This window comes from Cellulomonas sp. plas2 (assembly GCF_057221735.1).
Window position 1 is genome coordinate 339,620 of sequence record NZ_CM170155.1, and the last position, 57,671, is coordinate 397,290.

Sequence of the window (57,671 nt, forward strand, 5' to 3'; positions counted from 1 at the left end):
TGCGCCCCGCGCGAGGCCCGGCCATCGGCCCACGGTAGCGGCGCGCCCTGCCGGCCCTCCTCCGCCGAAAGGACGAGACGTCTCCGCAGGACGGGGGCGGTGCCAGCGGCCGGCGCGCTCCTAGCGTCGCCGACGTCCGCTCCTCACCGGCGACGACCCGGAGGCACCCGCCATGACCGACACCCCGTTGACCAGCCGTCCCCTCGAGGCCGACGAGACACGTCACCTCGACCTCGGCCTCCGGGGGCCCACGCCCCGGCTCGCCGACGTCCGCGCACCACGGGCCGCCGCCCTGGCACTGCTCCTCGGGCCCGTGGTGCTCGCGGTGGCCGGCGCCGTCCACCCCGACGTCCCCGGCGACGACGCCGGGCAGATCGCCGCCGCCATCGGCGACGCTGCCGGCGCGTGGCAGGCGTGGGCGGCGCTGCTGCTCGTCGGGACGGTCGTCACCGTGCCCGGCGCGCTGCGGCTGCTGCGGGTCGTCGGGCGCGGCCGGGGGAGCGGGCTCACCTTGGCCGGGGCGGTGCTCCTCGTGCTCGGGGCGGTCGGCGCCGGCGGCTTCGCGGTCGTGAACTCGCTGATGGTGAGCATGCTGCCGCCCACGGGGACGCCGGCGCCGGAGCTGCTCGACGGGCTCGCCCGGTCCGAGACGGCCGACCCGCTCGCCGGTGCGACCGTGCTGCTGTTCTTCGTCGGGGTGCACGTCGGCTGGCCGCTGCTGCTGGCGGGTGCCACCCGCGCGCGCTGGGCGCGGCCGTGGCAGTGGGTCCTCGCGACGCTGGGCAGCGTCGCCGTCTTCGCGCTGTCGGGGCAGACGCTCCTCGTCGAGGCGCTCGGCCTGGGCGCCGTGGCCGTCGCCGCTGCGCCGACCGCCCTCGCACTGTGGCGAGCGGCTCCTTGAGTTCGGACCCGCGCCTGCGTGCGCCGGGTCCGCACCGGGCCGATCCCGGTCCCGGTCACCCCGATGGAGGAGAGTCATCATGAAGAACCGTCTGCGTGCCCTGGTGGTCCTGCTCGTCAGCACAGGCCTGGTCGCGACCGCGGCCACCGCGGCCGAGGCCGGCATCCGCTTCGCGCCGTGATGGTGCCGCGGGCAGCGATCGTCGGGGACGGTCGCGGCCCGCACCGGGCAGGGCCTGCCGCGATGCGCGGCGCTCTGCCACGATCAGCGCGTGACCGCTGCCGGCCCAGACCACGCGGGCGACGAGCGCCACACCGCCGTCGCGGGGCTGGCCTCGCGCCGCCGACGGCTGGCGGCCTGGGTGCTCGACGCCGTGCTCCTCGCCGGGGTGACGTGGTGGGTCGCCGGCGACGGTGTGCAGGCGCCCCTGCCGACGTCGGTGGTGCTGCCGCCGTTCGTGGTGCCGGCCGGGCGGACGGCGCTCGCGCCCTGGGTGGCGCTCGCGGTGCTGCTGGTGCTCCAGGGGCTCACCGGGCAGACGCCGGGGAAGCGGCTGCTCGACGTGGCCGTCGTCGACGACGCGACCCGGCGGCCCGTGGGCGTCGTACGGGTGCTGCTGCGGCAGCTGGCGCACCTGCTCGACGGGATCCTGCTGCTGGGGTACCTGCGCGCGGCGGTGCACCGCGAGCGGCGGACGTTCGCCGACAGCCTGGCGCGGACCCTTGTCGTCCGCGGCGGGTCGGTGGTGCGCGGTCGCGGGCCGGTTCCGCCGGTCGGCGCTCGCCGGGCCACCGTCGCGGCCCTCGTCGTCGTCGTGCTGGGCGCCGGCTTCGCGGTGCCGTGGTCGACGACGGTTCGGACCAGCGACTCGACGGCGCTCGCGTGCAGCTCCGCGGGTGGCGCCGTCGTCGAGGCGGCAGCGACCGCCGACGCCTCGACCTCGCTGACCCAGTGGCGGTGGTGGGTCCGCCGGACGTCCCCGCTCGCGCCGACGACCGTGCGGTGGTCCTGGCCCGACGACGCGTTCGACGGCCGGCTTGTCGGTGTCCACACCACGGTGCGCGACGCAGCCGGTGCGCTCGTCGGCGAGACGACGCTGGGCGGCGATCCGGCGGAGTTCACGTGGGAGGGGAGCCCGTTCGCTCCCGGCGGCGCCATCGTCTCCCTCGACCGAGCGGGTGCACCGCCGGGTGGTTGGCGGCTCGCCAGCACGCTGAAGGTCGACGACGAGGTCGTCGCGAACTGCCGCCTCGCCCTCCGCGCCACCGAGACCTGACCTGCGACGGCGCGCTCGCACTCAGTCCCGCGGGCCGTACAGCCGCGCGACGTCCCGCGAGCCCTGCCACCCCGCGCCTGCACCGCCGAGCCGCGGCCAGCCCTCCGGCGAGTCCTGCCAGTCCTCCTGCCGGCCCCAGGGCAGCAGGTCGACGAGCGGGAACGTGTGGCTGAGCTGCTCGGTGCCGCGGCCGTCGGTGTGCCAGGTGCGGTAGACGGTGTCGCCGTCGCGCAGGAAGACGTTGACGGCGTACCCCTCGTCGGGACCGGCGCCCATGTCGGCGCCAAAGGGGCTGTCCGCGGTCGAGTACCAGGTCATCCGGTTGCCGACCTTCTCGCGGTAGGCCAGCGCCTCGTCGAGCCGCCCCTGCGTCACGACGACGAAGCGCGCGTCCACCGGCTCGAGGAAGTCCAGTCGCGTGTACTGCGACGTGAATCCGGTGCAGCCGCTGCACTGCCACTCCGCGCCGGGCGACCACATGTGGTGGTAGGTGATGAGCTGGTGCCGGCCCTCGAAGACGTCGACCAGCCGGACCGGCCCGTCCTCGCCGGTGAGCGTGTACTCGGGCAGGCGGACCATGGGCAGCCGGCGGCGCTGCGCGGCGATGGCGTCGAGCTCGCGGGTGGCCGCCTTCTCGCGGCGGCGCAGGTCGGCGAGCGCGGCCGACCAGGTGTCCGCGTCGACGACGGGCGGCAGGGCGGTGTGGTGGGCAGCAGCGGTGGACTGGCGTCCTCCCTGGCGGCGGGCACACGATCGGTCAGGGCACCGGCCGCCGGGACTCATCGCGCCCGTGCCAGAAGGCTCAGGAAGGCTCCGCCGCGCGGTCGGCGTGACCCACCGCCATGTCCGGCGCGACGAGATCCCGCAGCCGGCGCTTGAGGTCCGTGATCTCGGGGAACCCGCCGTCGCGCTTGCGGTTCCACAGCGCCGTGCCGTCGACGTCGATGCGGAACACCCCGCCGTCGACCGTCGACGGCACGAGGGTCACACCGCCGAGCACCTGCTCGAACGTCGACAGCAGCTCGCCCTGGTACCACTGCGCCCGCAGCAGCCACCGGCAGCGCGTGCAGTAGGTGATGGTGACCACGGGTCCGCTCATGCGGCCATCCTCCAGCACGGCCGGCCGCTGCGTGCCCGCGCCTCCGTCCGGAGGGCTCACGACCGTGCGCGCTGGGCCGCATCCCGGCGGGGCGACCCGCCCAGCCCGGCGTCACGGGCCAGGGCGACGAGCGCGGGTCGACCGGGCGCACCCGTCTTGGCGAGCAGGGCCGTGACGTGGTTGCGCACGGTCTTCTCTGCCAGGAACAGCTTGCGGCCGATCTCGACGTTGCCGAGACCTTCCGCGACCAGCGCGAGCACCTCGAGCTCGCGAGGCGACATGTCCGCCAGCCCCTGCGGGGAGGACGCCGAGGCGCCGGCGGACGCGAGCAGCCCCGCGACACGACCGGCGAGGAGGGCGTCGAGGTGCAGCTCCCCGCGGGCGACGGCACCAACCGCTCGCGCGATGCCGTCCGCCGCGGACTCCTTCAGCAGGTACCCCCGCGCACCGGCGCGCAGGGCGGCGAGCGTGCTGGCGTCCGAGGCGTCCATGCTCAGGACGAGGACGCCGACGGTCGGGTGGGACGTGGCGAGCGTCCGCGCGACCTCGACGCCCGAGCGGTCCGGCAGGTGCAGGTCCAGCACCACGACATCGGGAGGTGCGGCGTCGACCGCCGCGAGGCACTCCGCCGCCGTGGCGGCCTGCGCCAGCACCTCGACACCCTCCTCGGCGAGCAGCATGGCCAGCCCGCGCCGGTACACGGGGTGGTCGTCGGCGAGGACGGCGGTCAGGCCCACGGCACCTCCCGGTCGTCGGGCGCCACCCGCACGAGGGTGTGCACGCGGCGAACCGGCAGCTCCGCCCGCAGCCGTGTCCCGCCGCCGGGCGCGGACGCGATGTCGACCGTTCCCCCGAGCTCCTCCGCCCGCGCCCGCATCGACGGGACGCCGGCGCCACCACGGCGCCGGGCGGCACCGGCCCCGATGCCGTCGTCACGGACCTCGACCACGAGGGACGGCGCACGCCGGGCACCGGGGGCGTCACCGCCCGGGGCCAGCCGGACGACGGCGCCGGTGGCCCTCGCGTGCCGGCGCACGTTCGTCAGCGCCTCGGCGACGATGCGGTGGGCGGCGTCCTCGACGGCGGCCGGCAGCGGCGCCGGCAGGTCGTCGGCGACCTCGACGGTCACCCGCAGGTCGTCGTCCGACAGCCGCCGCCCCAGCGCGCGCACGGCGTCGACGAGGCCGACCTGGTCGAGCGCGTCGGGCCCGAGGTGGTCGCTGACGCCCCGCACGTCGGCGGCGGCCCCGGCGGCGGTGCGTCGCAGCTCGTCGAGCACGGACCGGGCGCCATCGAGGTCGCCGCGGTCCAGCCGTCGTCGTGCCACCTCGGACTGCACGAGCAGCGCGGCCATCGCGGGACCGACGTCGTCGTGCAGCCGGGTCTGCACCGCGCGGCGCTCCTCCTCCCGCGCGCGGGCCAGGCGGTCGCGGGCCGCGGCCAGGTCCCCCGCGAGGGCGACGGCGGAGACCGCGGCGGCCAGCGGTGCCGCGAGGTCGAGGACGAGCCGCCGCTCGGTCCGGGAGTACCCCTCGCCGGTGGGCCGCGCGACCACCTCGAGCCGGCCGACGACGTCCTCGCCGCTGCGCAGGTCCGCGACCAGCCCGGCTGCGCCCTCGGCGCTCCCCACGAGCACCTCGTCGCCGCGCACCACGCGGACGCCGGGGCTGCGCAGGCCGCGTGCCAGGTCCTCGACGGCGACGGCGAGCGCGCCCCGCGGGTCGGCGCCGCCGGCCAGCAGCTGCGTCGTGCGGTGCAGTGCCGTGTAGGGGTCGCCCGCGGCACCGCCCAGCAGCCGGGACACGATGCGCTGCACGGCGACGCGGGCCGGTGCGAACCCGACGGCCACGAGCGCCGTGGCCGCCACCGACGCGACCCCGCCCCTGAGCCCGAGCAGCTCGGCCACGACCTGGACGACGACGACGTACGCCACCACCACCCCGCCGGACAGCACCAGCCCGACGACCGTCCGGTGCACGACGACCTCGACGTCGTACAGCCGGTACCGCAGCACGCTCACCGCCGCGGCGGCCGGCACGAGCAGCAGCGCCGCGTCCTGGGCGACCGTCCCCGCACGACCGAGCGACGGGGCCGCGAGGACGGTGCCGAGGGCGACCGCCCCGGCGACGAGGAGGGGTGCCACCTGTCGGCGCAGCGTCGGTCCCGCCCGGTGGAAGCGGCGCAGCAGCACGACGACCGCGAGCACCGCCGCCGCCGCCGTGAGGGCCTCGGCGACGAGCACGAGCACGTCCGCCCCGGGGACGGCCACGGGACTGGGCACCTGGGTGCCGGGGCCGAGGGCCACCGTGCCCGTCGTCGCCACGGCGAGCGTGAGCACCGCCCCGCAGGCGAGCGCGCCGACGAGCAGGGTGCGTCGGCACCGCGTCCCCGCGCCGTCGGGCACGACCAGGGGCAGCACGGCCGCCGCGAGGACGAGCCCGGGGACCCACGCCCAGCCGGCGACCCACGCGGCCGCCACCTGCAGCCCTCCGCCGGTGCCGGCCGTGACGGCGGACGCGACCACGGACAGCCCGTCGGACGCCGCGATGCCGGCGAAGACGAGCCCCACGGGGTGCCGAGGCATGCGGGTCAGCAGCAGCGCCGCGACGACCGTGCAGGCCACGGCCATGGTGGCGTCACCGAGGAGGTGCCCGTCGAGCAGGACCTCCGGGACGGGCCGGGGCTCGGGGGCGACGACGGTCGCCGTCACGACGGCCGCGCCGACGACGGCCGCCATGGCGACGGGCGCCGGCCACACCCGTGGCGGTCGGCCGGAGGGCCGTGCCGCCCGGTCGGCCGGCGTCTGCTGCGCCGGCCGTGCGGGGGCAGCCGGGACCGTCGCCGTGCCGTCGGCCGTGGCCCCCGCGGTCATCGACCCAGCGTGGTGCTCCTCGACGGCACGGGTCAACGGCGGGTCGACAGGACCAGGACGGCCCCCCCGGCCGCCCCGACGAGCCCGACGAGCGCCAGCGGCCCCGCGCCGACGGACGCGGACGCCAGCACCCCGACGACCCACAGGCCCACCGCCCAGTGCGGCACCACGCGCGAGCGGAGCAGCCCCGCAGCGAGGGCGAGCATGCCGAGCACGGCCAGCGGGACGGCGAGGAACGACACCGGCAGCGTGGCAGCCGAGCCGTCGAGGGCGGCCCCGAGCCGGACTTGCAGCTCGTCCGGCAGGCCGGCGCGCGCCGAGCCCCACAGCAGGTAGCCCCACAGGACCAGGGAGAGCGCGTTGAGCACCATCGCCAGCACGAGCACCGCACCCCCGCCGAACCTCAGCCACGCGCCGCGGCGGGTCCCGACCCGCCAGAGCGCGAGGACGAAGGGCACGTGCAGCAACGAGGCGAGCGCGTACATCAGGGCCGCCGCGAGGTAGCGGTCCGCCACCGCCGGCACAGCGGCGACCGCTTGCGCCGGGTCCCGCGGCAGCGCGGGCATGAGGGCGTTCCCCAGGACGAGCAGGGGCGGGGCGGCCAGGGCCAGCGCCGTGGTGAGGCGTCGGCGGAGGCCGACGACGGGGTCGGCGTCGTCCTGCGCCCTGTCGAGGTGCAGCACCTGCGGAGCCGCCGGAGCCGGCGCCTGCGTGGCGGACGAGGGCGGGGTGGTGGTCATGCGGCCTCCCGAGGTCGGGCCGGGGCGACGTCCCCGGCCCGCCCTACCGTCCGGGTCCCGACGTCCCGGTCACCAGGGACGCCGGTCCTCGCCGGGGACGGCCAGGGGTCCGGCCTGCCTCATGCGCCGAAATCGTGCGGTCAGGTCCGCAGCCGGGCCGCGGTGAGCGCGTGCCCCAGCCGGACGTGCAGGTCGTGCGGGACCGGCGTCGGCAGCGCGTCGACCGGCCACCACGCGACCTCGTGGCTCTCCGCGCTGGTCAGCGGCGGCACCTCGTCGGCGAACGCGACCCAGCCCGTGTCCCAGTGCGCGCGGCACCGGCCGAACGCGCCGCCGAGCGGGTGCCGGTGCAGGTCGACCGGCGCGTCCGCCCGCAGCTCCAGGTCCGCGATGCCGCCCTCCTCGCGGGCCTCGCGCAGCGCGGCCGCGGGCAGGTTCGCGTCGCCCGGCTCCACGTGGCCGCCGAGCTGCAGCCACAGCCCGGCCTTGCGGTGCAGGGCGAGCAGCACCCGTCGGTGGTCGCGGGTGAGGACGAAGGTGCTCGCCGTCAGGTGCTCCGGCCCGCCGTCGCGGTTCAGGGCCGCTGCCCCGCGCTCGCGGGTGAAGGCGACGAAGGCGTCGCGCTCGGCCCGCTGGTCCGGGTCCGTCGGCTCCCACGCGGCCAGCAGGTCCGCCGTGCGGGCGGCACGCTCGTCGGGCGACGAGACCCCGTCCGCCACCAGGCTCATCGGTCCCGCCGCCACGCCGGCGCTGCGGCGGCCACGGCGAGCGCACCGACCAGCGCCGACTGCAGCAGAACCCACCCCGCGCGTCCGCCGGGGCGCGACCGACCCATCACCGCGCCGACGCGCCGCGACGACATGACCGTCCCCGCCCCGAGCGCCGACATCACCGCGCCGACGCTCAGCGTCGATCCCAGTCCGAACAGCGACAGCGACGACCCCACGGACCCGACCGACGCGATCGACCCCACCGACCCGATCGACAGCACCGACCCGCGGGAGCCGATGCACAGGACGGAGTCCTCCGACGCGATGGACCACCTCGATGCCATGGGCGCCAGCATGCCGTGCGCGAGCCCCGTCGTCGCCGACCATCTCCGAATCGCCGGCGTCGCCGTCGTCCACAGGCCGTCCGGCGGCGTCGAGAGGCCACGGTCCACACTCCGGGCCATGTCGATCGACGTCGCACCTGCCCCGACCACCGCGCCCGTACCGCCTCGTGCTGACGAGGGGGTCGGGCGTCGGACCTTCCGCGTCATGCTGGCCGTCGCGGTCGTCATCGGTGTCGCGGGGGGCCTGCTGTGCGATGAGGAGATGGTCACCGACATGGCCGTCGTCGCCGAAGGGGAGGCGGTGCCGGCGACGGTCGTCGACGTGACGTACCGGGTGCGCGACGACGAGGTCCGCGTCGTCGCCGGCGACCGGCGCATGGCGCTACGAGCACCCGGTGCGCATCTCAGGATCGGTGACGAGCTGGACGTCGTCGTCGCCGAGGCAAGGAGGTCGCCGGTGGCACTCGGTGTGGAGGCGCACTCGTCGGGGTGGAGGACCCAAGCGGTCCTGCGGTGGCCCGCGGCCGTCGGAGCCGGAGCCGTGTTCGCCTTCGGCTCCTTGTGCGTCCTCGGGCCGCTCGTCCAGCTCGCGACGCTGCCCTTCCGGCGCCGGAGGGCTGCCGCTGCTCGTCGCTCGGCCGTCCCTGGTGCCTGACGACGACGGGCCAGGACCTCCGGCACGACTGGTGCCTCGAGGACCTGGCCCGTGGTGTCCCGCCCGACGCGGCGCGAAGCCGGCCGGACGGCTGTCAGAGCGAGACGCGACCGCCGTCGAGCAAGCCCGCGCCCTCGGCCGGCGGCGACTCGAACTGGTCGACGATCTGGTCGAGCTGCTCCTGGTCGAGGCTGCCGAACGCCGCGATGGTGGCCGCGAGCACGACCGCCGACACGACGATCGCCAGGGCGCCCAGGACGATGCCGGTGATCCCGAGCCCGCGGCCGCCGACGAGCTTGCTGCGGCGGACCGCGACGACGCCGAGGATGACGGCGACGATGCCCAGGACGATCGACAGGATGTTCACGAGCGGGATGAGGCAGCCGAGGATCGCCAGGATGCCGAGGACCAGGGCAGCGATGGCCATGCCGTTGCTGCGCGGGGGCTGCGGCTGGCCGTAGCCGCCGGCAGGCCCCATGGCGGGCGACGACCCCGCGGAGCTGCCGTAGCCGCCCGTGCTGTTGTAGCCGCCCGACGCCGGTGACTGGCCGTAGGGCGCCGCCGACGGCTGGCCGTACGTCTCGCCCGCGCCACGGCTCTCGGCGCCGGGCTGGACCTCCCACGGCTCCTGGCCGGAGCCGCGCGGCGGCGGCGGGGGCGTGGACCCGCTGTTGTCGTAGCTCACTGTCGTTCCTCCGGTCGGTCGGGACGGCTGCGGCCCGGGCGCTGCACCTGCGCACCTGCACCCGGGGGTCGGCTGAGCCTCCCACCAGCGCAGGGGCGGCGCTACCCGTCGCCGCAGCCGTCCCTCGTCGGGCGTCAGGGCACCGCCGGCGCGAGCGACGGGTCGTCCTTCGGCGGCAGGACCGGCAGCGGGGTGCACAGCTCCCCGACGACCTGGATGCCCTCGCCGACCAGCTGCACCGTCAGCGTCGTCGACCCGTCGGTGGTGACCGCCGCCGGCGGCTGGACGAGGAACGGACCGACGTACGCGGCCGCCCGGTCGAAGGCCGCCTGCGCCTCCGCCGTCCAGGTCCCGGTGATCTCGACGTCCTTGACGAGCACGAGCTGCCGCGGCAGGTACATGCCCTGCTCGTCGCCCGGCACGTCGGGGACCATCGAGCCGCGTCGCAGGCCCGGCACGTACCAGTCCTCGTCGGCCAGGAGCTCCTCGTTCCACCAGCGGGTCCCGGTGGGACCGATCCGCGTGACGACCACCGAGCAGAACGAGAACCGCACCCGCAGCTCGGTGCCCGTCGTGGTGGTCTGCGTGACCGTCGGCTGCTCGCGCACGTCGGCGAGCTCGACGTGCGCGAGCCGGTCCCGCAGGCGGATCCGGTCGAGGAGCACCCCCCGCACCGGCCGCTCGTCCGGCTCGGGGCCGGGCTCCGCGACGACGACCTCGTCGTGCAGCCGCAGCCGCCCCACGGCGGCCGCCGTCACGGCGGAGCGGGCCAGGGCCGGCCCGGCCAGCGCGTGCAGGCGCACCCCGGCCGGGACGGCGTCGGCCACGGCGACGCGCTTCGGGACGACGGACGCCACCTCCGGCGCGAGCGCCCGGAAACGCCCGAGCTGCTCCAGCCGCAGGCCCCCGGTCCGCTGCACCCGCTCGGCGACGGGCTGCACGAGCACGTCCGCGAGGTCGACGGTCCGCACCGCCTGCTCCGGCGGCGGCAGCTCGACGAGGACCCGCTCGTCCTCGCGCCGGGCCACCGCGACGGCCTCGGCCGCCGGCAGCCGCTCCAGCAGCGCCTCGTCCACCCGGCGCATCTTCCACAGCACCGGGTCGACGGGCCGGGGCGGGGCGGGGGTCGTCGTCGTGGTGCTCTCGGTGACGGTCAGCGCCGTCTCGAAGGTGCGCCACGGCGCCTCCGTCGCGACGGCGAAGTCCGTGGGCTCCACTCCGAAGGGCAGCGCCGCCGGGTTGCCGCCGAGCGCGATGCGCGCCGACCCGATGAGGTCCGCGATGCGGCTGTACGCCGGGCTGTTCGCGGGCACGGCCGGTGTGCCGTACCGCGCCGCGGTGACGTACATGCCCTTCGCCGCCCGTGACCCGATCGTCGTGCCCGGCACGCTCGTCGCGTCGTCCGTGCGCAGCAGGAGGGGGTAGTCGTACTGGTCGGCCACCCACTCCGACAGGCGCAGGGGGTTCACCTGCCCGCCCTGCACCAGGTCGTCGGCCACGGCCTGCCCGGGGTGCATCGCCAGGGCGACGCCCTCGTGCCCGTCCGGGTCGTACGCGGCCAGGATCGCGTCGGTGACCTGCTGCCCCAGGGCGACGAGCTCGTCGCTCACGGCACCGGGGCCGGCTCCGGCACGGGTGCCGGGACCGGGTCGGCCGGGACGTCCTCGTCGGACGCGAGGTTCGGGTCGTCCTTGCGCGGCGCCTCGGGCTGGATCTGGCCGATCCACCCCGCGATCTGCGAGCCCAGCAGCTCGAGCGTGCCGCCGGAGCCGCTGCGCGTGAACCGCCAGCCGCCGGAGCTGTCCGCGCCGGAGGAGAACGCCCCGTCGGACGCGGAGCTCTGGTGCTGGACGCTGCCGCCGAGCCCGAGCCAGCCCACCGACCCGCCGACGGACGTGCTCGACGAGCTCGTGGACCCGCTGCTCGACGACGACGCCTGCTCCCACGCGTCCGCCACGCTGCCGAAGTCGTCGCAGGTGATCTTCACGTTCCGCACGACGACGAACGCCTTGGGGATCATCGGCAGGAGCTTGGGCACGTCACCGATCTGGCCCGCGATGGTGCCGTCGGAGATCGCGCCCTTCTTCTGGCCGGTCAGGTACCAGCCGTCCATGTGGAAGAGGTCGCCGAGCAGCCACGGCCGCTCGATGCTGGCGACGAACCACTCGTACTCGAGCGTCGCGGTGGAGCTCTTGTCCTCGAAGTGGTTCCAGGAGCTCTCCTCGCCCGACGAGCCGTCCGTGTGCGAGTCGGACCGGTAGCCGGCGTTGGCGCTCGCGCCGAAGCCGAACATCGAGAACCCGGCGCTGCCCGACGTCGAGGACGACCGGTTGCGGTAGAAGCTCGACGAGAAGCGGTGCGAGCCGTGGCCGGACGACGCCTCGTAGTGCGAGGAGGACGTCACGACGCGCTGCACACCGAAGTCGCGGTTGGTGTGGTCCCACCAGGAGACCGGGTCGATGTACGACCACGGCACCTTGACCGCGACCGACCCGCCGAGCCCGACGCTGTAGGCGTCGTAGAGCTGGTTGGCCTTGGCGATGAGCGAGGCCGCCGCGTTGCCGCCGATGGACTGCAGCGTCGCCAGCGCGTCCTCGATCTTCTGGCCGCCCATCGCCTTGAGGTCGTTGTAGGCCTGGTCGACGGCGTCCTGCAGCGAGGCGCTGGTCACGGGCCACGACTGGCCGGACACGGGGTCGCTCATCGCCCGCGAGTAGGCGTTGGCGAAGGCGGCGCGGGCGTCGGCGAGGGTCTTGAGGTTGCGCCGGTACTGCGTGTACAGCGGCGTGTAGCCCGTGAGGTTGCCGTCGGCGTCCTGGAGGTAGAGCGTCGCCTGCGCGGCGGCGATCCGGTCCTTGACGTCCTGCGTCGGCTCGGGGATGGGCTCGGCCTGCATGCCCTTGAGCGCCGCGAAGTACTCGATGCTCACCGTGCGCTGCGGCCACGCGACCGCGACGCCGTTGTCGGTGACCATGAGCATGTCGTCGACCCGGCGGGCGGTGTTGAACGCGCTGGAGATGGCGAGCTGGAGCCTCGGGTCCGGGCCGGCGGCCGCGGCCTGGGCGGCGGGGGTCGGCGCGGTCTCCGGGCCGGTCGGCGCGGTCGTCACCGGCGGCGGCGCGAAGACGCCGGTGCTGCTGACGGCGGCGTAGGCGCTGCCGCCCGCCGGGGTCCACGGGTAGGCGTACATCTTCGGGTCCACGGGCTGGCCGATGGGCAGCTGCATGTAGACCGCGGTGGTCGACGGCGAGCCGTCGGGGTTGACGAGCGACGCGGTGACCGCGTCGTGCATCTGGTCCAGCGCGTCGAGCAGTGCCTTGCTCACGGCACCGGTCACGGGCAGGTCGTCTCCGGGCATGGTGTCCTCCGTCGTCACCAGCACCGGTCCGTCCGGTGCTGACGGGGAGGAGCAGCCGCGGCGCCGCCCTGATACATGCGCGTGCGAGGTCACCGGCTCGGCGGCGGCCGCCCTCCGGTCACCCGCGGCCGGTGCGTGGCGGCCCGGTGCGGAGCGGGGTGCCGGCCGCGCTCGGCCCCGGCGTGCCGCTCAGGGCACGCCGGGGCCTGCCGCGCACTCCGCACCAGGGCGCCACCCGGTGCTGCCCGACGACGAGCTGCGGGTCAGCGCAGCTCCGCCTCCGCGCCCGCGAGCATCGCGAACTCCTCCTCCGGGGCGTTGGCGACGAGGTGGTGCCGCGACCACAGCAGGTAGAAGGCGACGAACGCCACCATCACCCCCGCGGTGATCCCGGCGGCCAGCGGGTCGACGACGAACGTCGCGGCGACCGCGACCAGCGAGAGCACGAGGCCGATGCCGGTGGTGACCACCCCGCCGGGTGCCCGGTAGGCCCGCGGCAGCTCGGGCTCGCGGATCCGCAGCACGATGTGGGAGAGGTTCAGCAGCACGTAGGACACGGCCGCGCCGAAGACGGCGATGTTGATGAGCTGGTCGCCGTTGTCGATGACCGCGGCGAGCACGAAGCCGATGGCGCCGGGCACCAGCAGGGCCCAGACCGGGGTCTTGCGGCTGCTCGTCCGCGACATCCACCGCGGCAGGTACCCGGCCCGCGACAGCGCGAACAGCTGGCGCGAGTACGCGTAGACGATGGAGAAGAACGAGGCGACGAGCCCGGCGAGGCCGACGTAGTTGAGCACCGTCGCCAGGGCGGGCGACCCCGCGGCGTTCAGCGCGTCCGGCAGGGGCGAGCCCGACGAGCCCATCGCCTCGGCGCCGCCGATGCCCGGGACCAGCACGAGCACGAGCAGGCCCGTGAACGTCAGCACGCCCATGGCGCCGAGGATCGCCCGCGGCATGTCCTTGGCCGGGTCGTTCGCCTCCTCCGCGGCCAGCGGCACGCCCTCGATGGCGAGGAAGAACCAGATGCCGAACACCAGCGCGCCCAGCGCGCCCGCCCAGCCGAAGGGGAGGAAGGCGGAGGACCCGGCCGCGGCCTCGTCGGGCACGATGTCGAAGAGGTTGTCGGGGTCGAAGGCGCCGATCGCGCCCGCGCCGAACACCAGCAGTGCCAGCAGCGCGACCGCCGTGATGGCGAACATCGCCTTCAGCGCCTCCCCGACGCCGACGAGGTGGATCCCGATGAACAGCGCGAAGCACGCGAGGTACACGGGCCAGCTCGACGTGAGCCCGAAGAGCCCGAGCGACTCGACGTAGCCGCCGATGAACACGGCGATGGCCGCGGGCGCCAGCACGTACTCGACGAGGATCGCGACGCCGGTGACGTACCCGCCCAGCCGGCCGAGCGCTCGTCGGGCGAACCCGTAGCCCGCGCCCGCGGTCGGCAGCGACGACGACATCTCCGCCAGCCCCAGGCACAGGCACGTGTACATGACGCCCATGAGGACGAAGGCGACGAGCATGCCGCCCCACCCGCCGACGGCCAGGCCGAGGTTCCACCCGGAGAAGTCGCCGGAGATGACGAAGGAGATGCCGAGGCCGGCGAGCAGCACCCAGCCGGCGGCGCCCTTCCGCAGCGAGCGCTGCGCGAAGTAGTCGTCACCGGCGGGCGAGTCGCCCGACGAGCTGCCGCCCGCCGGGCGGTCCAGGACTGCGGACATGAGGGGTCCTCCGAGGGGGAAGGGGAGCGGGTGCGAGCGGGGGGAGAGGAGGGGACGCGCGTCAGGCGTCGAGCAGCCACGTGGGGCTGGCGAGGAAGCGCTCGGCGCAGAGCAGCGCGCCGGTGACCTGGTCCTGGAGGGCCGGCGGGAGCGCGTCGATGCGGTGCGTCGTCGTCCAGCCGAGCATCTGCAGGCGGCGCAACATCGCCAGTGCCCCCGCGTGCCGCAGGTCGGCCGCGGTGAGCGGGGCGACCTCGCGGTAGCCGGCCACCCAGGCCTGCGCCATGGCCGGCGCGTACGGCTCGGCGTCGACGAAGGACAGCGACGCGGCGAAGTCGTACAGGTAGTACGACCAGCCGCAGTCGTCGAAGTCGATGACGGTGAGGTGGTCGGTCCCGGCCATGATGTTGGAGGGCCGGAGGTCGGCGTGGATGAGTCCCCACGTCGCCGGCGTGCGCTCGAGGTCGGCCAGCAGCGACAGGGCGCGGGACTGCGCGCCGGCCAGGAGGGCGTGCTGGCCCGGGTCGACGACGGCGTCCTCCCACCGGCCCCAGCGGGCGGTCGGCCCGACCATGTCGGGCAGGTCCCACGTGAAGCGCGTGAACCCGTAGGGCGGCTGCCACGTGCGCGAGTGCTGGTGGAACACGGCGCTCCACCGGCCGATGGTCCGGTAGTACGGCGTCGGGTCGGCCAGGTCCTCGAGCACCGTCCCCTCGACGAACCGCGTCGACACGACCGTCCAGCCGTGCCCGCGGTCGTCGCGCACGACGGCGTGGACGGGGCCGCGCTGCGTGGGCACGGGGGCGATGAGGTCGACGTCGTCGAGGTCGTGCAGCGACCCGAGCCAGGCGAACTCCGAGGCGATGGCCTCCGGCCCGCCGACGTACCCGGGCTGCGAGACGCGGACGACGCCGACGGGCCGGCCGTCCAGGTCGAGGCGGAACGTCGCGTTCTCCGAGACGGTGATGAGCGTGACGTCGACGCGCTCGCACTGCAGGCCCCAGGCGGCGCAGACGCCGCGGTGCAGCCAGTAGGGGGCGGGCGCGCCCTTGGTCAGCGCGTCGAAGGCGGCGAGCGACGGCGCCCCGACGGGCGGGGCCGGCTCGGCGGCGGTGGCGGTCATGGTGCTCCTCGACAGTCCTGGCGCCCGCCGGGGGGCGGGACGGTCCTGCGGGAGGGGAGCGGGCGGCTCGGGACGCACCCTGGCGGGACGCGCGGCTCGTCGTCCAGCCCCGCGGGGCCGCCGCAACGCAGGTTTTACCGGGACCGGGCGCGGCAACGAACCGTTCACACCCGTGGAGGATCCCGTTACCTCGACGTCACGGCGCGCGCCCGACGAGCGGGGCGTGCGCGCCCAGGATGGTGCCGACGCCGGGCGCACCCGGCGGGGAGGGGCCGGGCGGCTCCCTCAGGCAGAAGGCGCACCGCGCACCCGCGCACCCGCGCGCACCCCCCGTACAGAGGACCTCCCGTGGCACAGCTGTCGAGCATCATGGACACCAACGCGTTCCGCCCCGACGCGCCGGGCACCGCGGCCGACGAGCGCACCCTCGCGATGACCCGCCGGCGCGCGGAGCTGCTCGGCCCCGCGTACCGCCTCTTCTACTCCCACCCCGTGCACCTGGTGCGGGGTGAGGGGTCGCACGTGTGGGACGCCGACGGCCGCCGCTACCTGGACGTCTACAACAACGTGGTCTCGCTGGGGCACTGCCACCCGGCCGTCGTGGAGGCGGTCCACCGGCAGATGCAGGTCCTCAACACGCACACGCGCTACCTGCACGAGGCGATCCTGCGCTACGCGGAGGACCTGCTGGCGACGATGCCGACGCCGTCGCAGGGGCAGCGGGTCGGGCACGTCATGTTCCAGTGCACGGGCTCGGAGTCGAACGACCTGGCGATCCGGGTGGCGCGCGCCGCGACCGGCCACCAGGGCGTCATCGTGACGACGGAGGCCTACCACGGGGCCACGGACCTGACCGCGCAGGTGTCGCCGGCGCTGGGGTCCGGGGTGGTGATCGGCGACTTCGTGCGGCTCGTCGCCGCCCCGGACCCGTACCGGGAGGGCGAGGGCGCCGCCGCGCGCTTCGTCGCGGACGTCGTGGCGGCGGCCGCGGACCTGGACGCGGCGGGGCTGGGCGTCGCCGCGCTGCTCGTCGACAGCATCTTCTCCTCCGACGGCGTGCAGCCCGGTCCCGCCGGGGCGCTGCAGGGGGCCGTGGACGCCGTGCACGCGGCGGGCGGGCTGTTCGTCGCCGACGAGGTGCAGCCCGGGTTCGCGCGGACGGGCGAGGCGTTCTGGGGCTTCGCGCGGCACACGCCGGACGCGGACGTCGTGACCACGGGCAAGCCCATGGGCAACGGCATCCCCGTGGCGGGCATGGCCGCGCGGCCGGACGTGCTGGCGGCCTTCGCCGAGCGGTTCCCGTACTTCAACACCTTCGGCGGCAACCCGGTCTCCATCGCGGCGGCGCAGGCGGTGCTGGACACCCTGCGGGCGGAGGACCTGCAGGGACGCGCGCTGAAGCTCGGCGGCCGGCTCCTCGAGGAGCTGCGGGGGCTGGGTGCGCGGCACGAGGCGGTGGGCGACGTGCGCGGCGCCGGGCTGTTCGTCGGGCTGGAGCTGGTGACCGACCGCGCGACCCGGACGCCGGACCGGGCGCTGGCGCTGCGGGTCGTCGACGAGCTGCGCGAGCGCGGCGTCCTGACCTCTGTCGCGGGTCCCGGCGGTAACGTGCTCAAGCTGCGTCCCGCCCTCACGTTCGCGGAGGCGGACATCGACTGGCTCGTCGGCGCCCTCGACGACACCCTCACGGCCCTGCGGGCCTGACGGGCGCGCGGGCGGCGCTCGCGGCCCCGGCGTGCGGAGGTCACCGTGGCGGACCCGGGCGAGCGGGAGCCGTCGCCGGCGGTGGCGTCCGTCGTCGTGCGGCTGCGGCGCCTCGTCGCGGACGGCGGGTACCGGCCGACCGAGCGCATCGGCGACGAGCGCCGGCTGGCCGAGCGGCTCGGCGTCCCGCGCTCGGCGTTGCGGGGAGCGCTGGAGGTCCTCGAGCGCGAGGGGCGCGTACGGCGCAAGATCGGCCGCGAGGGCGGGGTCTTCGCCTCCGACGGCAAGATCGAGCGGCAGGTGGACACGGCCGAGTCCGTGCCGGACATCCTGCGGCGGCAGGGCATGACGTGCGGCACGGCGGTACTGTCCGCACGGCTGGCGACGGCGACGCCGACCGAGGTGCGGGCGCTCCGGTTGGACGACGACGGGGGCGGCGCTCGCACGGGCGCCCACGTCGTGCGCGTCGTCCGCACCCGCAGCGCGGACGGCGTGCCGTGGTCGCTGGAGACGTCCGTCGTGCCCGCGCACCTGGCGCCCGGGCTGCTGCAGCACGACCTGTCGACGTCGCTGTACCGCGTGCTGCACGAGCACTACGGGCTCGGACCGGACGTCTCCGAGGAGACGATCGACGTGGTGCAGGCGGACGACGAGCAGGCCGGCCACCTGGGCATCCCGGCCGGCGCGCCCGTGGTGCGGGTGGTCCGCGTGGCACGCACGGGGACGGGTGTGCCGCTCGAGTACGCGGTCGACCTGTTCCGGGCGGACCGGACGCGGCTGCACACCCGCAAGGTCGGCTACGTCGCGCTGGCCCGGACGGCCGGCACCGGCGGCTGACCCGGCCGCTCAGCCCTCGTCGCGCCGGCGGAAGACGAGTGCGGCGACGACGACGAGCGCCGCGACGCCAACGCCCAGGACGAGGGCGCTCTGGCCGGCGCCGATCGCGTGCTCCACGCCCTCGCAGATGGTCCCGTCGGCGCCGGTGGTGCACGTCTCCGTGTAGTACGTCGTGCCGCCGTCCACCCAGCCCGTGGCGTTGACCCGGGGCGACATCACCGACAGGTGCGGCAGCTGCGTCACGAGGATCGCCTCGAACGCCACGACCCAGCCCAGCACCGCCCCCATGACCGCCGCCGTGTGCCGCAGCAGGATGCCCAGCGCGGCCCCGCCCGCCGCCGCGACCGCCGTCAGCGCCACGACGCGCAGCGCCTGCAGCACCGTCGCGCTCCCCACCCCGTCCGCCGCCCCGCCGGCGGTCGGCACGTCGAGAGCCGCGTACACCGCCACGACCCCGCCGACGACGAGCGCCGTCGTCACCACGGCCAGCGGCACCACCCCCAGCGCCGCCGCCGCGACCTTGCTGCCGTACACCCGCAGCCGCCGCGGCTCGAACGTCAGCCACGTGCTCATCGACCGGGTGCTGAGCTCGGCGGCCGTGAAGGTCGCCCCGATGCCCAGCGCGGCCAGCCCCAGGACGAGCGCGATGCTGCCGAGCGCCGAGCGCAGCGACTCGGCGAGGGTGGGCGGCGTCGGCAGGAACCACTCGGGCCGCGGCTCGAGGTCCTCGCAGTGGTAGTCCGCGTCCCGGCCGGTGATCTCCTCCTCCCGCCGCTCCTGCTCGCGGCAGTCGGCGACCTGCTGCTCCCCGGTGCGTTCCCACTCCTCGGCGGCCTGGGCGTAGAACTCCTCGGCCTGCCGCACCTCGGCCGCCGACAGCGGCTGGACGCTGCTCCACAGGGACGCCAGCAGCAGCCCGACGACGACGAGCACGCCCACGTGTGCGACGAGCACCAGCCGCCGCGCGCGCAGCCGCCGCAGCTCGACCCGCAGCAGCCGGCTCACGCGGGCACCCCCTCGTCGCCCGACGCGGAGGCCGTCCCCGCCGTCAGCGCGAGGAACGCCTCCTCCAGCCCGGCGCGCTCGGGCACGAGCGCCTGCAGGAAGATCCCCGCCTGCGCCAGCGCCCACGTGATCCGGCCGGGGTCCTCCTCGCCGAGCACCCGCAGGCCGTCGCCGTCGTGCTCCACCTGCATCCCGGCGGCGACGAGCACCGCCCGCGCCGCCGCCGCGTCCGGCACGACGACCCGCGCGGCGGCCCCTCGTCGCCCGACGACCTCCGCCAGCGGGCCGGTCGCCAGCAGCCGCCCGCGCGCGATGATCGAGACGGTGTCGGCCACCTGCTCGACCTCCGCGAGGATGTGCGAGCTGACGAGGACGGTCCGCCCCTGGTCGGCCAGGGCGCGCATCGTCCCGCGGATCTCGTGGATGCCCGCAGGGTCGAGGCCGTTGGTCGGCTCGTCGAAGATGAGCAGGTCGGGCTGCTTGAGCAGGGTCGCCGCGATGGCCAGGCGCTGCTTCATGCCCAGGGAGTAGCCGCTGTACCGGTCGCGGGCGCGGTCGAGGAGGCCGACCTCGTCGAGCACCTCGTCCACCCGGGTGCGCGGGGCGCCGATGGCCCCGGCCAGCAGCTCCAGGTTCAGCCGCCCGGAGAACGCCGGGAAGAACGTCGGGCTCTCGACGATCGCGCCGACGCGCCCGACCACCTGCGGCAGCGCGTCCGGCACGGTCTGGCCGAACAGGCGCATGTGCCCGGAGTCGGCGCGGACCAGCCCGAGCAGCATGCGGATGGTCGTCGTCTTGCCCGACCCGTTCGGGCCGAGGAAGCCGTGCACCCCGCCGACCGGCACCCGCAGGTTCAGGTCGTCGACCGCGACGTGCACGCCGCGTCGGCCGCGGTAGGTCTTGCGCAGACCCCGCGTCGTGATCGCGAACCCCTCCGTCACGTCCACGCGGCGGCCTCCTGTCGTCGTCGGCTGGCCGTCAACCTAGCCGTCCTGACCGGGACGGCGCCCGGTTCTCGGAAGGCGTGGCAGCGTCACCAGCGCCGGGTAGGTTCGCGTCGTGGATCGCATGCGGTCGTTGCCGCTCGAGGACGCGGCTGATCGGCTCGGGGACCTCGTCGCCGAGGTGCGGGCGACCCGGGGGCGGGTCGTCCTCACACGTCACGGCGTGGCGGAAGCCGTGCTGATCTCCGTCGACGATCTGGCAGCCCTCGAGGAGTCCGTGGAGCTCGTCGCCACGGGCGCGCTCGTGGACGGCAGGGCCGCTCGTCTCGCGTACGACGAGGGCCGCACCACGTCTCTCGACGAGCTGAAGTCGGAGCTCGAGGCGGGCGGAGGCCTCGCCGCGCCGTCGGAGGAGGACGCCAGCCGTTGACGTCAGGTCGCGGTGCCTGACGCCTCCAACCCGACGACGAGCCGTGTGAAGGAGCGGCCCGTCGCGTCCTTGAGGACGACGTAGCTCGCGTCGACGTGCGGCTCGATGGCGCTGTGCTTGTCGTTCGGCGCGCCGATGATCAGCTGGAACCCCAGGCCCCGCCACGCGGCGATGGCGCGGCCCGTGAAGTGCGCGTCGGCCTTGATGAGCGCCTCGTCGAGGAACACCGGCGCGTACCGCGGGCGCTCGGCCCCCGCGTCGCCGAGCTGGTAGCGCAGCGCCGCCCCGACGATGAACGCGACGAGCTCCTGCGACTCCCCGCCGGACTTCTCGCCGATGTGGTCGTAGACCGCCACGTGCTCGCCGCTGCGCGTGACCTTCTCCGCGCTGATGCGGACGTGGGTGCGCACGTCGATGAGCTCGTGCAGCTCGGGGGCCGTGCGGCGGATCCGGTCGACGACCTTCGCCATGCGGGCGTAGGCGCGCTGACGGTCCTCGTCCGTGCGCGTCTCCGCGATGGCCGTGCGGACGGCCCGCAGGTCGGCGCGGAAGCGCGTGCGCACCGGCGACGCGGTGTCCCGCAGCTCGATGCGCAGGGTGTGGTGCTCGTCGGCGAAGTCGAGCCCGGCGAGGATCTCGTTGACCGGCTCGATGCGGTCGCGGATGTCCCGGACCGCCGTGGAGATGTCGGAGTCGAGCTGGGTCAGGTCCGCGCCGGACAGCCGCAGGAGGCTGTCGCGCCACTCCGCCTCGAGCTCGTGCAGGCCGTCGGCCTCGAGGTCCGCGAGCACGCGCTCGTGGTCGTCGTAGGAGGTGCCCGGGTCCGTGCCGAGGTTGGGGTTCGGCCACCGCTCGCCGAACGTCTCGAACACCGTGCGGAGGTCCCGCCGGCGGGCACCGAGCACCTCCTGCGCCTGGCGCACCTCGTCCCGGAGGCGCGCCGCGGCGCCCTCGACGGCCGCGTCGAAGCGGGTGCGCGCCTCCTCCGGCGTCGCGTCGGCCGGGACCTCGGCGGCGAAGAGGCCGGCGAGGAGCTCGGCGTGCTCGGCGCGGACCTGGGTCCCCGCGGCCTCCGCGGCGTCGAGGGTCCGCTGCGCGCCGTCGACCTCGTCGGCCGTGCGCTGCCACGCCTCCTCCAGCGCGCGAGCCTGCGCCTTTGCGACCCCCGCGGCCTCCGTCAGGGCGGTGACGTCCCGCTCGAGCACGTCGAGCCGGCCCTGCAGCCGGACGACCTCCGGGTCGCCAGACGTCGCCTCGACGACGAGCGCCGTCCACCGCGCGAGCTCGGCGTGCACGGCATCGACGTCCACGTCGTCCCAGCGGACCTCGACGACCGCCGCGAGCGCGGCCTGCCGCCCCTCCCAGGCGTCGAGCGCGCGCGTGGCCTCGTCGAGCGCCCGGACGGCGGCCGCCAGCCGCGCCTCCGCTGCGACGACCGCCTCCTCGAGCTCGCCCAGCCGCCGCGCGCCGGAGAACCCGAGGACGTTGGCCACGCCCTGCCCGCCGTGCGCGCCGCGGGCACCGTCGGAGGTCTGGCCAGAGATGGTCAGCGCCTTCGTGTGCGACGGGAGCTCCGCCGCCGAGTCCAGGCACACGTGCGCGTACCGGTCCGCGAGCTCCTGCTGCAGCCACCCGGTGAAACGCGTGGGCCGGTAGTCCAGCCGCGCGGGCAGGGTGCGGTCGGCCAGGACGACGTCGTCGCGGCGGCCCGTCGGGACGCCACGGAACCGGATGCGCCGGGCCGTGGGTACCGCGTCGATGGCCGTGCGGAACGCCCGCAGGCGCGCGGCGTCGACGAGCAGCTCCGTCGCGAACCCGCCCAGCGCCAGGTTGAACGCCGCCCGCCACGGCTCGAACTCCGTGCGCACCTCGACGAGCTCGCCGACGAACGGCAGCTCCGCGGGCGTCATGCCCGCCGCCTCGGCCAGCGCGGCCCGCGCCCGGTGCAGGTCGGACGGGATGCTGTCCTTGCGCGTGCGGGCCGCGTCGCGCTCGGCTCGGGCAGCGGCCAGCGCGTCCCTCGCCTGCGCCTGCTCCGCCGCAGCCGCGCCGAACCGCGCCCGCAGCGCGTCACGCCCGCCGGTGTCCGCGAGCGCCGCCTGCGCCCGCCCGACGAGGGCCGCGAACGTCCCCGCGTCGGCGACGGGCTCGTCGAGCACCGCGAGCTGCCGCTCCAGCCGCGCCCGCGCCGCCGTCACCGGCTCGACCCGCGCCGAGAGCCGGTCGACCTCGTCCTGCGCGCGCCGCAGCCGGTCCCCGCCGGTGGCGGCGAGCACGTCCCGGACGGCCGCCCGCTCGCTGCGCGCGGCGGCCACCCGCTCGCCCAGCTCCGCCGCCTCCTCGACCGATCGGGCGTGCCGGCGCTGCAGGTCCGTCTCCAGGGCGCGCAGCCGGTCCAGCCGCTGCCCCGCCAGCCACAGCGCGGCGGGCGACGAGGCGTCCGTGAAGCGGCCGACCGCGTCGAGGACGGCGAGCCGGTCGAGGGCCGCGTCGATGGCGGCGCGGTGCTCGCGGATCGGCGCCAGCGCCCGGACCTGCTGCCGCGCGGTCACCATGCGCTCGCGGGTGGCCGACAGCTCGTCGAACTGCTGGACGGCGGCGTCGGCGGTGGCGAACGTGGTGGGCTCCTCCAGCACCATCGTCTTGTAGAGCGCGTCGACCGTCGTGATCTGCTGGCCGGCCTGGATGCGGCCGAGCAGCGCGACGGCCTTGGCCCCGTCGCCGGCCGCCCCGATGCCGAGCGCCGTGTGCAGGCGGGCGGTGTAGTCGCGGTCGGTGTCGAGGCACGTCAGGCCCGTGCGGGCGACGAGGCGGCGGTCCAGCCGGTGCGCGGCCGCCTCCTCCAGCGCGGTGAGGTCGTAGGGGCCCTCGCACGTGGCCCGCACGGCGACGACGTGCTCGAGCGTGCGCGCCGAGGCCGGCACGTACCAGGCGCGGACCGCCGTGAAGGCCGCACCCGCCTGGTCCCGCCACGTCATCGCGACCGCCGACCAGGTGTCCTCGCGGTCGCCGCGCAGCACGCGGACCTCCGTGCGCCCGTCGACCCGCGTCTCGTCGAGCTTGCCGCGCGCGTAGGACAGGATGTTGCGCTGCTCCTTGCCGCGCGGCTTGCCCGTGACGCCGCCGTTGGACGCCCCGTTGAACGGGGTCGTGTGCGGCATGAGCAGCGCGATCGACGCGTCCATCAGCGTGGACTTGCCCGACCCCGACCCGCCGCTGAACAGCGTGGCACCGGGGGAGAAGCGCACGCGGTGGTGGCCGTGGTACCCGCCCCAGTTGACGAGCTGCAGGCTCTCGGCCACCCACTGCTGGCCGGTGGACCGCTCGGGGACGAGACCCCACAGCGTCTCGATCATCGTCACGGCTGCGGCTCCCCCTCGTCGCTCGCGTCCTCGTCAGGCAGGTCCTCGTCGAGCGCGTCCTCGTCGGGCAGGTCCTCGTCGTGCGCGTCCGTCCCCGGCGACGAGGGGCTGGCCTCCCGCGCCGCGGTCCGCTCCGCCAGCCACCGCGTCAGCTCGACGAGGCGGGCGTTGTCCAGCGCGACCTCGACCAGCGGCGTGATGCGGTAGCGGCCGGTCGACTCCTCGTCGAGCAGGCCCTCCGCGGCGAGGCGGGTCACCGCGTCGCGGATCTCGCGCTGGGCGCGCGAGACGTCCCCGTCGCGCAGGTCGAAGTACGTGAGCACCCCCTGCTCGACCTCCTCGAGGTCGACGCGGGCGGCGGTGCCGCCGGACGCGGCCTCGTGCTGGTGCACCGAGCGCAGGTGGACGAGCACGAGCGTCTCGGCGCGGGTGTACGCCTCGTCGCGCAGGAGGATCGGCACGTCGAGCTCCCCGGAGCGCACCTGCTCCTTCCACGCGATCCCGCGGTCGTGGTCGACGACGAGGCGCACGAACAGGTCGTGCAGCCGGGACTCCAGCACCGACTGGTGCGCGAGCAGCGTGCGCCACTGGGCGGGGCTGCGCTCGGCGGTGAGGAACCGGCGCTGCAGCAGCCGGACCAGCACGCGCCGCACCTCGGGCTCGAGCGTGCCGCGGTCGCCGGCGAAGAGCTCGGCGGCGTCGTCCTCCATGGCGACGGGCTCGATGAACCCGTCCACGTCGGTCAGGCGGTCGTCCACCGTGTCGAGGTCGTCGGCCACGCCGCCGGTCGCGTCGTCGACGTCCGTGGTGTCAGTCATGGCGTCCCTCGTCCCCTGCGCCCTCGTCGTCGCCGTTCTCGTCGTCGCCGTCGTGCTCGTCGTCGCCCCCGGACGCGGCGCCCGGACCGGCCAGCGCCACCGCGCCGAACGCGAACCGCCGGCGCGTGCCGTCCGGCCGGACCGCCTCGACGGTGACGACCTCGTCGCTCTCCACCATGCCGTGCCGGTGCGCGATCTCCAGCAGCCCCAGCAGGTCGACGGGGCGACGCAGGCCCTCCGGGGCGGCTGTGAACGCCTCGGCGACCGGGACGCGGTCCGACGTGCCGGCGACGAGCCCCGCCACGTGCCGCTCCAGCTCGACGTAGTGCGGCCCGCCCCACGCGCGGGCGTCGTCGTCGGGCACGTCGCCGACGACCACGGGCTCCAGCGGCGCCGGGGGAGCGGCGGGGCGCAGGTCGTCGGTGCGCTGCCGCAGGTGGGCGACATCCGCGACCGGCATGCGTCGCACCGGCGTGACCGGCTCCCGGCGCCGCGACGTGGGCATCCACCGCTGCAGCCCGGCCATCGCCTCGCGCAGCAGGGCGTCGACCTCGCGGTCGCGCAGCGGGTCGTGCGTGCGGATCTGGGTGGTGATGACGTGCGAGGCCCGCTGCTGCGCCTCCAGCACGTCGCGCACGCCCTGCTCGATCCGGCGCGCGACGTCCCGCAGCTCGCGCCGCTGGGACGCCGTGAGGCCGGCCGCGAAGGGGTGCCCGAGGATCGTGCGCAGGTGCGCGGCGAGCGCGTCGATGTGCTCCGCGCGCCCGATGAGCGCCAGCGCCCCGGCGAACGCCCGGCCCTCGCGCGTGGACTCCATGAGGTCGCGTCCGCGCTGGAGGTACTCGCGCAGCACCTCGCCGGTGGGCCGCACGTCCTGCCGCAGGTCGGTCACCACGTCGCGCTGCACCTGCACGATCGTCTCGACGACGCGGGCGAAGTCCGCCGGGAGCTCGCGCGCGAGGTGCAGGACGTTCTCCGCCTCCTCGAGCAGGCGGTCGTCGGGGACGGGCTCGACGGCGCCCGTACGCTCGAGCCGGCGGACCTCCTCCTGGCGCTCGCGGATCTCCGCGTCGAGCCGGGCGATGCGGGTCATGACGTCGGGGTCGGCGTCCTGCGCGAGCCCCTCGACGGCGTCGAGCAGCGTGCGGACGCGCGACTGCGAGACGCGCGTCCGCACGCCGCCGACGCGCCCGGCGACCTCGAGCGCCGCCACCCCGTGCGCCGAGACCTGGTAGACCTCCACGCCCTCGTGCGCCTGGCGGGTCAGCCAGCCGGCGCGCACCCAGCCGCGGCAGAGGTCCCGGGCGACGCCGCCGGGCAGCGGGGCCGTGCCGTCCTCGCCGTACCCGGCGGCGCGCAGCCGCGCCAGGGCCGCGTCGATCTCCGCGTGCACCTCGGCCACCGGCACCTGCGGGCGCTGGGCGGTGAAGACGAGCGCCAGCACCGTGACGACGAAGGGTGCTGACGACCCGTGCAGGAGACCCAGCAGGGGGTTCCGGAACGCCCGGAGCGCCCCCTCGTAGGCGCCCTCCACCGTCGCTGTGCTCATCGGGGGAGGAGCGTACGCGGGCGCCGTGCCCACCCGTGCCCACCTCGGGCGGCGTCCGGGACCCCCGCCGGGCGAGACGTCAGACCGCCACCCCCGTCCCCGCGAAGTACTGCTGGTACGTCGGGAAGTCGATCGCGAAGACCCCGTCGACGACGTCGAGGTCGATCGAGCGCCAGAACCCCTCGTCGCGCACGGTGATCGCCCCGTGCCGCGCACCGACCGTCGCCTCCGTGCTGCCCCACGGGTTGCGCAGGATCACGTAGTCGCGGGTGAGCAGGCGCAGGTCGAGCAGCGCGGCGGCCTGGGGCTCGAACGCCAGGCGGGCGGGCGACGACGAGTGGGCCAGCAGCCGGTCGAACGCCCGGCGCAGGACGGTCCCCGTGGTCCAGCCGAGGACGGAGTACGCGTGACTGCCGACGATGGTCGCGTCCGCGTAGCTGAGCCCGTCGGGGGCCGTACCGTAGGTCCACGCGGTCATGGGGTCGACCGTCCGGTAGGACCGGCAGTGGCTCTTGACGAGCGTGCGCAGCGCGGCGGCCGTCGTGCCGGCGTGCCACGTGTACTGCGGCGTCCGCCCGGACAGGGCCGCGCTGGCCCACACCGGGTCGCCGCCGTTGAGGACGGTGAGGTCCGGGTGGTCGTGCGTCGTCCCCTGCCGCCACTGCGCGAAGGCCTTCTCGACGACGCCCGGCCAGATCTCGCCGGGCTCGGCGCTGCGGGCGTACAGCGGGCTCGTCGTGCCGGACCAGACGAGGGTCTCGTCGGACGCCTCGAAGACCCGCTGGGAGCCGTCGGCGGGGTCGCGGTACTCGAAGCGGTGGGTGAAGCGGTCGTTCGGGACGCCCGTCGCCCGGGCCGCGTCGGCGATCCGCCCGGGCAGCGCCCACGCCACCGACGACATCGCGGCGATGAGCCAGCAGTCGCCGAGGCCGCCCTGGACCGGGTCGGAGAACTCGGCCGCCTCGTCGAAGAAGCGGCCCGTGTCCCGCCACTCGGCGCCGGCCGGTGTCCAGCCCGTGTCGAGCACGACGAGCCGCAGCAGCCGCTCCAGCACGGACCGGTCCACCACGGTGTCGACGAGCCTGCTGACGGGCGACCCCGCGGGGGCCACCTCGACGGTCCAGCCGCCGGCCCGCGTGGGCCGCGCGGCGCGCAGCGTGACCGCGTCGAGGTCGCCGAGGACCGCGCGCAGGTCGGCGAGCGTGCGCAGCTCGTCGGGCAGGCGGGAAGCGTCCTCGGACTCGGGCTCGACGGGCTTCCCTCCGTGCGGGAGCTCGACGGGGACGACCTCGTCGCGCTCCCCGAGCCCGAAGCCGAGGTAGACGGGCGAGCCCCAGCGGGGGTCGAACAGCTGCTCGCGCGGGGTGAGCAGCGTGTCCTCGACGAGGCCGAGCGGGTCGGTCACGGCCGCCCAGTCGACGGGGTGGCCGAGCACGAGCTCGGTGAGGGCGTAGGGGTTGCGTGCGGTGACGAAGGGCGCGGTCCCGGTGTCCTGGCGGTCAGGGTCAGGGTCAGGGTCGCGGTCGCGGTCGCGGGCCGGGGCGTGGCGGGCGGCGGCGGCCGTGGACCGGCGCGGTGCGGTGGTGGTCATGGTGCTGCCTCTCGGTCGGGGCACCGCTGTCGGTGCCGGTGACCAGGAGGAGCACGGCGGTGCTCGCCTGATACCTGTTACGTCGCCTGATACGTCACCCGGCACGTCGCCGGCACGACGGACGCCCGCCCCCGGGGTGCCGGGACGGGCGTCCGACGAGGCCGACGGGAGCGGCTCAGCCCGCGGCGAGCACCTCCACCTGGCCGACGAGCTCCGCACGCAGGGCCTCGTCGGGCACGAGGCGCGTGACGCGGTCGGTGAGGCCGGCCCAGTCCCGGGCGTCCAGCGCCGTCAGCAGCTGCTGCAGCTGCCCGGTGGTGACCGGCAGGGCCGCGAGCCTGCCGCGCAGGCCCTCGGCCGTGACCGTCACGGAGAAGGTCGTCGTGGCCTCCGCCGTCCCGCCGGCACCCGTGGCGCGCGCGACGAGCACGTGCTCGCCGAACGCGAGGTCGGCGGCCGGCACGGAGGCACCGTTGGCGACGGGCTCGCCGTCGAGGGTCAACGTCACCTCGTCGGCGTCCGTCGCCGCGGCGGCCAGGACGACGTCCTCGCCCCGCTCGACGCGGGCGGCGGCGGTGGGAGCGAGCACGGTGACGGTCGGCTCGTCGGCCGGGGCCGGCTCCGGCTGCTCCTGCGCGACGGCCGACTTCCAGCCGACGAATGCGCCGGGGCGGTTCGTGATCACGCCGTCCACGCCCGCCTCGGCGAACCGCCGCCACTGGGCGGCGGAGTCGACGGTCCAGACGAAGACGCCGATGCCGGCGGCGTTGAGCGCCTCGACGGCGTCGAGCCGCGTGGCGAGCGAGGCCGCGGACGGGTTGTACAGCCCGACGCCCAGCTCGCGGGCGTGCGCCACGGGGTCGGCCGCGACGTTCCCCAGGTAGCCCGTGGTCAGCTGCGGCGCGTACGCCTTCACCCAGCGCAGGATGCTCGTGTCGAAGGACTGGACGACAACGCGGTCGGCCATGGCGGAGGCGAGGACGACGTCGACGATGCGCTCGACCTGCGCCTGCGTCTCCGGGCCCTTGATCTCCAGGAGCATCGGGGTCGTCCCGCGGGCGCCGAGCGCGAGGGTCTCGGCCAGCGTGGGCAGCGGCTCGTCGACGAAGGCCGGGCTGAACCAGGAGCCGGCGTCGAGGCCCTCGACCGTCCGGGTGGGCAACGTCGACAGGTCGCCCGTGCCGTCGGTGGTGCGGTCGACGGTGTTGTCGTGCACGACGGAGGGCACGCCGTCGGCGTCCGTCTGCACGTCGATCTCGACGTAGTCGGCGCCGGAGCGCACCGCCGCCTCGTACGCGGCCAAGGTGTTCTCGGGCGTCACGGAGGAGTACCCGCGGTGCGCCACCGTCACCGGCAGCTCGTCGCCGTCGAGCACGGGCGTCCACGGCGCGATCTCGGTGACGACCACGTCGTCGATGCTCACGCGCGCGCCGTCCGCCGAGAACCCGAGCACGCCGTCGGCGCTCCGGGCGATGCGGCCGCTGAGCACCTCCTGCCCCTCGTAGAGCCAGGTCGCGCGGCCGCCCTGCACCTCGACGGCGATGCGGACGTCGCGGCCGACCCCGGCGTCGCGGGGGGCGGGCGTCGTGAACGGCACGTCCCAGGTGTTCGCGGCGGTCCGCTGCGCGAGCTCGATGCCGTTGCCGGCGGTCGTCGTCGTGCGCATGGCGGCCTGCGACCACGGCACGGCACCGGACGCGGGGATGTCGAGCACCGCCGCCAGCCACCGCGTGGCGTTGCTGACGGCGTCGAACCGGACCGTCGCCTCGAGCCGGTAGTTCTCCAGGTGCGGCCCGAAGGTGATGCGCGTGATGCTCCCGGGCTGCCCGACGAGGCGGCCGTCCTGCACGGCCCAGCTCCCGGCGGCCGCGCGCCACCCGGCGGGCAGGGCGCCGTCGGCCACGTCGTCGAAGTCCTGGGCGTAGGCGACCTCGCCGACGGCGGCCGAGGCGACGAGCGCGGGGGCGGCGGGTGCGGCGGCGGCCGGCGCGGCGGGCGCGGCGGCCGCGGACGGGGCGAGGAGGGGCACGGCGACGACGCCGGCGACGAGCGCGGCGGCGGCTGCGGCAGGGGCGGTGCGGGTACGACCGGGGGCGGGCACAGGTCCTCCTGGGTGCGGGGGTGGGGAGGGCCCCGACGCTAGGAAGCGCTGGTGAACGGGCTGGGACGTGCCGGAGAACGGTTCCCGGCGAGCGGTCGGCGCCGCGGCGACGATCGCTCGCCTCCCGGCACGGCTGAGCCGCGTCCACCGTCCGGCGGTCGCCGCGCAGCCGGTGCGGCGGCAGACTGGCACGGCGCCGCGACGGCGGTGCGGGAAGGGGCGGGCATGGCACGGACGACGCCGGACGGGGCGCCCTCGAGGTCCCGTCTCCCCGCACGCACGACGGATCGCGCCCCCCTCAGCCGGCCGGTCGTCGTCGAGGCAGCGATCGCCTACATCGACGCCCAGGGCCTGCCGGGTCTCACCATGCGCAGCCTCGGTCAGTCGCTCGGCGTCGAGGCCATGTCGTTGTACCGGTACGTCAACGGCCGGGAGGACCTGCTCGAGGCCGTGGTCGACCACCTCGTCGGCCGCCTGCGCCTGGACCCCGCGGACGAGCTGGCGCCGGCGGACGGCTGGCAGGGCTACCTGCAGTGGCTCGCGCACGGGGTGCGGGCGCTGGCCCACGACCACCCGAACGCCTTCCCGCTCGTCGCCACCCGGCACCCGGCCGCGCCGTGGCTGCGGCCCCCGCTGCGGAGCCTCGACGTCGTCGAGGACTTCCTCGGCGCCCTGACCTCGCGCGGGTTCTCCGACGAGGCAGCCGTCGCCGCCTACCGCGCGTTCTCGAGCTTCCTGCTCGGCCACCTGCTGCTCGAGGCGGCCTCGCGCGGCGCGAGCACCGCGCCGGTGGAGGAGCCCCTCGACGAGGGGGACGCCGACGTCCCCCAGGACGACACCGACCTGCGCGACTACCCGCAGACCGAACGGCTGCGGGAGCTGCTGTCGCAGAACCACGACGACGAGGAGTTCGAGGTGGCGCTGGAGAGCCTCCTCGACCGCCTCGACCTGCTCGTCAGCCAGTAGCGCCGCAGCCCCTCGCCCGACGGACGGGTCCGTCGAGGAGGGGCTGCGGGGCGGACCGGTCGGCGCCGTGCGGCGCCGCGACGGGTCAGGGCAGGCGCGGCGAGCGGGCCGTGGCGCCGGTGGTGCCGGTCGTGCCCGTCGTGCCCTGCGCGCTCGCGGCGAGGCCGGCGGCCTGGTCGCGGACGGACGGGGCGGCCTCCGCCTGGCGCTTGGCCTTCGGGGCCTCGGCCTCCGCCTTGGTCAGGTAGGCCTCCCACCGGGACTGCATGGGCTTGACCAGCCCGCCGCCGACGCCGACGACGAGGATCCCGCCGACCGTCGCCAGCACGGCGACGAGCACCGGCGTCGTGACGGTCGTGGCGATGCCGACCTGGTTGAGCGCGGCGATGATGCCCAGGCCGAGCACGAACACCGCGGCGATGTTGGCGAGGACCTTGCCGTAGGACAGGGCGCCGAGGGTGCCGACGATGAGCTCGCGGACGGCCGTGGCGATCGCGGCGGCCACGACGACGATGACGATCGCCACGACGAGCTTCGGCAGGAACGCGATGATGCTGGCGAGCAGGTCGCCGATGGGGTTGCGGCCGAAGACGCCGAACGCGGCCTGCAGGACGACGAGCACGAGCGCGTAGTACACGATCTTGGCGACGACGTCGGACGCGTCGTACTTGCTCTGCGCCAGGGCCTTCTTCACGCCGCCGCGCTCGACGAGGCGGTCGAACCCGACGCGGTCGAGGACCTTGTCGAGCGCCTTCGAGATGAGCTTCGCGACGATCAGGCCGATGACGAGGATGACGAGGAAGGCGACGAGCTTCGGGACGAAGACCGCCACCGTCGCCAGGGCGTCCTCGAGGGCGTCGCGGATGGGTTGTTCTCCTGGTTCGGACCTCGCCGGTGCGGCGTCGGTGCGCGCCCCGGCGTCGGCCCGAGGGACCGACGGATGACAGCCTTACGGCGTAAGTCAGGCCCGCAACCGGAACGGGCGGAGGGCGGGGCGCGTCGTGCGCGCCCCGCCCTCCGCCCGTCGTGCTCCTGGTGGTCGACGGCCGTCCTGGCGACGGCCGGACCGGTCAGGGTCAGATCCCGCGGGTGCCCGTGCCGTCAGCACGGCCGTCCGTGGCCGACGTGACGTCGCCCTCGAGCTCGATGCGCTCCTTGCGCGTGGTCTCGTTCACCGTCTCGGTGTCGGTGACGACGTCCTTGTCGAGGCGGACGCGCTCGACCGGGACGGTCTCCTTGGTCACGACGGCACGCTCCTCGGTGAGGACGACCTCGTGCTCCTCCTCCGACAGGTCCGGGCCGGCGAGCGCGTCGCCGACGTTGGCGTCGGTGATCGGCTCGCGCTCCAGGCGGACCTCCTCGCGCGTCACGGGCACCGTGACGGTCTGGTTCTCCGTGACGATGTACTTGCGGAGGCGGGCGCGACCGGTGGCGACGCGCTCGGTGCCCACGTTCAGACGCTCCTCCGAGCGGGTCATGGCGTCGTCCGTCGTCGGGCCGCTGGTGTCGTGGCCGACGGTGCCGGCGGCGTCCGTGGTGCCGGCGGCGTCCGCGGTGCCGGTGGCGTACGTGGCGTCGCCGGTCGCGGCGTAGCCGGCCGAGGTGCCGCCGACGCCGTAGTACGTGTAGAGCTCGTCCTCCTCGGCCTCGGACAGGTGGCCGTCCGCGTCGATGCGCGGCGCGCCCTTGACCTTGTCCTTGTCGAACGGCACGACGATCTGGTCGCCGCTGACGTTGGCCTGGTCCAGCGGGATGAAGGACTCGCTGGTGCCGAAGAAGCCCGTCGAGACGGTGATCCACTGGGGCTCGCCGGTCTGGTCGTCCAGGAAGACCTGGCCCAGCTTGCCGATCTTGTCCCCGTCGCTGCCGACGACCGTCGCGCCGGACGTCATGAGGGCCTGGATCTCACTGGTGTCGATCATGCGTCGCTCGCTCTCTGTCGCTGCTGACGAGGCGGTGCCCGGGCGGGCCCGCCGACTTACAACGTAAAGGCGTCTCTCGGGTGCCGCATCCGGACGCGAGCGGCGGGTGTCGAGGACGGGCCGCCCGTCGTCGCCCGCAGGTGCTAGGCACCGGCACCCGCGGGCTGCCAGGCTCTCCCCGTCACCACCGCGAGGCCGACGGCGGTGGCGGGGACTGGCCGGCGTCGGCACCGGAGGGAGCGGGCATGGGATTCCTGGACAAGGCGAAGGCCGCCGCCACGGACCTGGCGGCCAAGGCCGACACGGCGCTGGCGAGCTCGGGGCTCGGCGGACCGGGTGGCGGGTTCGGGCTGGGCGGGGCGAACGTCGACACGCTGTTCCGCGACCTCGGCGTCCTCGCCTACCTCGAGGCCGCCGGTCGCCCGGTCGACACGGCCGAGCGCGAGCGGGTCCTCGCCGCGCTGCGCGAGGCGGAGCAGCGGGGCGCGATCCCCTCGTTCGCCCTGCGGACGACCCCACCGCCGGCACCGGGCGCGTACCCGCCGGCACCCGGCGCCTACCCGCCGCCGCCCGGTGCGCACGCGGCGCCCGGCGCGCACGTGCCCCCGCCGCCCGGCGGTCCGCAGGGGGCACCGCCCGCGACGGGCTCGTCGACGCCACCTCCGGCCGCACCCCCGGCTGCACCGCCACCGCCCCCGTCCTGGGCCGCGGGCGGCGACACCCGCTGACGCGCCCCGTCCGCCGGGCGGGTGACCGGCGGACGGGGGACGGGACCACCGCCCGCTCAGGAGCGGCCGCTCCGGCGACGACGCCGTGGGCAGCCCGCCGAGCCGGCGCGGGCTCCCCGCCCACCCGTGGGAGATGCCGTGACGCCCGCCGTGACCCACGCCGTGACCCACGCCGTGACGCCTGCCGTGCCCCTCGCCCCCACCCCACCCGCGCACCCGGACGTCGTCGCCACGGGCGCGGGCGGCCCGCTCGTGTTCCCCGGCGCCGAGGGGCTCCCGAGCGGGGCGGCGGCCGTCCGGGCGGTGGCCGCCGACGTCCACCTCCTGCACGCGGCGCTCGCAGCCCGGACCGCAGGACGCGCACTGCGCGGGACGCACGAGCAGGACCTGCTCGCGCTGTCGCAGGCGCACGGGCGCGCGCTCGCGGACGTCCTGGCCGCCGTCCCGGGGGCGGTGCTCGCGTCCGCGTGCGGCCGCACCGCCGCGCACTTCCGTCCGCTCGACGAGGCGGGCGTCGCCGACGCGCTGCGCCGGCGCCACCGCCCTGTCCTCGACCACACCCTGCTCGTCCCGCACACGCAGGGCGGCTACCTGCGCACGTCGCTCGTCGTCGCCTTCGGCGCCGGCGGCCACTGGGAGCAGCAGACCTCCGCCCCCTACGCGGCGCACCCCGCGGACACCGCGGGGTCCGCCCTCGCGCGGTCCACCGGCTACCGGCGCGACGTCCAGCACTGGACGGCGGCGATGAACGCGTGGGTGGCCGCCGACCGGTGGCGGCCCGGGGACGACGAGCTCGAGGCGCTGTGGTCCCGGTGGCTCCGCGCGTGACACGGCCGGGGCAGCCGTGCCATCACGCCTGTCAGCCGCGAGGTCCGGGCCTCTCGCGCGGCGCCCGCGCCGACCGCGTCAGCCGAGCGTGACCGACGTGGTCCTGCCACCCGCGGTGACGCGGTACTCCCCGGCGAAGCCCTCCACGGCGACCCGTCCCTCGTCGTCGGTCCGGACGGTGGTCGGCGACAGCCACCACGCGCCCTTCACGAGCCCGTGCAGCGCGTCGTACGACGGCTTCGTCGTGCCGTCGGCGCGCACGAGCCCGACGGGCGCGCCCAGCCACGACCCGGCGTCCGTGATACCCCAGTAGGTGATGGCGTCGACGGCCGGGTGCTCCAGCAGCGTCGTGTAGTGCCGGACCATCTCGTCCGCCTGGCGCTCCTCGCCCTCGGGCGTCGTCGGCCAGGACGGGATCTGGTAGTCGTTCAGGTCGTCGATCTCCGGCGGCATGAGGTGGCCCGAGACGAGCGTGGTCTCCGTGAAGTGCAGCGGCAGGCCGAAGCGGCTGAACCGCTCCAGCACGTCCTGCGTCTTCTCCTCGCCCCAGTAGCCCTGGTGCATGTGGCTCTGCAGGCCCAGGGCGTCGATGCGGATCCCGGCCTCCAGGCACTCCTCGACGAGCCGCTCGTACGCCGGCGACATGTTGAAGTCGTTGAGCAGGAGCTGGATCCCCGGGTTGCCGGCGCGCGCCGTCTCGAAGGCCAGCCGCACGGTCTCCACCTGCCCGAGCCGCTGGCACAGCCGCGTGAGGCCGTTCTCCTCCTTGTCGAAGACCGGCATGATGACGACCTCGTTGATGGCGTCCCAGAGGTCGACGACGCCGGCGAAGTCCGTGACCTCGCGCGTGATGCGGGCACGGAGGACCTGCTCCACCTCGTCGGACGGCAGGTCCAGCAGCCACTGCGGAGCCAGGGTGTGCCAGGCCAGCGGGTGGCCCTTGACCCGCACCCCGTGGTCGACGAACCACTGCGCCGTCCGCAGCAGCCGCTGCGTGTCCGGGCGGCCGCGCTCGGGCTCGAACGCCGCCCAGTAGAAGGGCAGCGTGGCGAAGTTGAACAGACCGGTCCAGAGCTCGGCCAGCAGCGGGCCCTGAGAGGGGTCGGCGCCGCCGAAGGGGTTGTCGGGGATCGCCTCGGTCTCGCCGTTGGCGAGCGGGATGAGGTCGAAGCCGATGTTGCCGAAGCCGAAGGCGTGGGCCGTCTGCTCGACGACGACGTCCGTGTCCGCCAGGAGGCGGCCGGCCCCGTCGAGGACCACCACCTCGGACCGGCGCAGCCGGTGACGCAGGGGCTCGGCGACGGTCAGCGCTGCGACGTGCATCGGTGCACTCCTCGGAGGGACGGCGGTACCGGCCACGAAAGTTTCGGGACCTTTTCCGGCGGCGGTACGGTAGGTCGGCGTCGGCACGGCGTCAACGCGGGACGGAGCAGCGGTGGCGGGTCGCGGGGGCGTGCGGATCGCGGAGATCGCCGCGGCGGCCGGAGTCTCGGTGCCGACGGTGTCCAAGGTGCTGAACGGCCGCCCGGGGGTGTCGGCGGCCACCCGTGCCCAGGTCGAGCACCTGCTGGTCGAGCACGGGTACGAGCGGCGCGGGCGCTCGGGGTCCCAGACCGTCGGGCTCGTCGACTTCGTCATCAGCGACCTGGGCACGCAGTGGGCCACGGCCCTCCTGCGCGGTGCCGAGGCGGAGGCGTCGCGGCTCGGCGTCGGCCTGGTGGTCACGGCCGCGCACGGCCGGCCGGTGGGCACGCCGGACTGGCTGGAGCACGTGCTCACGCGCGGCACCGACGGCGTCGTCCTCGTGGTGTCCGAGCTGCTCGACGCCGGACGCGAGGAGCTCCTGCGGCTGCGGACGCCGGTCGTCCTCGTCGACCCCGTCGGCACGCGCACCGAGCGCCTCCCCACCGTGGCCGCGACCGACTGGGCCGGCGGCCGGGACGCGACCGAGCACCTGCTGGGCCTCGGCCACCGCCGCATCGGCTTCGTCACCGGGCCGCCGGAGCAGGAGTGCCACCGCGACCGCCTGGACGGCTACCGGGCCGCGCTGCTGCGCGCGGGGATCACGCCCGACCCGGCGCTCGTGCGGCACGGCGACTCCCTCGTCGCCGGGGGCCGGCGGTACGGCGAGGAGCTCCTGCGCCTGCCCGAGCCGCCGACCGCGATCATCAGCGGGTCCGACGAGCAGGCCTACGGCGTGTACGCCGCCGCGCGGGCGCTCGGCGTGGACGTCCCGGGCCGGCTGTCCGTCGTCGGCTTCGACGACGTCGACCTGTGCCAGTGGGTCACGCCGCCGCTGACCACGGTCCGGCAGCCGCTGGCGGGCATGGCCCGGGAGGCGACGCGGATGGTCGTCGAGCTGTCGCGGGGCGGGGAGCCGCCCGCCGCCCGCACGGAGCTCGCGACGTCGCTGGTCGTGCGCGCGTCGACGGCGCCGCCGCCGCCCGCACGCTGACCTCGTGTCCTCAGGACTCGAGGACGACGAGGTCCCAGGCCCCGAGCACGAGCTCGTCGCCCGTGCCGACGGCCCGGCCGTCCAGCAGCGAGGTGCCGGCGACCGGCGCCGGGAGCGTGACCGAGCGCCCGGCGTAGTTCAGCAGGTACGTCAGCTCCCGCCCGCGTCCGCTCGTGCCGCGGCGGACGGCGACGGACGGGGCCGTGGCCGCCAGGTCCTGCGGCCACCCCCACAGCCCCGCGTCGCGCACGAGCCGGCCGAGCACCGCCCGCGTCGTGACGGGGTCCGTGAGGGTCGCCAGGTAGGTCGCGGTGCCGCCGCCCACCGCGTTCCTGGTGATCGCGGCGTAGCCCGACCAGGCCGGGTGGTCGTAGGTGGCCAGCACCTCGGTGCCCTCGTCGGGCTGCAGGAGCTCCAGCACGGCCTCGGCGGCGGGGGTGGCCTCGTCGCCCGCCGTGCCGGCCACCGTGCCACCCGCCGCCAGGTCCGCGAACGCGCCGGTGAACGCCAGGCGCGCGCCGTCGGGCGTCGAGAACTGCTGGTAGGACGCGCCGAAGACGTCGGTGAGGGCGTGCGGCGCCCGGTCGTGCCACACCTGCAGGTGCTCGTCGGCGACGCCGGTGCGGAACGTGGCGACGAGGTGCCCGCCGCCCTCGACGTACGCCCGCAGCGCGGCGAGCGTCGCCTCCGGCGCGCTGTACAGGACGGGGACGACGAGCATCGCGTACACGCCGAGGTCCGCCGCGTCGAAGGGCACGAGGTCCACCTCGACGTTGAGCTCGAACAGCGCGTCGTAGACCCGCCGCAGCACGTCGTTGTAGGTGACGGACGGGCGCACCGCCTCCGGGAACCCGGTCTCGAGCGCGAACCAGCGCAGGGCGGTCAGCGCCTCGTTGCTCACCATGACCGCGACGCGGTTGCGCTTCCGCAGCCCGGTCAGCGCGGACCCGAGCCGCTCGACCTCGGCGCCGAAGACGCCGGCCTCCTCGAGCGTCGGGTTGCTCTCGAGGTCGTGGCTCAGCAGGCCCTTCCAGTACGTCTCGAACGAGTGGTGGATGGAGTGCCAGTGCCAGTACAGGACCCCGCACGCCCCGCTGGCGAGGTGGCTCCACGCCTGCAGGCGCAGCTGGCCCGGGTAGGGCAGCCAGCCGTGCTGCCCCTGCGCCTGCGTCTCGAGGACGAGGTGGTTCGCGCCGCCCTTGAGCGACCGCGTGAGGTCCCCGCCGAAGGCGATCTCCTTGCCCGTGAGCCGGGACTGGGTCGGGTGGTAGACGTCGACGCCCGCGACGTCCACGGTCCGGGCCGCGCGGAAGTGGTCGACCGACGGTTGCAGGCCGTAGGACCAGCCCGGCGCCCAGTCGAGGTCGAAGTTGTGCGTGACGAACTGCTCGGGCCGGGCCAGCTCGCGCACGATGCCCGCCTGCCAGCCGAGGTACTCCTCCACCAGCCCCCGGCGGTAGCGGTCGAAGGCGGCCCCGAGCGAGCCGTTGATCGTCCCGCGCACGTCGGGGAAGTCCTCCCACGCGTCGAGGCGGTTGGACCAGTAGGCGAGCCCGAAGGCGCGGTTGAGCGCGTCGAGGTCGTCGTCGAACTCCGCGCGCAGGTGCTTGACGAAGCCGCGCTGGACGCCGCGCGAGGCCGCGTCGTAGTGCTTCGTCTCGTTGTCGAGCTGGAAGCCGATGACGTGCCCGCGTCGCGCGACGTGCCCGACGAGCAGCCGGATCACGCGCTCGGCGTGGAACCGGAAGGCCGGGTGCGTGATGTCCATGATCTGCCGCGCGCCGTACCGGGGCGTGTCGATGCGGTCGGTGACGGCGAGCACCTCCGGGTGGGAGGCGACGAGCCAGGCCGGGACCGCGTACGTCGGCGTGCCCACGATCACCGACAGGCCCGCCTCCTCCGCGGCGTCGAGGGCGCGGTCGACGTGGCCGAGGTCGAAGACCCCCGGCTGGGGCTCGAGCGTGCTCCACGTCGACTCGGCGATGCGGATGACGTTGAGGTGCGCGTCCCGCATCATCGCCATGTCCGTGGCGATCCGGTCCGTCGGCAGGTACTCGTCGTAGTACGCCGCCCCGAACAGCACCCGGTCCTGCACGTGCCGCAGCGCGCCCAACCCTGCCCACCCCTCGTCGCGTGGCGCCCGGCGCCGGTCGGCGGCCGGGCGGGGCACACCCTAGCGAGGGCGGGCCCCGATCCCGGCGAGGACGGCGCGGTCGCCGCCCGTCAGCCCACCGCCCGGCGCACGAGCGCGGTGACGCGCTCCTCGTCGGCCGCCGTGAGGGAGGTGATCGCCCATGTCACGGGCCACGTCGTGCCCTCGTCGAGCACCGCGACGTCGTTGAAGCCGAGCGTGGCGTAGCGGGCCTTGAACTTGCTCGCGGGCTGGAAGAAGCACAGCACCTTGCCGTCCTTGGCGTAGGCCGGCATGCCGTACCAGGTGCGCGGCGCCAGGTCCGGAGCGGCCTCCGTGATGAGCGCGTGCAGCCGCTGACCCAGCCCGCGGTCTGGCTCGGGCAGGGCCTCGAGCGCGGCGACCACGGCGGCCGCCTCCTCCGCGGCCTTGTCGGCCTTGCTGCCGCCGCGACGGCGCGAGGCCTTGAGCTCGGCCGCCCGCTCCTTCATCGCGGCCCGCTCCTCGGCCGTGAAGCCGCCGGCCTCCCCGGCGTCGTCGCCCCGGTCCTGGCCCTCGTCCGGTTCCGCGCTGCCCATGGCCGTCCTCCCTCGCGTCGGTGCGTCGTGGCCGAGCGTAGGGAGGGCCGCCGACACGGCGCCAGGGTCGCCCCTGCGGGTGGGGCCACCGGCCGGACGGGTGGTGCGGCCCCCGGCCGCTCGTCACCGGGCCGCCACGGGCCGACGGGTCGGCAGGGACACCCGTCCCCGCACCCACCGGGAGGCCACCCATGAGCATCGCGAGCATCGGCGCGGCGCAGTCCGCCCTGACCGTCTCGACCCACCTGCTGAAGACCGCGATGGGCGCGGAGAAGCAGTACGCCGCCGCCCTGCTCGGGTCCCTCGACCCCGCGGTCGGCCAGGCGCTCGACGTGCAGGCCTGACCCGGCACGTCCCGCCCCGTCATCGGGGGCAGGTGCGCGTGCGCGCCGCGGGTGGCCCTCCCTAGGCTGCCCCCGTGCACCGCGCCGAGCCTCCGCCGGCCGGCGACCCCGGTGGCGCGGCCGCGCGGACAGGGCACGCGCTCCTCCTCGCGGCCGTCACGGACCGGGGCGGCGACGACCTGCCGGCGGACCTGGCCCGGGACGACGCGGCCGCGCTCGCGGTGGGGCTCTGGCTGCGCGACGAGGCGGCGACGATCCTGCGCGCGGCCGACCGTCCCGACGAGCTCCTCGACGCGGTGCGCGCGCTCCTCGTCGCCGGGTCGCGGCTGGACCCGGAGCCGCCCGACGACGGCGGCATGGGCTGGCAGCGCGCGACGACGTTCGCCCTGCTCGTCGACGACGCCCGGGGTCGGCGGGCGGAGGCGACGCCGCGCCTGCAGGCGCTCCTCGTCGTCGACGCGCCCGCGGTCCTGACCGCGCTGGCGGAGGCCGTCGCGCACGTCGTCCGCGTGCACGAGTCGCCCGGCGGTGCGGCCGCGTACGTCCGCGCCCGCGCGCCGCGCGCCCCCGGCCGATGAGTCTGTCGGTGGTCCGCGGTCTACTGCGGTGACCGGCTCGCGCCCGCGGGCCGACGACGCGGAGGGACCGCCATGACCACCGAGCTCGCCCCGTACCTCTCGTTCCGCGACCAGGCCCGCGCGTGCCTGGAGTTCTACGCCTCCGTGCTGGGCGGGGAGGCGACGTTCAGCACCTTCGGCGAGTTCGGGATGAGCCAGGACCCGGCGGAGCAGGACCTGGTCATGCACGGCCAGCTCGTCACGGCCCGCGGTCTGAAGATCATGGCGGCCGACACCCCGAGCAGCATGGAGGTCACCGCACCCGGCGGCTTCTCCATGTCCCTGTTCGGCGGCCCGGAGGACGAGGCGGAGATGCGCGGCTTCTTCGAGGGGCTGCTCGAGGGCGGCACGCAGACGGTGCCGCTGGAGAAGGCGCCCTGGGGGGACACCTTCGGCATGCTCGTCGACCGCTTCGGCGTGCCGTGGATGGTGAACATCGGCGGCGCGCCCGACGAGGGCTGAGCCCGGTCCCGGTACAGGTCCCCGCGGCCGGCCGGGTCGGCGACGGCGCCGGCCGGCGACGCGTCAGCCGGCGAGCCAGCGCGTGAAGGCGCGGTCGTCGTAGGGTCGGCCGAGCAGGTCCTCGACGAGGTCGGCCGCGTCGCGCGACCCGCCGGGCGCCAGCACCCGGTCCCGGTAGCGCTGCGCCGGCCCGGCCGCGAAGAGGTCGTCGGCGTCGAACGCCGTGAACATGTCCTTGGCGATGACCAGGCTCCACATGTAGGTGTAGTAGGCCGAGGTGTACCCCTCGAGGTGCCCGAAGCCCGTGTGGAAGTGGGTGCCGGGCAGCGGCGCGAGCAGGCTGTGCTCGCGCTGCAGCTCGAGCACGCGCGCGGTCAGGTCCTCGGGCCGCTCGAGGTGCAGCCGGAGCGACACCGCCGCGTAGAACATCTGCGTGCGCGCCAGCAGCGCCTTGCCGAACTCGTCGGCCCGCCGCATCGCGGCCACGAGGTCGGCGGGGATCGGCGCACCGTCGGCGTCCACGGCGAACGTCCGCAGCACGGCGGCGTCCCAGGCCCACTCCTCGAGCATCTGCGAGGGCGCCTCGACGAAGTCCCGCTCGGTCGCCACGCCGGAGAACCGGACCCAGCGCTGCCGCCCGGCCAGCACGTGGTGCAGGAGGTGCCCGAACTCGTGGAAGAGCGTGACGACGTCGTCGTGGTCCATGAGGCCGCGCGGGAAGTTGCACACCAGCACGCCCTCGGGCAGCTGCCGGTCGAGGACCCCGGGGACGAGGTCGAACTGCGCGGCGTGGTTGTACTTGCGCTCGCGGGGGTGCAGGTCGAGGTGGATGCGGCCGAGGACCTCGCCGTCGAGGGCGACGTCGTAGGTCGTCACGTCCTCGTGCCAGGTGCGGGCCTCGTCGCCCGGTACGGGCGTCCACGTCAGTCCGAACAGCCGGCCGGTGACGGTCAGCAGCCCGTCGCGCACGCGGGGGAAGTCGAAGTAGCGCCGCACCGTCTGCGCGTCGACGCCGTACTGCTCGCGCCGCACCGCCTCGAACCAGTAGCGCCAGCTGCTCACGTCCACGGGCACGGCCCCGCCCGCGGGGTCGGCGGCAGCGCGCTCCTGCAGCACGGCCAGCTCGCGCTCCGCGGCGGGCCCCGCGGCCGCCGTGATCCGGTCGACGAAGTCCCCGATGGCGTCGCCGGTCCGGATCATCGTGATCTCGGCGTCCAGGTCGGGCCACGACGCGTAGCCCAGCAGCGTCGCCTTCTCGTGCCGCAGCCGCAGCAGCTCGGCCAGCACGACGTCGTTCTCGGGCCAGGCCAGGGAGAGGAAGGACGTGGCGACCGCGCGCCGGGCGGCGTCGTCGTGCGCGAACGTGAGGAACGGGTGGGTGTCGGGGTAGTCCGTGCTGATCGCGACGGTGCCGTCCGCGTCGGCCGGGTGCGCGGCGACGAAGTCGTCGGGCAGGCCGGCCAGCGCGGCGGCGGGGACCCGCGTCACCCGGCGGCCGTCGCGGATGTTCCGGGAGAAGGTGAGCGCGAGGTCGGTCAGCCGCTGGTCGAGCCCTCGCAGGCGCTCGCGGTCCTCGGCGGGGCGGTCGACGCCGGCGCGACGGAAGTCGCGCAGCGTCTCGTCGAGGACCCGCCGCGCGTCGGCGTCGAGACCGTCCACCGGGACGGACGCCAGGGCCGCGTGGACCTCGGCGTCCAGGTGGAGGTCCGTGTCGAACGCGCTCGCCTCGGTCTCGATGGTCTCGGCGAGCTCCACCACGGCCGGGTCGGGGTGCACGGATGCCAGCAGCGAGCAGACCGCCCGGGCGTTCGCCAGGGCCAGCGACGCCTCGTCCCAGGTGCCGAGCAGCGTGACGTCGCCGCGGGGCCCCGCCCGGAGCGCGTCGACCCGCTCCGCCGCCACGCGCAGCTGGCCGCGGCCGCGATCCTCGAGCCAGGTGTGCCAGTCGTCGGCGGGCAGGGCGAGCGGGACGAGGTCGGCCATGCGCCCGACGATAACCGCGGGCCGTCGCCCGGGACCCGCCCCGCCGGGCGGAGGGCCCGGCGGTCCACCAGGCTGGGGGAGGTCCGGCTCCAGGCCGGCGCGAGGGCCGGTCCGAGCACCGGTCCGAGCACCGGTCCGTGAGCGGGTCCGTGCACGAGGGCGGGAGGAGGGTGCGATGGCCGCGTCGCAGGACCGGACGTCGTCGCCGGCGTCCCCCGAGCTCGAGACGTACTGGACGAAGCGCGACTTCACCCGCACGGCGGAGCCGCACGGCGAACGGGTGCCGGCCGCCCCCGGCGAGCCGCTGCGGTTCGTGGTGCAGCGGCACCGCGCCCGGCGGCTCCACTACGACCTGCGCTTCGAGATGGGCGGCGTGCTCGCCAGCTGGGCCGTGCCGCGCGGCCCGACGCTGGACCCCGCCGCCCGGCGCCTCGCCGTGCACGTGAAGGACCACCCGCTCGAGTACGAGACCTTCGAGGGCGTCATCCCCGCCGGCGAGTACGGCGGCGGGGACGTCATCGTCTGGGACCACGGCACGTGGGAGCCGTTGCGCACCGACGACCCGGTGGCGGCGGTCGCGGCGGGAGAGCTGCACGCGGAGCTGCACGGCACCCGGCTGAAGGGCCGCTTCCTGTTGGTCAGGCGCGGGGAGGAGGGCGGCAAGGAGCAGTGGCTCCTGCTGCACAAGCACGACGAGCACGCGGTCGAGGGCTGGGACGCCGAGGACCACCCCACGTCCGTCGTGTCGGGGCGGACGAACGACGAGGTGAAGGCCGACCCGGACCGGCTGTGGCGCTCCGACCTGCCGCCCGACCGCGCGAGCGTCGAGCTGCACGCGCCTCCCGTCCCGGGGCCGAGGGCGGACGAGCTCGCCGCCCTGGACGAGCTGGGCGCGGGCGGCACCTGGGACGTCCTCGGCCGTCGCCTGCGCGTGACGAACCTCGACAAGGTCCTCTTCCCCGGGCGCGGCGACGAGCCGCCGGTGACGAAGCGGGAGCTGTTGTCGTACACGGCACGGATCGCCCCCGTCGTGCTGCCGTACCTGCGCGGGCGCGCGCTCAACATGCACCGGTTCCCCGAGGGCGCCGGCAGCGGCAAGGGCTTCTGGCACAAGGAGCTGCCGGGCCACGCCCCGGCGTGGGTGCCGCGCTGGGACAACCCGGAGGCCGACGAGGGCGAGACGCACACATACCTCGTCGTCGACGAACCCGCCGCCCTCGTGTGGGCCGCCAACTTCGGCGCGCTGGAGTGGCACGCCTGGACGTCCCGCACGGCGGAGCCGCACCGCCCGACGTACGCGCTGGTGGACATCGACCCCGGGCCGGCCACCGCCTGGGAGGACGTGCTGCTCCTCGCGCGGCTGCACCGTGACGCGTTCGCCCACCTGGGGGTGACGGCGCTGCCGAAGGTCACCGGGCGGCGCGGCATCCAGGTGTGGGTCCCCATCGCCGTCGGGCCGTCCTTCGACGAGACGCGCGCGTGGGTCGAGCGCGTCTCCCGCACGGTGGGGGCCGTCGTGCCGGACCTCGTGAGCTGGCGCTGGGAGGTGCGCGAGCGTGGGGGGCAGGCCCGGCTCGACTACACGCAGAACGCCATCAACAAGACGCTGGTGGCCCCCTACTCCCCGCGGGCGGTGGGCGGCGCACCGGTCTCCGCCCCCATCACCTGGGACGAGCTCGACGAGCCGTGGCTGCGCCCGGACGTCTTCACGGTCCGCACGGTGCTCGACCGGCTGGCCGAGCGCGGTGACCCCTTCCGCGGGGTGCTCGGCGGCGCGCAGGTCCTCCCGGCCCTGACCTGAGCCTCGCCGAGGCGCGGGCGGCGAACCGGACCACCCGCGACTACCGTCCCGCCGGTGAAGCCCTTCCTGCTCCTCGCCACCCGCGCCGACGACGTGGTGGCGGACGCCGAGTACGCGGCGGTGCTGCGCTACGGCGGCCTGCGCCCGGAGGAGCTGCGGCGCGTGCGCCTGGAGCGCGAGCCCCTGCCGGACCTCGACCTCGGCGCGCTGTCGGGTGTGGTCGTCGGTGGCAGCCCGTACTGCACCAGCGACCCGGAGGAGACGAAGGGCCCCGTCCAGCAGCGGGTGGAACGGGAGCTGTCCGCCCTGCTCGACGAGGTCGTCGCGCGCGACGTGCCCTTCCTCGGCGCCTGCTACGGCGTCGGCACGCTGGGGGTGCACCAGGGCGGCACCGTCGACCGCACGTTCGGGGAGCCGATCGGCACCGTGCCGGTGACCCTCACCGACGCCGGCCGGGCCGACCCCGTCTTCGCCGGGCTGCCCGCGACGTTCGACGCCTTCGTCGGGCACAAGGAGGCGCTGACCGTCGCACCGCCGCACGCGACCGTGCTGGCGACGTCGCCGGCGTGCCCGGTGCAGGCCTTCCGGGTCGGGCAGCACCAGTACGCGACGCAGTTCCACCCCGAGCTGGACGTCGAGGGCATCGTCGGACGCGTGACCGTCTACCGGGAGGCGGGCTACTTCCCGCCGGAGGAGTACGAGGAGCTCGTCGCCCGGCTGCGCCTCGCGCGGGCCGAGGTGCCCCCGCTGGTGCTCCGTCGTTTCGTCGACCGGTACCGCCGGGAGGACGGCGAAGGCCCCCGGGGCTTGGTCACCAGGGAGGGTTAGGCCTCGTCCAGCAGGACACTTGCGTTCGTGCCGACGAGCACGTAACGTTGCCGAGCCCGCTCAGCAGGGAGGAACGGACACCGCGGCAACGCCCCGGTGGCTGGTCCCACTGGGACGGTGCAACCCCCCGACGAACCGCAGGGCACACGTGTGCGCCCGCTCGACGTCGGGTCCTCGACAGCCGCCCGCGAGGGCAGCGCGTGACCGGGCAGTCCTGCGGGAATGCTCAGGGACGGGCAGTGGTTGTCGATGACGTAGGGTCAGGAATGCGTCGCACGGACCGGGCAGGAATGCCGGGTCCAACGCATCCGCTCCTCTTCCTGAATGCAGCGACGGCCGAAGAGGCCAGCGCCGTATGGCAGGATGGGGACCACCGGAAAGCAGCGCGGGTGGCCTTCGGGCCAGCTGCGGTGCGGTACGGTAGGAACCCACGGAATGGCGTTCGGAACGGTGTGAGAGCCGCTCGGGATGCGGTAACGTGAGGATCACCGGAAAGCGCCGGCGAGGTCGAGAAGGCCCCGCGGGATGCGGTACGGTGGAGCACGAGAACGAGCCCCAGGCGAGATCGCGGTGACGTGGTCGAGGTGGTGTGCGTCTGTTCCTTGAGAACTCAACAGTGTGTCAAGTAGTCGATGCCAAATCGCCTGCCTGTGCTGGTGCTGGTCCCTGTTGTGGGGGTTGGTGCTTGTGGGGGTGGGTTGTTGTTTGGTTGATCTGGACAGGCCAGATGGCTTGTTCTGTCAGCTAGAGTTTTTCTCTGTGTTTGTCGACTGCCAGGCTGCTGCGCTCTCGGGTGTGGTGGTGTGGTTGTTGTCGATCATTGACGGAGAGTTTGATTCTGGCTCAGGACGAACGCTGGCGGCGTGCTTAACACATGCAAGTCGAACGGTGATCTCCAGCTTGCTGGGGTGATCAGTGGCGAACGGGTGAGTAACACGTGAGTAACCTGCCCCTGACTCTGGGATAACTGCTGGAAACGGTGGCTAATACCGGATATGACGTGTGCCTGCATGGGTGTGCGTGGAAAGTTTTTCGGTCAGGGATGGGCTCGCGGCCTATCAGCTTGTTGGTGGGGTGATGGCCTACCAAGGCGACGACGGGTAGCCGGCCTGAGAGGGCGACCGGCCACACTGGGACTGAGACACGGCCCAGACTCCTACGGGAGGCAGCAGTGGGGAATATTGCACAATGGGCGAAAGCCTGATGCAGCGACGCCGCGTGAGGGATGACGGCCTTCGGGTTGTAAACCTCTTTCAGCAGGGAAGAAGCGAGAGTGACGGTACCTGCAGAAGAAGCGCCGGCTAACTACGTGCCAGCAGCCGCGGTAATACGTAGGGCGCAAGCGTTGTCCGGAATTATTGGGCGTAAAGAGCTCGTAGGCGGTGTGTCGCGTCTGCTGTGAAATCCTCAGGCTCAACCTGGGGCTTGCAGTGGGTACGGGCACACTAGAGTGCGGTAGGGGTGACTGGAATTCCTGGTGTAGCGGTGGAATGCGCAGATATCAGGAGGAACACCGATGGCGAAGGCAGGTCACTGGGCCGCAACTGACGCTGAGGAGCGAAAGCATGGGGAGCGAACAGGATTAGATACCCTGGTAGTCCATGCCGTAAACGTTGGGCACTAGGTGTGGGGTCCATTCCACGGATTCCGTGCCGCAGCAAACGCATTAAGTGCCCCGCCTGGGGAGTACGGCCGCAAGGCTAAAACTCAAAGAAATTGACGGGGGCCCGCACAAGCGGCGGAGCATGCGGATTAATTCGATGCAACGCGAAGAACCTTACCAAGGCTTGACATGCACCGGTAACACTCAGAGATGGGTGCCCCGCAAGGTCGGTGCACAGGTGGTGCATGGTTGTCGTCAGCTCGTGTCGTGAGATGTTGGGTTAAGTCCCGCAACGAGCGCAACCCTCGTTCCATGTTGCCAGCGGGTCGTGCCGGGGACTCATGGGAGACTGCCGGGGTCAACTCGGAGGAAGGTGGGGATGACGTCAAATCATCATGCCCCTTATGTCTTGGGCTTCACGCATGCTACAATGGCCGGTACAAAGGGCTGCGATACCGCGAGGTGGAGCGAATCCCAAAAAGCCGGTCTCAGTTCGGATTGGGGTCTGCAACTCGACCCCATGAAGTCGGAGTCGCTAGTAATCGCAGATCAGCAACGCTGCGGTGAATACGTTCCCGGGCCTTGTACACACCGCCCGTCAAGTCACGAAAGTCGGTAACACCCGAAGCCGGTGGCCCAACCTCCTTGTGAGGGGGGAGCTGTCGAAGGTGGGACTGGCGATTGGGACTAAGTCGTAACAAGGTAGCCGTACCGGAAGGTGCGGCTGGATCACCTCCTTTCTAAGGAGCATCTGACGCGCGTCCTTGCCTGTCGTGGGTGGGGGTGGTGCGTGCAGGACCATGCCCTGGCCGTGCGTGCTGGGGGTGGTGCTCGAGGGTGGAACATCGACTGCTGCCGGTCCTGCGGGCCCGGGTGACCCTAGTACGTCGTGTGGTCGTGTCCTTGCTCCTCCTGGTGGGGGGTGGGGTGCGGTGCGCGGGTGGGAACGGGTGGCCGGGGTGGTCTGGGGGTCGGCTGACACGCTGTTGGGTCCTGAGGGAGCAGCTGCCCGGTCGGGTGGTGTGTTCGTCTCGGGGCCATGGCCGGGGTGCTCGTACCGGCTCATGCCTGGTCCTCTTCCGTCGTGAGGGGGGTCGGGGGTGGGTGCTGGCGGTGCCGGATCCGGTCGTGGTGGTCGTTGTTTGAGAACTGCACAGTGGACGCGAGCATCTTTGAATGATCTTTGTGGCAAGTTTTTAAGGGCACAGGGTGGATGCCTTGGCATCAGGAGCCGAAGAAGGACGTGGTAGCCTGCGATAAGCCTCGGGGAGTCGGCAAACAGACTGTGATCCGAGGATGTCCGAATGGGGGAACCCCGCAGCAGTCATGTGCTGTGACCCGCACCTGAATATATAGGGTGTGTGGAGGGAACGCCGGGAAGTGAAACATCTCAGTACCGGCAGGAAGAGATATTCCGTGAGTAGTGGCGAGCGAAAGCGGATCAGGCCAAACCGTGCGCGTGTGATACCCGGCAGGGGTTGCGCGTACGGGGTTGTGGGACCTTGCTGGGCTGGCTGCCGCCGGCCCGGGGAGTGAGAAAGTCGCGCCATAGTCGAACGGCTTTGAATGGCCGGGCACAGAGGGTGGTACCCCCGTAGACGAAATGGTGTGGCCTCCCGTGAGGGATCCCAAGTAGCTCCGGGCCCGAGAAACCTGGAGTGAATCTGCACAGACCACTGTGTAAGCCTAAATACTACCTGGTGACCGATAGCGGACAAGTACCGTGAGGGAAAGGTGAAAAGTACCCCGGGAGGGGAGTGAAATAGTACCTGAAACCGTGTGCCTACAATCCGTCGGAGCCTCCCTAGCAGGGGTGACGGCGTGCCTTTTGAAGAATGAGCCTGCGAGTTAGTGGTACGTGGCGAGGTTAACCCGTGTGGGGAAGCCGTAGCGAAAGCGAGTCCGAACAGGGCGAGGTAGTCGCGTGCTCTAGACCCGAAGCGAAGTGATCTAGCCATGGGCAGGGTGAAGCGCGGGTAAGACCGTGTGGAGGCCCGAACCCACCAGGGTTGAAAACCTGGGGGATGACCTGTGGTTAGGGGTGAAAGGCCAATCAAACTTCGTGATAGCTGGTTCTCCCCGAAATGCATTTAGGTGCAGCGTCACGCGTTCCTTGCCGGAGGTAGAGCTACTGGATAGCCGATGGGCCCCACCAGGTTACTGACGTTAGCCAAACTCCGAATGCCGGTAAGCCACAGCGTGGCAGTGAGACTGCGGGGGATAAGCTCCGTAGTCGAGAGGGAAACAGCCCAGATCACCGGCTAAGGCCCCTAAGCGTGTGCTAAGTGGGAAAGGATGTGGAGTTGCACTGACAACCAGGAGGTTGGCTTAGAAGCAGCCACCCTTGAAAGAGTGCGTAATAGCTCACTGGTCAAGTGATTCCGCGCCGACAATGTAGCGGGGCTCAAGCACACCGCCGAAGCCGTGACACGTGCACAACAGCTCAGCCCGCAAGGGTTCAGGCGTGCAGGTGGGTAGGGGAGCGTCGTGTGGGCGGTGAAGCCGCGGAGTGATCCAGCGGTGGAGACCACACGAGTGAGAATGCAGGCATGAGTAGCGAATGACGGGTGAGAAACCCGTCCGCCGAATGACCAAGGGTTCCAGGGCCAGGTTCATCCGCCCTGGGTAAGTCGGGACCTAAGGCGAGGCCGACAGGCGTAGTCGATGGACAACGGGTTGATATTCCCGTACCGGCGAAGAACCGCCCATACCGAGCCCGGTGACACTAACCACCGCGTGCTCCCACCGTCCCTTCGGGGACACCGGGGGTGCGTGCTGGGACCTGATCCGGTAGTAGGTAAGCGTGTTAACAGGGGTGACGCAGGAAGGTAGTCCGGCGTGGCGATGGTAGTCCACGTCCAAGGCTGTAGGGCGTCCGGTAGGCAAATCCGCCGGGCATGTGCCTGAGAGCTGATGGTGACCGCACTCGCGGGAACAGGGTGATCCTATGCTGCCAAGAAAAGCCTCGACGCGAGGTTCTAGCCGCCCGTACCCCAAACCGACTCAGGTGGTCAGGTAGAGAATACCAAGGCGATCGAGACAATCGTGGTTAAGGAACTCGGCAAAATGCCCCCGTAACTTCGGGAGAAGGGGGGCCTGATGTGTGAACCGGCATGCCCGGGGCAGCACGGAGGGCCGCAGAGACCAGGGAGAAGCGACTGTTTACTAAAAACACAGGTCCGTGCGAAGTCGCAAGACGATGTATACGGACTGACGCCTGCCCGGTGCTGGAAGGTTAAGAGGACGGGTCAGCAACGCAAGTTGCGAAGCTCAGAATTTAAGCCCCAGTAAACGGCGGTGGTAACTATAACCATCCTAAGGTAGCGAAATTCCTTGTCGGGTAAGTTCCGACCTGCACGAATGGCGTAACGACTTCTCCGCTGTCTCAACCGCGAACTCGGCGAAATTGCACTACGAGTAAAGATGCTCGTTACGCGCAGCAGGACGGAAAGACCCCGGGACCTTTACTATAGCTTGGTATTGGTGTTCGGTGCGGTTTGTGTAGGATAGGTGGGAGACTGTGAAGCGGGCACGCCAGTGTCCGTGGAGTCATCGTTGAAATACCACTCTGACCGCTTCGGATGTCTAACCTCGGTCCGTGATCCGGACCAGGGACAGTGCCTGGTGGGTAGTTTAACTGGGGCGGTTGCCTCCTAAAATGTAACGGAGGCGCCCAAAGGTTCCCTCAGCCTGGTTGGCAATCAGGTGGCGAGTGCAAGTGCACAAGGGAGCTTGACTGTGAGACCGACAGGTCGAGCAGGGACGAAAGTCGGGACTAGTGATCCGGCGGTGGCTTGTGGAAGCGCCGTCGCTCAACGGATAAAAGGTACCCCGGGGATAACAGGCTGATCTTGCCCAAGAGTCCATATCGACGGCATGGTTTGGCACCTCGATGTCGGCTCGTCGCATCCTGGGGCTGGAGTAGGTCCCAAGGGTTGGGCTGTTCGCCCATTAAAGCGGTACGCGAGCTGGGTTTAGAACGTCGTGAGACAGTTCGGTCCCTATCCGCTGCGCGCGCAGGAAACTTGAGAAGGGCTGTCCCTAGTACGAGAGGACCGGGACGGACGAACCTCTGGTGTGCCAGTTGTTCCGCCAGGAGCACGGCTGGTTGGCTACGTTCGGAAGGGATAACCGCTGAAAGCATCTAAGCGGGAAGCCTGCTTCAAGATGAGGTTTCCACGCCCCCTTCGTGGGGTGAGAGGCTCCCCGTAGACCACGGGGTCGATAGGCCGGATGTGGAAGGCAGGACCAACGACTGCCGCAGCTGACCGGTACTAATCAGCCGACAACTTGCTCACACCATTCACTGCTACGCGTCCACTGTGCGGTTCCCGAACCACGACCCACCCCCACCCGCCACCACCACGTGGCCGGGTGCGCGGGGTGCCAGGTTCGACCCCGTTACGGCGGTCATAGCGGTGGGGAAACGCCCGGTCCCATTCCGAACCCGGAAGCTAAGCCCACCAGCGCCGATGGTACTGCACCCGCCAGGGTGTGGGAGAGTAGGACGCCGCCGGACAACCATTACCACGAAAGGCCACCCCGACACGGGGTGGCCTTTCGTCGTTCCCGGGCTCTCTTCCACCAGGGCCGGGGAATCGGCCGTCCGTGCCTCCGTGCCGTCCGGCCGCGCTCGACGACGGTGGACCGGCGGCTCAGCTCGCGAGGAACGAGAGCAGCACCTCGTTGACCTCACGGGTGTGCGTGGTGAGGAGGCCGTGCGGGGCGCCGTCGATCTCCACGTACCGGGCCGAGGGCAGGGCGGCGGCGAACCGGCGGCCCGTGGCGTCGATCGGCAGGATGGCGTCGGCGGTGCCGTGGACGATGAGCGCGGGAACGTCGACCCGCGGGATGTCGGCCCGGAAGTCAGTCGGCCACGTCAGCGGCGCGGCGGCGGAGGCGACGGCGCCGGAGCCGGCCGCGACGTCCCACGCGTGGCGGACCTGCTCCTCGCTGATGCGCGAGCCGAGGTTCTCGTCCAGGTTGAAGAAGCCCCGGTAGAACTCGGTGAAGTACGCGTAGCGGTCCTTTCTGACGGCTGCCGCGATGTCCTCGAAGAACGAGAGGGGCGCGGCGCCGTCGGGGTTGTCCTCGGTGATCTCCAGGTACGGCTCCAGGGAGGCGAGGAACGCGGCCTTGGCGACCCGTCCGGACCCGTACCGGGAGAGGTAGCGGGCCACCTCGCCGGTGCCCATGGAGAACCCGACGAGGACGACGTCCCGCAGGTCGAGGGTCTCGAGCAGGGTGTGCAGGTCGGCGGCGAAGGTGTCGTAGTCGTACCCGACCGAGGGCTGGCTGCTCCGCCCGAAGCCCCGGCGGTCGTAGGTGACGACGCGGTAGCCGGCCTCGAGGAGGGCGGCGGTCTGGCCCTCCCACGAGTTCCCGTCGAGCGGGAACCCGTGGATGAGCAGGACCGGCTGACCGGTGCCCTTGTCCTCGTAGTGCAGCTCGATGTCGAGCGAGTTCTCGGTGCCGACCGTGATGCGGCCCATGGTGCGCTCCTCCCGTCCGGACGGAGGACGTCTCTCCTCCGTCGTCAGGGTCACGGTGGAGATCGTCCGTCGTGCACGCAAGGGGTCGTCGGTGACGACGGGGTGAACGCGGGTCGTGGGTCGGCGGACAGCCGTGGTGGTCGGCGCGGCGACGACCACGGCCCGCGCAGGGGACGCCCGGCGCGGGCCGCTGCGGTGCGTCGGGACCGTCACTCCTGGCTGTACGCCGCGTAGAGGCCGCCGTCCGCGTCGATGGTGAGCTCGGTGAGCACCGGGGTCGTCGTGCCGTCGCTCCACGTGGCGGTGCCCCGGCAGGACAGGACGAGGGCCTCCTCCCCGGCGGTCGGCAGGGTGAGGGCGGTGCGGTGGTCCTCCACGACGACGGCCTCGGTGACGGCGAGCAGCGTCGGGTCGCCGGCGGCCGCCTCCGTGGCGGAGACGCCGACGGCCTCGTCGCCCAGGGTCGCGCAGTCGTAGGACGCGGCGGCGCCGACGGAGAGGTCCTCCGCGAAGGACTCCAGGTCGCCCTCGTCGACGCTCGCGCCCAGGGCGACGAGGACGACCCACATCGCCGCCGCCACGACGAGGCCGATCGCGCCGGTGACGATGCCGGCGATCGCCATGCCCCTGCCGGTCGTCGGCGGGACGAGCCGGCGCAGGGCGACCAGGCCGAGCACGACGGCGGCGAGGCCGAGGCCGACGGAGCCGAGGTTCAGCACGGGGACGAGGCAGCCGAGGAGTGCGAGCAGCCCGACGACGAGGGCGGCGACGGCGGTGCCGCTCCGCGGCGCAGGTCGGGGTCCGCCCTGCCACCCCGACGTCGCGGCGCCGGGCGCGGCGGACGGGAACGCGCCGGCGGCTGCGGTCGGGAAGGCGCCGGGCGCTGCGGACGGGCCGGTGCCGGAGGGCAGCGCGCCGGACGAGGCGGCGGGGGCGGGCGGGACGGGGGCGTGCGTGGACATGCTGGCTCCTGGAGGTGGGTCCGGTTCGACCGGCGGTCGTGCGACCGCCACGGCCCCACCGTGCCGCGCAGCACCCCGGCCCCACGTCGGGGGTGCTCCCGGTCGGCACCCCTACGACCACCCCGATCTCACGGGTGACGCCGCCTCACGCCCGGCGTCCCCGCGCGACGGCGGGACGACGCCGGCCGGCGGTCAGTACCCGCCGGACGCGCCGCCGCCGCTGAAGCCGCCGCCGCCGCCGAACGAGGACCCGCCGCCCGACGACGACCCCTGGCTGCCGCCCGACCACAGCGCGGGGTTGGCGACGTACAGCGGGAGCCACGCGCCGGGGTTGGACACCGCGTCGGAGCCGCGACGGTGGTACCGGTAGCGGCGGTAGGCGGCGCGCTGCTCGTCGGTCAGGTCGAAGCCGGGGTCCTGCTCGCGGGCGGCGGCGATCTCCCCGTCGGCGAGCCGGTGCCGACGACGGCGGTCGCCCACCAGCCACGCCACCAGCCCGCCGACCAGCAGCCCGGCGCCCCCGATCCAGGCCCCCAGGACGGCCCAGTTCGTCGGCTCCGACGCAGGAGCGGGCGGCGTCCCCCCCTCGGCGTACGTGTAGACCGCCACGACGGCAGCGGTGAGCCCCTCGGCGTAGCGCTCGTCGCCGAAGGCGGGGGCGAGCACGTCCTCGACGACGGTCGCGGCCTCGTCGTCGTCGAAGCGGTCGCGCACCCCGTCCGCGACCTCGACGCGCAGCTCGCGGTCGTCGGTCGCGGCGACGACGAGCACGCCGTTGTCGGCGCCCTCGTCCCCGACGCCCCAGCGCGTGGCGACCTCGCGGGCGTAGTCCTCGAGGTCGCCGTCGGCGGAGGGCACGAGCAGCACGGCGACCCGGGCGGCGTCCGTGCGCGCGTTCTCGGCGTCCACGAGCTCGGACACCGCGCGCTCCTCGTCGGCGGTGAGGACCTCGGACACGTCGAGCACCGCACCCGCCGCGGGCGGGGCGGGGACGTCGGTGCCCTCCTCCGACGAGCACGCGGTGAGCGCCGCCAGGACGACGGCGGACGCGAGCAGGGTGCGGTGCCGCCGCGCGCCCGGGGAGCGGTCGGCGCCGACGGTCGGGAGGACGTCGCGCCGGGTCACGGCCGACGCCCCGTGGCCGCGTGCGGGTCCGTGTCGACCATGCCGTGCCCGAGGACCCCGGGCGGGCCCTCGTACGCCACGACGCGGTCGGCGAAGACCTCGGCGTCGTCGCGCGGCTCGTACCCGAGGGCGCGGGCGCTCGTGAGGTCCCACCAGGCACGGGTGTTGGCGGAGATGCCGTAGGCGACGACCTGGCCACCCCCCGCGGCACCACCTGCGGCACCGCCCGTCGCGCCGCCTGCCGCACCCACCGCCGCACCCACCGGGCCGGTGAGCGCGGCGTGCACCAGCCGCACGGCGTCGGCGGGGCTCAGCCAGATGCCGAGGTCGAACGTGGTGCCCGGGCCGTCGGTGCACAGGCCGATGCGCAGGGACACGACCGCCAGGCCGTAGCGGTCGGCGTACAGGCTGCCCAGCGCCTCGACGGCCACCTTCGAGACCCCGTAGTAGGAGTCGGGGCGTGGCGCCGCGTCGACGGGTGCCTGCGCATCGGTCGGGTAGAAGCCGACGGCGTGGTTGGAGCTCGCGAGCACGACGCGGCGCACGCCGCACCGCCGGGCCGACTCCAGCACGCGGTAGGTGCCGTCGATGTTCGCGCGCCGCACGCGCGTCCACGTGTCCTCCGTCGGGATCCCGGCCAGGTGCACCACGGCGTCGGCACCGGTCATCGCCCCGTCGAGGGCGTCGCGGCACTCCTCGTCCGACAGGTCCGCGGTGTACGCAATCTCGTCCTCGCGCAGCTCGTCGGGCGCCGTGACGTCGAGCAGCCGCAGCCGCCAGCCCCGCGCCGCGAGGCCGCCGTCGGCCCGCCGCAGGTACGTCCCGATCCGCCCGGCTCCGCCCGTCACGACGACGGTCCGGACCCGTCCGTCGGCCGATCCGTCAGCCCGGTCGTCGGCCCGCCCGTCCGCACGGACGTCCCGTCGCCCGTCGTCCTGCCCCGCCTGCTCCACCGCTGCCTCCCCGCTCGGTGGTCCCAGCATGGCGAGCCGCGCGCGCGTGTGCAGGTCGTGCCGCGGGTCGTGGGCACCCTGTGCGCCGACGTGCGGGCGGCCGTCGCCTGACGAACACTGGCGGGGCACGACGAGCGCTGCCGGACCGGCGGCGCGCGGGCGCCGCGGCACCCGCAACCGGAGCGAGCAGAGGGAGTCCGTCATGGGCATCGACGACATCACCGAGAAGGCCAGCGACGCCGGGATCGACAAGGCCGGCGACGCCGTGGACCAGAAGACCGGCGGCGGGCACAGCGAGAAGATCGAGACGACGGAGAAGACCGTCGACGAGAAGATCGGCGGCTGACGCCAGCCTGCACGACGCCTCCGACGGCCGGTCGCCCCCCGTGGGCGGCCGGCCGTCGTCGTGCGCCCGGGCGGCGCCGGCGTCCGCACGCCAGGCTGGGCGCGTGGCGGTGCACGTGGGGATCTCGGGGTGGCGGTACGCGCCGTGGCGCGGGGTGTTCTACCCGCGCGGCCTGCCGCAGCGGCTCGAGCTCGCGCACGCGGCGAGCCGGCTGGGCTCGGTGGAGATCAACGGCTCGTTCTACGCGCTGCAGCGGCCCGACTCGTACCGGGCGTGGCGCGCGCAGACGCCCGAGGGCTTCGTGTTCTCGGTCAAGGGGCCCCGCTTCGTCACGCACATGAAGAAGCTGGCGGACGTCGCGACGCCGCTGGCCAACTTCTTCGCCTCCGGGGTGCTGGCGCTGGGCGACCGCCTGGGCCCGGTGCTCTGGCAGCTCCCGCCCACCCTCGGCTACGACGAGGCGCGGCTGGCGGCCTTCTTCGACCTGCTGCCGCGCTCGACGACCGCGGCTGCGGCGCTCGCGGAGCGGCACGACGAGCGCCTCGACGGACGGGCGCTGACCGTCACCGACGCCGACCGGCCCGTCCGGCACGCGCTCGAGGTCCGGCACGGCACCTTCGTCACGCCGGCGTTCGTCGAGCTGCTGCGCCGGCACGACGTCGCGCTCGTCGTCGCCGACACCGCCGGCCGCTGGCCGCACCTGGAGGACCTCACCTCGGACCACGTGTACGTCCGGCTGCACGGCAGCAGCGAGCTGTACGTGTCGGGCTACGACGACGAGGCGGTGGACGCCTGGGCGGCGAAGGTGCGGGCCTGGTCGACGGGCACGCCGCCGCCGGACGGGCCGCGGGTGGCGCCGCCCGCCGCCGATCAGCCGCGGGACGTGCACGTCTACTTCGACAACGACGTGAAGGTGCGCGCACCCGTCGACGCCATGGCGCTCGCCGCCCGGCTGGGGGTCGGGCCGCCGGCGGTCCCCGCAGCGGGTGCGGTCGCGGGGCCGGACGCCTAGCGTCGACGTGCTCGATGCGTCCGCAGCCCCCCGGAGGTCCCATGTCCACGGTCGTCGTCGTCGGAGCCGCCGGGAAGATCGGCCGGCACCTCGTCCGGCTGCTGCTCGCCCGCGGCGACGTCCCGCGAGGCGTGGTCCGCACGGCGGAGCAGGTGGCCGAGCTCGAGGCGGCGGGTGCGGAGGCGGTGCTGTTCGACGTGGAGGCGGGGGACGCCGCGTCGCTGGCTGCCTCGCTGACGGGCGTCGACGCCGTGGTCTTCGCGGCGGGTGCCGGCCCGGGGTCGGGCCCCGAGCGCAAGCAGACCGTCGACCTGGGCGGGTCCGTGCTGCTGGCCGACGCGGCGACGGCCGCCGGCGTGCGGCGCTACGTGCAGATCTCCGCCGCGGGCATCGAGACGCCGGCCGGCCCCGACGCCGACCCCTCCTGGGCGGCGTACGTCGACGCCAAGGCCCGGGCCGACGAGCACCTGCGCGGCACCGACCTCGACTGGACGATCCTGCGCCCGGGGCCGCTCGGCGACGGGCCCGGCAGCGGTCGCGTGACGTTGACGACCGAGCCGGGCGGCGGCCACGTCGAGCGGGAGGACGTCGCCGCGCTCGTCCTGGCCTGCCTCGACGAGGCCTCGTCGATCGGCTGCCAGTGGTACGTCACGGGCGGCGAGGGCGAGCCCGTCGACGGCGCCGTGCAGGACGCCGCCCGCGCGGCGGCCGCC

Annotated in this window: 46 protein-coding genes and 3 rRNA genes (1 of these 49 cut by a window edge); 21 read left to right on the top strand and 28 right to left on the bottom strand. The window is 74.1% G+C overall.

Annotation, left to right across the window (positions count from 1 at the left end):
- Positions 1-172: 172 nt before the first annotated feature.
- The gene (locus AC2TDM_RS01515) at positions 173-901 is read left to right on the top strand and encodes a hypothetical protein (protein WP_484635619.1); all 729 of its coding nucleotides are present in this window, start codon (positions 173-175) and stop codon (positions 899-901) included.
- A 271-nt stretch (positions 902-1,172) separates the two neighbouring features.
- Positions 1,173-2,177, top strand: coding sequence for an RDD family protein (locus AC2TDM_RS01520; RefSeq protein WP_484635620.1), 1,005 nt, complete (start codon positions 1,173-1,175; stop codon positions 2,175-2,177).
- A gap of 21 nt (positions 2,178-2,198) precedes the next feature.
- Here the strand turns inward: AC2TDM_RS01520 and AC2TDM_RS01525 are convergent, their stop codons facing one another.
- From AC2TDM_RS01525 to AC2TDM_RS01550, 6 genes are all read right to left on the bottom strand, one after another.
- Entirely contained in the window at positions 2,199-2,960 is a 762-nt protein-coding gene (locus AC2TDM_RS01525) for a DUF899 domain-containing protein (RefSeq protein ID WP_090034482.1), read from the bottom strand.
- Positions 2,961-2,979: 19 nt separating this feature from the next.
- Positions 2,980-3,276 (bottom strand): Rdx family protein, encoded by a 297-nt coding sequence (locus AC2TDM_RS01530; RefSeq protein WP_090034483.1) that lies wholly within the window; start codon positions 3,274-3,276, stop codon positions 2,980-2,982.
- Positions 3,277-3,332: 56 nt separating this feature from the next.
- Complete coding sequence (locus AC2TDM_RS01535; protein ID WP_090034484.1) at positions 3,333-4,013, bottom strand: response regulator transcription factor; 681 nt, start codon at positions 4,011-4,013, stop codon at positions 3,333-3,335.
- Positions 4,004-6,148, bottom strand: coding sequence for a sensor histidine kinase (locus AC2TDM_RS01540; RefSeq protein ID WP_090034485.1), 2,145 nt, complete (start codon positions 6,146-6,148; stop codon positions 4,004-4,006). The genes AC2TDM_RS01535 and AC2TDM_RS01540 overlap by 10 nt, the downstream gene beginning before the upstream one ends.
- Positions 6,149-6,180: 32 nt before the next feature.
- Positions 6,181-6,888: a hypothetical protein gene (locus AC2TDM_RS01545; protein ID WP_090034486.1), complete on the bottom strand. Its 708-nt coding sequence runs from the start codon at positions 6,886-6,888 to the stop codon at positions 6,181-6,183.
- 140 nt (positions 6,889-7,028) lie between these two features.
- Positions 7,029-7,616 (bottom strand): NUDIX hydrolase, encoded by a 588-nt coding sequence (locus AC2TDM_RS01550; protein WP_090034555.1) that lies wholly within the window; start codon positions 7,614-7,616, stop codon positions 7,029-7,031.
- A gap of 132 nt (positions 7,617-7,748) precedes the next feature.
- Here AC2TDM_RS01550 and AC2TDM_RS01555 point away from each other — a divergent pair, with 132 nt between their 5' ends.
- Positions 7,749-8,597 (top strand): hypothetical protein, encoded by an 849-nt coding sequence (locus tag AC2TDM_RS01555; RefSeq protein ID WP_484635621.1) that lies wholly within the window; start codon positions 7,749-7,751, stop codon positions 8,595-8,597.
- A gap of 94 nt (positions 8,598-8,691) precedes the next feature.
- On the opposite strand, the gene AC2TDM_RS01560 is transcribed toward AC2TDM_RS01555, so the two are convergent.
- The 5 genes from AC2TDM_RS01560 to AC2TDM_RS01580 form a co-directional block, all read right to left on the bottom strand.
- The gene (locus AC2TDM_RS01560) at positions 8,692-9,282 is read right to left on the bottom strand and encodes a DUF4190 domain-containing protein (RefSeq protein ID WP_090034489.1); all 591 of its coding nucleotides are present in this window, start codon (positions 9,280-9,282) and stop codon (positions 8,692-8,694) included.
- A gap of 134 nt (positions 9,283-9,416) precedes the next feature.
- On the bottom strand, positions 9,417-10,892 hold the full coding sequence (locus AC2TDM_RS01565; protein ID WP_090034491.1) for a hypothetical protein: 1,476 nt from the start codon (positions 10,890-10,892) through the stop codon (positions 9,417-9,419).
- Positions 10,889-12,640: a hypothetical protein gene (locus AC2TDM_RS01570; protein WP_484635622.1), complete on the bottom strand. Its 1,752-nt coding sequence runs from the start codon at positions 12,638-12,640 to the stop codon at positions 10,889-10,891. Before AC2TDM_RS01570 ends, AC2TDM_RS01565 begins: the two co-directional genes overlap by 4 nt.
- Positions 12,641-12,903: 263 nt before the next feature.
- Positions 12,904-14,358 (bottom strand): ethanolamine permease, encoded by a 1,455-nt coding sequence (gene eat / locus AC2TDM_RS01575; protein ID WP_484635623.1) that lies wholly within the window; start codon positions 14,356-14,358, stop codon positions 12,904-12,906.
- Between the two features lie 61 nt (positions 14,359-14,419).
- Positions 14,420-15,481, bottom strand: a complete 1,062-nt coding sequence (locus AC2TDM_RS01580) for a phosphotransferase enzyme family protein (protein WP_484635624.1) — start codon at positions 15,479-15,481, stop codon at positions 14,420-14,422.
- Between the two features lie 348 nt (positions 15,482-15,829).
- Between AC2TDM_RS01580 and AC2TDM_RS01585 the strand changes: the two genes are divergently transcribed.
- Entirely contained in the window at positions 15,830-17,185 is a 1,356-nt protein-coding gene (locus AC2TDM_RS01585) for an aspartate aminotransferase family protein (RefSeq protein WP_484635625.1), read from the top strand.
- Between the two features lie 45 nt (positions 17,186-17,230).
- The gene (locus AC2TDM_RS01590; protein WP_484635626.1) at positions 17,231-18,022 is read left to right on the top strand and encodes a GntR family transcriptional regulator; all 792 of its coding nucleotides are present in this window, start codon (positions 17,231-17,233) and stop codon (positions 18,020-18,022) included.
- 9 nt (positions 18,023-18,031) lie between these two features.
- Here AC2TDM_RS01590 and AC2TDM_RS01595 read toward each other — a convergent pair whose 3' ends face one another.
- Both AC2TDM_RS01595 and AC2TDM_RS01600 read right to left on the bottom strand, forming a co-directional pair.
- Positions 18,032-19,027: a hypothetical protein gene (locus tag AC2TDM_RS01595; RefSeq protein ID WP_484635627.1), complete on the bottom strand. Its 996-nt coding sequence runs from the start codon at positions 19,025-19,027 to the stop codon at positions 18,032-18,034.
- Positions 19,024-19,974: an ABC transporter ATP-binding protein gene (locus AC2TDM_RS01600; protein WP_090034503.1), complete on the bottom strand. Its 951-nt coding sequence runs from the start codon at positions 19,972-19,974 to the stop codon at positions 19,024-19,026. Before AC2TDM_RS01600 ends, AC2TDM_RS01595 begins: the two co-directional genes overlap by 4 nt.
- A gap of 121 nt (positions 19,975-20,095) precedes the next feature.
- Between AC2TDM_RS01600 and AC2TDM_RS01605 the strand changes: the two genes are divergently transcribed.
- Positions 20,096-20,401 (top strand): type II toxin-antitoxin system Phd/YefM family antitoxin, encoded by a 306-nt coding sequence (locus tag AC2TDM_RS01605; protein ID WP_239078991.1) that lies wholly within the window; start codon positions 20,096-20,098, stop codon positions 20,399-20,401.
- A gap of 2 nt (positions 20,402-20,403) precedes the next feature.
- Here AC2TDM_RS01605 and AC2TDM_RS01610 read toward each other — a convergent pair whose 3' ends face one another.
- The 5 genes from AC2TDM_RS01610 to AC2TDM_RS01630 form a co-directional block, all read right to left on the bottom strand.
- The gene (locus tag AC2TDM_RS01610) at positions 20,404-23,763 is read right to left on the bottom strand and encodes an ATP-binding protein (protein ID WP_484635628.1); all 3,360 of its coding nucleotides are present in this window, start codon (positions 23,761-23,763) and stop codon (positions 20,404-20,406) included.
- A complete protein-coding gene (locus tag AC2TDM_RS01615; protein ID WP_484635629.1) occupies positions 23,760-24,581 on the bottom strand; it encodes a DUF4194 domain-containing protein in 822 nt (273 codons plus the stop codon). Before AC2TDM_RS01615 ends, AC2TDM_RS01610 begins: the two co-directional genes overlap by 4 nt.
- Complete coding sequence (locus AC2TDM_RS01620) at positions 24,574-26,130, bottom strand: DUF3375 domain-containing protein (RefSeq protein ID WP_484635630.1); 1,557 nt, start codon at positions 26,128-26,130, stop codon at positions 24,574-24,576. The genes AC2TDM_RS01615 and AC2TDM_RS01620 overlap by 8 nt, the downstream gene beginning before the upstream one ends.
- A gap of 79 nt (positions 26,131-26,209) precedes the next feature.
- The gene (locus tag AC2TDM_RS01625) at positions 26,210-27,721 is read right to left on the bottom strand and encodes a C2 family cysteine protease (RefSeq protein WP_484635631.1); all 1,512 of its coding nucleotides are present in this window, start codon (positions 27,719-27,721) and stop codon (positions 26,210-26,212) included.
- Positions 27,722-27,896: 175 nt separating this feature from the next.
- The gene (locus AC2TDM_RS01630; protein ID WP_484635632.1) at positions 27,897-29,822 is read right to left on the bottom strand and encodes a glycerophosphodiester phosphodiesterase; all 1,926 of its coding nucleotides are present in this window, start codon (positions 29,820-29,822) and stop codon (positions 27,897-27,899) included.
- Between the two features lie 225 nt (positions 29,823-30,047).
- On the opposite strand from AC2TDM_RS01630, the gene AC2TDM_RS01635 reads away from it, so the two are divergent.
- On the top strand, positions 30,048-30,788 hold the full coding sequence (locus AC2TDM_RS01635) for a TetR/AcrR family transcriptional regulator (RefSeq protein WP_090034517.1): 741 nt from the start codon (positions 30,048-30,050) through the stop codon (positions 30,786-30,788).
- A gap of 85 nt (positions 30,789-30,873) precedes the next feature.
- On the opposite strand, the gene AC2TDM_RS01640 is transcribed toward AC2TDM_RS01635, so the two are convergent.
- On the bottom strand, positions 30,874-31,653 hold the full coding sequence (locus tag AC2TDM_RS01640) for a mechanosensitive ion channel family protein (protein ID WP_090034519.1): 780 nt from the start codon (positions 31,651-31,653) through the stop codon (positions 30,874-30,876).
- Positions 31,654-31,864: 211 nt separating this feature from the next.
- Entirely contained in the window at positions 31,865-32,710 is an 846-nt protein-coding gene (locus AC2TDM_RS01645; RefSeq protein ID WP_484635633.1) for a DUF2382 domain-containing protein, read from the bottom strand.
- A 245-nt stretch (positions 32,711-32,955) separates the two neighbouring features.
- Here AC2TDM_RS01645 and AC2TDM_RS01650 point away from each other — a divergent pair, with 245 nt between their 5' ends.
- The gene (locus AC2TDM_RS01650) at positions 32,956-33,438 is read left to right on the top strand and encodes a hypothetical protein (protein WP_090034522.1); all 483 of its coding nucleotides are present in this window, start codon (positions 32,956-32,958) and stop codon (positions 33,436-33,438) included.
- A 138-nt stretch (positions 33,439-33,576) separates the two neighbouring features.
- Entirely contained in the window at positions 33,577-34,266 is a 690-nt protein-coding gene (locus tag AC2TDM_RS01655; protein ID WP_090034525.1) for a hypothetical protein, read from the top strand.
- Positions 34,267-34,344: 78 nt separating this feature from the next.
- Here the strand turns inward: AC2TDM_RS01655 and AC2TDM_RS01660 are convergent, their stop codons facing one another.
- Positions 34,345-35,589, bottom strand: a complete 1,245-nt coding sequence (locus tag AC2TDM_RS01660) for an endo-1,4-beta-xylanase (RefSeq protein ID WP_090034527.1) — start codon at positions 35,587-35,589, stop codon at positions 34,345-34,347.
- A gap of 112 nt (positions 35,590-35,701) precedes the next feature.
- Here AC2TDM_RS01660 and AC2TDM_RS01665 point away from each other — a divergent pair, with 112 nt between their 5' ends.
- Positions 35,702-36,721 (top strand): LacI family DNA-binding transcriptional regulator, encoded by a 1,020-nt coding sequence (locus AC2TDM_RS01665; RefSeq protein ID WP_090034529.1) that lies wholly within the window; start codon positions 35,702-35,704, stop codon positions 36,719-36,721.
- A 10-nt stretch (positions 36,722-36,731) separates the two neighbouring features.
- Here AC2TDM_RS01665 and AC2TDM_RS01670 read toward each other — a convergent pair whose 3' ends face one another.
- Both AC2TDM_RS01670 and AC2TDM_RS01675 read right to left on the bottom strand, forming a co-directional pair.
- The gene (locus AC2TDM_RS01670) at positions 36,732-38,834 is read right to left on the bottom strand and encodes a beta-galactosidase (protein WP_484635634.1); all 2,103 of its coding nucleotides are present in this window, start codon (positions 38,832-38,834) and stop codon (positions 36,732-36,734) included.
- Positions 38,835-38,944: 110 nt separating this feature from the next.
- On the bottom strand, positions 38,945-39,430 hold the full coding sequence (locus AC2TDM_RS01675) for an iron chaperone (RefSeq protein WP_090034534.1): 486 nt from the start codon (positions 39,428-39,430) through the stop codon (positions 38,945-38,947).
- A gap of 191 nt (positions 39,431-39,621) precedes the next feature.
- Here AC2TDM_RS01675 and AC2TDM_RS01680 point away from each other — a divergent pair, with 191 nt between their 5' ends.
- The 3 genes from AC2TDM_RS01680 (at position 39,622) to AC2TDM_RS01690 (ending at position 40,853) form a co-directional block, all read left to right on the top strand.
- Positions 39,622-39,774 (top strand): hypothetical protein, encoded by a 153-nt coding sequence (locus tag AC2TDM_RS01680; protein ID WP_175499587.1) that lies wholly within the window; start codon positions 39,622-39,624, stop codon positions 39,772-39,774.
- A 74-nt stretch (positions 39,775-39,848) separates the two neighbouring features.
- Complete coding sequence (locus tag AC2TDM_RS01685; protein ID WP_484635635.1) at positions 39,849-40,352, top strand: hypothetical protein; 504 nt, start codon at positions 39,849-39,851, stop codon at positions 40,350-40,352.
- Positions 40,353-40,424: 72 nt separating this feature from the next.
- Positions 40,425-40,853, top strand: coding sequence for a VOC family protein (locus AC2TDM_RS01690; RefSeq protein ID WP_484635636.1), 429 nt, complete (start codon positions 40,425-40,427; stop codon positions 40,851-40,853).
- Positions 40,854-40,916: 63 nt separating this feature from the next.
- Here AC2TDM_RS01690 and AC2TDM_RS01695 read toward each other — a convergent pair whose 3' ends face one another.
- The gene (locus AC2TDM_RS01695) at positions 40,917-42,836 is read right to left on the bottom strand and encodes a M3 family metallopeptidase (protein ID WP_484635637.1); all 1,920 of its coding nucleotides are present in this window, start codon (positions 42,834-42,836) and stop codon (positions 40,917-40,919) included.
- 175 nt (positions 42,837-43,011) lie between these two features.
- Between AC2TDM_RS01695 and AC2TDM_RS01700 the strand changes: the two genes are divergently transcribed.
- The 5 genes from AC2TDM_RS01700 (at position 43,012) to rrf (ending at position 51,587) form a co-directional block, all read left to right on the top strand.
- The gene (locus tag AC2TDM_RS01700) at positions 43,012-44,637 is read left to right on the top strand and encodes a DNA polymerase domain-containing protein (RefSeq protein WP_484635638.1); all 1,626 of its coding nucleotides are present in this window, start codon (positions 43,012-43,014) and stop codon (positions 44,635-44,637) included.
- A 54-nt stretch (positions 44,638-44,691) separates the two neighbouring features.
- A complete protein-coding gene (locus tag AC2TDM_RS01705) occupies positions 44,692-45,465 on the top strand; it encodes a glutamine amidotransferase (RefSeq protein WP_484635639.1) in 774 nt (257 codons plus the stop codon).
- Positions 45,466-46,285: 820 nt separating this feature from the next.
- Positions 46,286-47,808 (top strand): 16S ribosomal RNA (locus AC2TDM_RS01710).
- A gap of 446 nt (positions 47,809-48,254) precedes the next feature.
- A 23S ribosomal RNA gene (locus AC2TDM_RS01715) occupies positions 48,255-51,366 on the top strand.
- Between the two features lie 104 nt (positions 51,367-51,470).
- A 5S ribosomal RNA gene (gene rrf, locus AC2TDM_RS01720) occupies positions 51,471-51,587 on the top strand.
- The 16S, 23S and 5S rRNA genes sit together here, the layout of an rRNA operon.
- Positions 51,588-51,723: 136 nt before the next feature.
- Here rrf and AC2TDM_RS01725 read toward each other — a convergent pair.
- The 4 genes from AC2TDM_RS01725 to AC2TDM_RS01740 form a co-directional block, all read right to left on the bottom strand.
- On the bottom strand, positions 51,724-52,560 hold the full coding sequence (locus tag AC2TDM_RS01725) for an alpha/beta fold hydrolase (RefSeq protein WP_090034660.1): 837 nt from the start codon (positions 52,558-52,560) through the stop codon (positions 51,724-51,726).
- Positions 52,561-52,769: 209 nt separating this feature from the next.
- Positions 52,770-53,522: a DUF4190 domain-containing protein gene (locus AC2TDM_RS01730; RefSeq protein WP_484635640.1), complete on the bottom strand. Its 753-nt coding sequence runs from the start codon at positions 53,520-53,522 to the stop codon at positions 52,770-52,772.
- A 192-nt stretch (positions 53,523-53,714) separates the two neighbouring features.
- Positions 53,715-54,647, bottom strand: a complete 933-nt coding sequence (locus tag AC2TDM_RS01735; RefSeq protein ID WP_090034655.1) for a TPM domain-containing protein — start codon at positions 54,645-54,647, stop codon at positions 53,715-53,717.
- Positions 54,644-55,804 (bottom strand): NAD-dependent epimerase/dehydratase family protein, encoded by a 1,161-nt coding sequence (locus tag AC2TDM_RS01740; protein ID WP_239079070.1) that lies wholly within the window; start codon positions 55,802-55,804, stop codon positions 54,644-54,646. The genes AC2TDM_RS01735 and AC2TDM_RS01740 overlap by 4 nt, the downstream gene beginning before the upstream one ends.
- Between AC2TDM_RS01740 and AC2TDM_RS01745 the strand changes: the two genes are divergently transcribed.
- The 3 genes from AC2TDM_RS01745 to AC2TDM_RS01755 all read left to right on the top strand — a co-directional run.
- Positions 55,803-55,946, top strand: a complete 144-nt coding sequence (locus tag AC2TDM_RS01745) for an antitoxin (protein ID WP_139224506.1) — start codon at positions 55,803-55,805, stop codon at positions 55,944-55,946. The two genes, AC2TDM_RS01740 and AC2TDM_RS01745, sit on opposite strands and share 2 nt — an antisense overlap.
- 103 nt (positions 55,947-56,049) lie before the next feature.
- On the top strand, positions 56,050-56,958 hold the full coding sequence (locus tag AC2TDM_RS01750; RefSeq protein WP_203709004.1) for a DUF72 domain-containing protein: 909 nt from the start codon (positions 56,050-56,052) through the stop codon (positions 56,956-56,958).
- Positions 56,959-56,999: 41 nt separating this feature from the next.
- Positions 57,000-57,671: the 5' portion of an SDR family oxidoreductase gene (locus AC2TDM_RS01755; protein ID WP_090034650.1), read on the top strand. Its footprint extends 9 nt past the window's final position; only the first 672 of its 681 coding nucleotides appear in the window; it begins with the start codon at positions 57,000-57,002; its stop codon lies off the right edge, out of view.

Coding starts and splice junctions, on each gene's coding strand:
- AC2TDM_RS01515 (WP_484635619.1), top strand. CDS start 173: ATGACCGACACCCCGTTGACCAGCCGTCCCCTCGAGGCCGACGAGACA.
- AC2TDM_RS01525 (WP_090034482.1), bottom strand. CDS start 2,960: ATGAGTCCCGGCGGCCGGTGCCCTGACCGATCGTGTGCCCGCCGCCAG.
- AC2TDM_RS01530 (WP_090034483.1), bottom strand. CDS start 3,276: ATGAGCGGACCCGTGGTCACCATCACCTACTGCACGCGCTGCCGGTGG.
- AC2TDM_RS01540 (WP_090034485.1), bottom strand. CDS start 6,148: ATGACCGCGGGGGCCACGGCCGACGGCACGGCGACGGTCCCGGCTGCC.
- AC2TDM_RS01545 (WP_090034486.1), bottom strand. CDS start 6,888: ATGACCACCACCCCGCCCTCGTCCGCCACGCAGGCGCCGGCTCCGGCG.
- AC2TDM_RS01550 (WP_090034555.1), bottom strand. CDS start 7,616: ATGAGCCTGGTGGCGGACGGGGTCTCGTCGCCCGACGAGCGTGCCGCC.
- AC2TDM_RS01555 (WP_484635621.1), top strand. CDS start 7,749: ATGACCGTCCCCGCCCCGAGCGCCGACATCACCGCGCCGACGCTCAGC.
- AC2TDM_RS01570 (WP_484635622.1), bottom strand. CDS start 12,640: ATGCCCGGAGACGACCTGCCCGTGACCGGTGCCGTGAGCAAGGCACTG.
- eat (WP_484635623.1), bottom strand. CDS start 14,358: ATGTCCGCAGTCCTGGACCGCCCGGCGGGCGGCAGCTCGTCGGGCGAC.
- AC2TDM_RS01580 (WP_484635624.1), bottom strand. CDS start 15,481: ATGACCGCCACCGCCGCCGAGCCGGCCCCGCCCGTCGGGGCGCCGTCG.
- AC2TDM_RS01605 (WP_239078991.1), top strand. CDS start 20,096: ATGCGGTCGTTGCCGCTCGAGGACGCGGCTGATCGGCTCGGGGACCTC.
- AC2TDM_RS01615 (WP_484635629.1), bottom strand. CDS start 24,581: ATGACTGACACCACGGACGTCGACGACGCGACCGGCGGCGTGGCCGAC.
- AC2TDM_RS01620 (WP_484635630.1), bottom strand. CDS start 26,130: ATGAGCACAGCGACGGTGGAGGGCGCCTACGAGGGGGCGCTCCGGGCG.
- AC2TDM_RS01625 (WP_484635631.1), bottom strand. CDS start 27,721: ATGACCACCACCGCACCGCGCCGGTCCACGGCCGCCGCCGCCCGCCAC.
- AC2TDM_RS01635 (WP_090034517.1), top strand. CDS start 30,048: ATGGCACGGACGACGCCGGACGGGGCGCCCTCGAGGTCCCGTCTCCCC.
- AC2TDM_RS01645 (WP_484635633.1), bottom strand. CDS start 32,710: ATGATCGACACCAGTGAGATCCAGGCCCTCATGACGTCCGGCGCGACG.
- AC2TDM_RS01650 (WP_090034522.1), top strand. CDS start 32,956: ATGGGATTCCTGGACAAGGCGAAGGCCGCCGCCACGGACCTGGCGGCC.
- AC2TDM_RS01660 (WP_090034527.1), bottom strand. CDS start 35,589: ATGCACGTCGCAGCGCTGACCGTCGCCGAGCCCCTGCGTCACCGGCTG.
- AC2TDM_RS01675 (WP_090034534.1), bottom strand. CDS start 39,430: ATGGGCAGCGCGGAACCGGACGAGGGCCAGGACCGGGGCGACGACGCC.
- AC2TDM_RS01680 (WP_175499587.1), top strand. CDS start 39,622: ATGAGCATCGCGAGCATCGGCGCGGCGCAGTCCGCCCTGACCGTCTCG.
- AC2TDM_RS01690 (WP_484635636.1), top strand. CDS start 40,425: ATGACCACCGAGCTCGCCCCGTACCTCTCGTTCCGCGACCAGGCCCGC.
- AC2TDM_RS01695 (WP_484635637.1), bottom strand. CDS start 42,836: ATGGCCGACCTCGTCCCGCTCGCCCTGCCCGCCGACGACTGGCACACC.
- AC2TDM_RS01700 (WP_484635638.1), top strand. CDS start 43,012: ATGGCCGCGTCGCAGGACCGGACGTCGTCGCCGGCGTCCCCCGAGCTC.
- AC2TDM_RS01725 (WP_090034660.1), bottom strand. CDS start 52,560: ATGGGCCGCATCACGGTCGGCACCGAGAACTCGCTCGACATCGAGCTG.
- AC2TDM_RS01730 (WP_484635640.1), bottom strand. CDS start 53,522: ATGTCCACGCACGCCCCCGTCCCGCCCGCCCCCGCCGCCTCGTCCGGC.
- AC2TDM_RS01745 (WP_139224506.1), top strand. CDS start 55,803: ATGGGCATCGACGACATCACCGAGAAGGCCAGCGACGCCGGGATCGAC.
- AC2TDM_RS01740 (WP_239079070.1), bottom strand. CDS start 55,804: ATGACGGACTCCCTCTGCTCGCTCCGGTTGCGGGTGCCGCGGCGCCCG.